Here is a 56977-nt window from a genome sequence, read left to right as displayed (position 1 = left end):
CTCCCCTTGCGCTCCTTCATCACCAGCGCGTGGGCGGCGAGCGTCACGTTCAGCGTGCCGCGCGTGGTTTCCGGGCGCGGCATCCGCATCTGGACGAGCGCCTTCTCCACCTCCTCCAGCGGGGCGCCGATCGCCTCCGCGATCTGGGCGGGCTCGTGCCCCATGCGGCGCAGGCGCCGCGCCTCGTCGCGCTGCCGCGGCGGCAGCGCGATGGAGGGGCGGAGCGCCACCGTCCGCCGCGACATCTCGCCCGAGCCGGTGCCGGGCGGCTTTCCCTTGAAGGCCATGGTCTTATTGAACGCCGGACCCGTTTCGCTTCAACCCTCCCGCAGAGCGGCCCCCGCCGCAAGCGGCGCGAGCGGCAACGCCCCCGCGAGGAAGGCGCCGAGCAGGAGGAGGAAGGGCCGCGCCTCGGCTCCCCCCGCGGCCGCCTCGATCGCGCCGGCGGCGAAGATCACCACGGGCACCGCGAGCGGCAGCACGAGCAGCGGCAGCAGCACCCCGCCCCGCCGCGCGCCGAGCGTCAGCGCCGCGCCGAGCGTGCCGAGGAGCGAGAGGATGAGGGAGGAGAGGCCGAGGGCGAGGATCGCCACCCCCCAGGCATCGGTCGGCAGGGCCAGCAGCGCGGCCGAGACCGGCGCGGCCAGCAGCAGCGGCAACCCCGTCACCGCCCAGTGCGCCGCCGCCTTGGCCGCCGCAAGCCCCGCCGGGGGGAGCCCCGCCGTCAGCAGCAGATCGAGCGAGCCGTCCTCCGCCTCGGCCGCGAAGAGGCGGTCCAGCGGCAGCAGCGCCGCCAGCAGCGCCGCCGTCACCAGAGCGCCGGGGGCGAGCCGCGCGAGCGCGTCGGGGGACGGGCCGACGCCGAAGGGGAAGAGCGCGCAGACGATGACGAAGAACAGCACCGCCGCCAGCGCCTCGGCGGGGTGGCGGAGCGCGAGGCGCAGCTCCCGGAGGAAGACGGCGATCACAGCGCTACCTCCCGCGCGTCCGGCAGGGGCAGCGGCAGGTGGGTGGCGGCCAGCACGATCCCGCCCCGCGCCCGGTGAGCCGCCAGAAGCGCGCCGAGCCGGGCCACGGAGGCGGTGTCGAGCCCCAGGGTGGGCTCGTCCAGCAGCCAGAGCGGGGCATCCCCCAGGGCGAGCCGCGCCAGCGCCAAGCGCCGCCTCTGCCCGGCCGAGAGGCTGCGGCAGGGCAGCCCCGCCAGCGCCGAGAGGCCGAGCGCGGCCAGCGCCGCCTCGGGCTCGCCACCGCGCAGCCGCGCCCAGAAGGCGAGGTCCTCGCGCGGGGTCAGGGCCGGCTTGATGGCGTCCTGGTGGCCGAGATAGCGGGTGCGGGTGCCGTGCGCGGCCGAGTCGTCTGCCACGTCCTCCCCTTCCCAGAGCACGCGCCCCGCGGCCGGGCGCAGCAGGCCCGCGAGGGCGCGGAGCAGGGTGGACTTGCCCGCCCCGTTCGGGCCGAGGAGGAGCAGCGCCTCTCCGGGCCGGGCGCGCAACGAAAGACCGGAGAAAACAACCCGCCCGCCGCGCCGGATCGCCAGGCCTTCCGTCGCCAGCACGGCTTCCAATATCCCCTGCGAGAAGAGCCCGGCCCCTGGACCGGGAAGCACCGCCATGCTTCAAGCTGGCCTGAAATTCAAGCACGCACGGGGAATTGCGACGCATGAGCAAGAACGGTCAGGACAGCCTCAAGACCAGGCGCACGCTCTCGGTCGACGGCAAGACCTACCACTACTTCTCCATCCCCGAGGCCGGCAAAGCCCTGGGCGCGGACTTCACCCGCCTGCCGAACAGCCTGAAGGTTCTGCTGGAGAACGTCCTCCGCTTCGAGAACGGCGGCACCTACACCGTCGATGACGCGAAGGCGATCGCGGGCTGGCTCGAGAAGGGCCAGTCCGACAAGGAGGTTCCCTTCCGCCCCGCGCGCATCCTCATGCAGGACTTCACCGGCGTCCCCGCCGTGGTGGACCTGGCCGCGATGCGCGACGGCATGCTCAAGCTCGGCGGCGACCCGCAGAAGGTGAACCCGCTCGTCCCCGTGGACCTCGTGATCGACCACTCCGTGATGGTCGACGTCTCCGGCACGCCGGACGCGCTGAAGAAGAACGTGGACCTGGAGTACGAGCGCAACAACGAGCGCTACGAGTTCCTCCGCTGGGGCCAGGGCGCCTTCAACAACTTCCGCGTCGTGCCGCCCGGCACCGGCATCTGCCACCAGGTGAACCTCGAGTACCTGGCCCAGGTGGTGTGGACCGACACGGATGCGGGCGAGACCTTCGCCTATCCCGACAGCTGCTACGGCACGGACAGCCACACCACCATGGTGAACGGCCTGGGCGTGCTCGGCTGGGGCGTCGGCGGCATCGAGGCCGAGGCCGCGATGCTCGGCCAGCCCATCGCCATGCTCATCCCCGACGTGATCGGCTTCAAGCTCACGGGCAGGCTGCGCGAGGGCGTGACGGCGACCGACCTCGTGCTCACCGTCACCCAGATGCTCCGCAAGAAGGGCGTGGTCGGCAGGTTCGTCGAGTTCTACGGCGCCGGCCTCTCCAACCTGCCGCTCGCCGACCGCGCGACCATCGGCAACATGGCCCCGGAATACGGCGCGACCTGCGGCTTCTTCCCCGTGGACGAGGTGACGCTCGGCTACCTCCGCCTCTCCGGGCGCGAGGAGCACCGCATCGCCCTCGTCCGCGAGTTCTGCAAGGCGCAGGGCATGTGGCGCGAGGACACGACGCCCGACCCCGTCTTCACCGACATGCTTGAGCTCGACCTCGCGACCGTCGTGCCCTCCATGGCCGGCCCGAAGCGCCCGCAGGACAAGGTGGTGCTGACCGAGATCGCCACCTCCTTCCAGAAGGAGCTGCCGAACCTCGCCGTCGAGGGCGCGCCCCCGCCCGGCTCGCGCGTGCCGGTGGCCGGCGCGAACTACGATCTCGGCCATGGCGACGTGACGATCGCCGCCATCACCTCCTGCACCAACACCTCCAACCCCTATGTGCTGGTGGCCGCCGGCCTCGTCGCCCGCAAGGCGCGGGCCAAGGGGCTGGCTCCGAAGCCCTGGGTGAAGACCTCCCTCGCCCCGGGGTCCCAGGTGGTGACGGACTACCTCAACGCCTCCGGCCTGCAGGCCGACCTGGACGCCATCGGCTTCCAGACCGTCGGCTACGGCTGCACCACCTGCATCGGCAATTCGGGCCCGCTGGCCGACCCGATCGTGGACGCGATCGAGGACCACAAGCTCGTCGTCGCCTCCGTGCTCTCGGGCAACCGCAACTTCGAGGGCCGCGTGCACCCGAACGTGCGCGCGAACTACCTGGCGTCCCCGCCGCTGGTGGTGGCCTACGCCCTCGCCGGCACCATCACGAAGGACATCACGACCGAGCCCCTGGGCAACGGGTCCGACGGCCAGCCCGTCTACCTGAAGGACGTGTGGCCGACGCAGGCGGAGATCAACGAGGTCGTGGAGCGGGTCCTGACCCGCGAGATGTTCCAGTCCCGCTACGCCGATGTCTTCAAGGGCGACGAGCACTGGCAGGGCATCCAGGTCGAGACGGGCACGGACACCTATCGCTGGAACTCCGGCTCCACCTATGTCCAGAACCCCCCCTACTTCGAGGGCATCTCGCCCGAGCCGGCGCCGGTCGGCTCCGTGCACGGCGCGCGGGTGCTGGCGGAACTCGCGGACAGCATCACCACCGACCACATCTCCCCCGCGGGCTCCATCAAGAAGGCCTCTCCCGCCGGCGAGTACCTGCTGGAGCACCAGGTCCGGCAGAACGACTTCAACTCCTACGGCGCGCGCCGCGGGAACCATGAGGTCATGATGCGCGGCACCTTCGCCAACATCCGCATCAAGAACGAGCTGGTGCCCGGCATCGAGGGCGGCATCACGAAGCACTTCCCCTCGGGCGAGGTGATGCCGATCTACGACGCCGCGATGCGCTACAAGGCCGAGGGCGTGCCGCTGGTGATCTTCGGCGGCAAGGAGTACGGCACCGGCTCCTCCCGCGACTGGGCGGCGAAGGGCACGATGCTGCTCGGCGTGAAGGCCGTGATCGCGGAGAGCTTCGAGCGCATCCACCGCTCGAACCTCGTCGGCATGGGCGTGCTCCCGCTGGTGTTCAAGCCGGGCGAGGACCGCAAGAGCCTGGGCATCACGGGCGACGAGACGATCGACATCCTGGGCCTCGAGAACCTGAAGCCCCGGATGCTGCTCGACATCGTCATCCGCCGCGCCGACGGCACGGAGACCCGCACCCAGGTGCAGTGCCGCGTCGATACGGCGGACGAGGTGCAGTACTACCGGCAGGGCGGCATCCTTCACTACGTCCTCCGCTCCATGGCGGGGGTGCAGGTCGCGGCCTGATCCGCGCGCCGCAGGGCAGTGATCGGAAGGGGGCGCGGGCCGAGGGGCCCGCGCCCCTTTTCCGTCCGGGCGGCAACCCCCCTGTGCGCCGCCGCGTTCGCCCGGCGCAATGACGGACCGGAACGCGGATGATCGGCAGGGCATGAGGCGGGCCGCACTGGTCCTGAACAACCGCGCCGGCACGCTGGCCGGGCGGCCCGAGCTGCCGGAGCTGATCGAGGAGGCGCTGCGCCGTGCGGGCTTCGACCTCACCGTCATCGGGGAGGACGCGGCCGCCGACATGGGCGGCCGGGTGGAGGCCGCGATCGCGACCGATGCCCCGATCGTCATCATCGGCGGCGGGGACGGCTCCATCCGCAGCATCGGCGCCCGGCTGGCGGGAACGGACCGCGTCCTCGGCATCCTGCCGCTGGGGACGCTGAACCTCCTCGCCCGCGACCTCGGCATCCCTCTCGACCCGCTGGAGGCCGCCGAGATCCTCGGCCGCTCCTCGCCGCGCGCCATCGATGTGGGCGAGGTGAATGGCGAGGTCTTCCTCTGCCAGTCGGTGATCGGCATCACCAACAATGTCGGCCGCGCGCGCCAGCGCTTCCGGCGCAGGGGGGGCTTCTACGCCACCGTCCGCGTCGTGCTCGCGGCCATCCGCGCCCTACTCCGGCAGCGCCCGCGCCGGCTGATGGTCAACGCGCCGGGCTGGAACAGGCCCTGGCGGGTGTGGACGCGCGCCATGTCGGTCGTGAACAACGGCTATGAGGAGGGAACGGGCGTGATGTTCCACCGCCCCCGCCTCGATGGCGGTGCGCTCTACCTCTACGTGACCCGCAGCTTCTCCCTCGGCTGGGCCGCGAAGATGCTGATCGCGATGGCGCTCGGGCGGTGGCGGCAATTGGGGGACATCGCCATCCTCTCCTCCCCCGCCTTCACCATCTACTCCCGCCGGCACAGCATGCTGACGATGAATGACGGCGAGGCGGCGGTGCTGCGGACGCCCCTGCGCTACAGCCTTCGCCCGCGCGCCCTCATGGTTCTCGCTCCCCCCGGGGAGGCGGCCATCGCCGAGGAGGAGGGGCGGCCCGAGACGGCCACCCCCTCCCCGGCCCTCGCCACGGCGGGAACACAGGCGGCCGGCGGCGCGTCGGTGGCGGGGCGGGGATGAGGCGGATCGACCACATCTCGGACCTGCATTTCTGCCGCGTGGACAAGCGCGCCACCGATGCGCTGCTCGCCCGGCTGAACGAGGATCCCGCCGATCTCGTCGTCGTCTCCGGCGACCTCACCATGCGCGCGCGGCGCCACGAGTACCGCGCCGCCCGCGACTTCCTCAACGGGCTGACCTCTCCCTGGCTCGCCGTGCCGGGCAACCACGACATCACCGCCTACTACCCCTGGGAGCGGTTCCTCGATCCCTTCGGCCGCTGGCGCGGGATGGTGGCCGACGAGACGGAGCCGATGTTCGAGGACGAGGAGATCCAGGTGATCGGCCTCAACACCGTGTCCCGCGGCGGGCTGCACCTGCAGTGGGAGAACGGGAAGATCCCCCGCGCCGGCCTGCTGCGCCTCCTGCGCCGCCTGCGCCGCCTGGAGGAGGGACGGTTCCGCATCGTGGTCGCGCACCATCCCTTCCTGGCGCCGCCCGAGGGACCGGGCACGCCCACGGTCAAGCGCGGGGAGCGGGCGCTGCGCGACCTCGCGCGCGGCGGCGTCCGCCTCGTGCTCTCGGGCCATCTCCATGTCGGCTACCACAACACGCATCTCATCCGCGCCGAGGAGGGCGAGGCGCTCACCGTCCTCCAGGCCGGCTCCGCCACCTCCACCCGGCTGAGGGGCGAGTCCAACGCCTACAACCGGATCGTGGTGGAGGAAGGGCGCGCGCGCTGGATGGCGCATCACTGGGACGGAGAGGCCTGGCTCTGACACCCGCCGTCGCGCCGGGTGGACTCGCGCTGGGCAGAACCGCCCGGCCACCCCGGCACGGTGAAATGCCGGGGAAGGCCGGGATCGGGAGGCGGCCACGGGACCGAGGATGCCTGGCCGTCCTTGATGCGCCCGATCGGCTCTCCAGGGCTGCGCGCCGCCCTTCGGCGGGTGGCGGTCAGGCCGCCCCTACCACCTCCACGGCCGGCCGCTTCGCCACGGCCACCAGCACCGCCGCCACGACCGTCCCCGCCGCGATGGCGGCGAGGTACATCGCCACGTTCCCGACCGCGCCCGGGATCAGCAGCACGAAGAGGCCCCCATGCGGCGCCCGCAGCGTGCAGCCGAAGAGCATGGAGAGCGCCCCCGTCACCGCGCCGCCGATCATCATCGTCGGGATCACCCGTAGCGGGTCCCGCGCCACATAGGGGATCGCCCCCTCGGAGATGAAGCAGAGGCCCAGCACGCCCGTCGCCTGCCGCGCCTCGATCTCTGAGGCCACGAACTTGCGCGGCGCGAGAAAGGTGGCGAGCGCCAGGGCGAGGGGCGGCACCATGCCGGCCGCCATGGTCGCGGCCATCGGCCCGAAGGAGGAGGAGGAGAGCAGGCCGACGGTGAAGGCATAGGCCGCCTTGTTCACCGGCCCGCCCATGTCGAAGCACATCATCGCCCCGAGCAGCGCGCCGAGCAGCACGGCATTGGTGGAGGACATGCCGCCGAGCCAGGCGGTGAGCCCCTCCAGGATTCCCTTCATCGGCGCGCCGACGACATAGACCATCAGCAGCCCCGTGATCGCCGTGGCGAGCAGCGGGATCACCAGCACGGGCATCAGCCCCTGGATCCCCTCGGGCAGCCTCACCTTGTCGGCGATCAGCCGCGCCGAGTAGCCCGCGATGAAGCCGGAGACGATGCCCCCGAGGAAGCCGGCGCCGAGCTGCTGCGCCAGCAGCCCGCCGATCAGCCCCGGCGCCAGCCCCGGGCGGTCCGCGATGGAATAGGCGATGAAGCCCGAGAGCACGGGCACCATCAGCAGGAAGGCCGCGCCGCCGCCGATCTGCATCAGCGCGGCCGGGAGGGTCCCCGGCTCTTTGAAGGCCTCGATGCCGAAAACGAAGGAGAGGGCGATCAGCAGCCCGCCCGCGACCACCACGGGCAGCATGTAGGAAACGCCGGTCAGCAGGTGCTTATAGGGGCCGGAGCCCCCCTTCCCGCCCGCCCGCGCGGCCGGCGGCGCGGCCCGGGCGGCGGCAGGCGCGGCCGCCGGGGCCTCGGTGGCGAGCGCCGCCTCGATCACCGCCGGAGCCTTCTTCAGGGCCGAGCCGGTATCGGTCTGGTACAGCGCCTTGCCGGAGAAGCGGGAGAGGTCCACCGCCGTGTCGGCCGCGATGATGACGGCATCGGCGCGGGCGATCTGCTCCTCGGTCAGCACGTTCTTCGCGCCCACCGAGCCCTGGGTTTCCACCGCGATCTCATGGCCCATGGCGGTGGCCTGCCGCTTCAGCGCCTCGGCGGCCATGAAGGTGTGGGCGATGCCCGTGGGGCAGGCGGTGATCGCCACGAGGCGCTTCGTGCCGCCCGGTGCCGCCGCTGGTCCCGTCGCGCTCCCCGGCGCCGAGACGGCGCCCGCATCCACCCGCGCCGCGCCCTCGCCCGGTGCGCCGGCCGGCGCCGGCACGACGGGGTCCAGGACGACACCCGCCGAAACCGGAGTTGGAGCCGCCGCGGGCGCGCCGCCCAGGGCCAGCGCCGCGTGGATCGCCCCGGCGGGGTCGCGGATCGCGGAGGCCGTGCTCGTCACATGCATCGGCCGCCCGCCCAGCGGCCCGGTGTCCAGGCGCGTGTCGGTGGCGAGCACCACGGCATCGGCCGCGAGGAGCGTCGCCGCGTCCGGCCAGGCGCCCGGGCCCGCGGAGGGGTCGACCACCCGCGCCTCAACCTCGTGCCCCAGCAGCGCGCCCTGCTTCTTCAGCGCCTCGGCCGCCATGACCGAGTGCGCGGTGCCGGACGGGCACGCCGTCAGGGCCAGGATCCTGCTCATCTCAAACGCCCCTTCCCATTCCTAAGCCGCATCCGGCAGGGCCTCGACCTCGACCGCCTCCGCCAACGCCGCGATCTCCGCCGCATCGGGCAGGCGCGGCCCGAGGGTGGAGAGGGCGCCGAGGGAGAAGGCCGTCGCCAGCCTCGCCCTGCCCGCCAGGTCCAGCCCCCGCAGCGTGCCCATCAGCCAGCCCGCCACCATCGCGTCCCCCGCCCCCACGGTGGAGACGAGGGCGCGCGGGCGCCCGACGGCGTGGACCCGCGCGTCGCCCTCGGCGAAGACCGCGCCCTCCGCGCCGAGGGACACGATCACCGTCCCCACCCCGCGCGCCTGCACCTGCCCCACGGCGGCGGCGGCATCGGCCACGCCCGCCACCCGCTCGCCCAGGAGCTCGCCGAGCTCCTCGCCATTCGGCTTGATCGCGTCCGGCCCCGCCCCGAGCGCGGCGGCGAAGGGCGGGCCGGAGGCGTCCAGCAGCACCTTCGCCCCGGCCGCGCGGGCCTCCCCCAGCAGCCGCGCGTGCAGCCCCGGCGAGGCCCCGCGCGGGAGGGAGCCGCAGAGGGCCACCCAGCCGCACTCCGCCGCCGTCGCCCGCACGGCCGCGGCCAGAGCGTCCTCGGCCGCCGCGTCCACCGCGAATCCGGGGAAGTTGAGGTCGGTCACGCGCTCGTCGTCCTCGACGATCTTCACATTCGTCCGCGTGCTGCCGGCGACCGGGAGGAAGCGGTCCGCGATGCCGCCCGCCGCCAGGAAGGCGCGGAAGGCGGCGGCGTTCGCCTCGCCCAGCCAGCCCGTCGCCAGCACCGGCACCCTCGCACCCTGCGAAGCGAGGAAGCCCGCCACGTTGATCCCCTTGCCGCCGGGATCCTCCTGCGCCTCGCGCACCCGGTTCACCGCGCCGGGTACCAGGGCACTGAGGCGGGTCGTCAGGTCCAGCGCCGGGTTCGGCGTGACGGTCGCGACGCCCCTCATGCGAGCGCCCTCACCTCGGCGGCCGTGCCGCAGGCGAGGGCGCGCTCCGCCAGCCGCCGAGCGTCGCTCATCCGCAACCCGCGCACGCGCGCCTTCAGCTCCGGCACGGAGGGCGGGCTGACGGAGAGCTCGTCCACCCCGAGGCCCACCAGGATGGCGCAGGCCTCGCGCTCCGCGGCGAGATTGCCGCAGACGCCGACCCACTTCCCCTCGGCATGGGCGGCCCGCACGACCTGCCCGATCAGCCGCAGCACGGCGGGGTGGAGCCCGTCCGCCTTCGTCGCCAGGGCGGGGTGCATGCGGTCCATCGCCAGCACGTACTGCGTCAGGTCGTTCGTCCCGATGGAGAAGAAATCCACCTCCCGCGCCAGCACGTCGGCCATGGTGGCGACGGAGGGCACCTCGACCATGATGCCCACCTCCATCGGCGGGGCGCCCAGCTCGGTGCGCACGGCCTCCAGCGCGGCGCGGCCCTCGCGGTACTCCTCCAGGCTCGCGACCATGGGGAACATCACCTTCACCGCCCCCGCCGGCGCCGCCCGGGCCGCGCGCGCGATGGCGCGGAGCTGGGGGCGGAACAGGTCCGGCCGGGCGAGGCAGAGGCGCAGGCCGCGGATGCCGAGGAAGGGATTGTCCTCCCGCGGCAGGCGCAGATAGGGCACCTCCTTGTCCCCGCCGATGTCGAGGGTGCGGACGATCAGCGGCAGGCCGCGCAGCGCCTCCGTCATCGCGTGCAGCGCCTGGAACTGCTCCTCCTCGTCGGGGGCGGCCTCGCGGTCGAGGAAGAGGAACTCGGTGCGGAGAAGCCCCACCCCCTCGGCGCCCGCGGCCACGGCGGCGGCGGCCTCGGCGGGGGTGCCGATATTGGCCACCGTCTCCAGCCGGCGCCCGTCCCGGGTGAAGGCGGGCCGGTAGGCGGCCTCCCGCGCCTCGGCATCGGCGGCCTGCCTCTCCGTGCGCGCGGCCTCGGCGAGGGCGCGGTCATGCGCGTCCGGCTCGGGCAGCAGCACGCCGCCATCGCCGTCCAGCACCGCCTCGGTGCCGTCGGGGATGGAGAGGATCCCCTCCCCCAGCCCGGCGACCGCCGGCAGGCCGAGGGCGCGGGCGAGGATGGCGGTGTGGGAGTTCGGCCCGCCCAGCGCGGTCGCCAGGCCGAGCACGCGCTTCACGTCCAGCCCCGCCGTATCGGAGGGCGCGAGGTCCTCGGCCAGGAGGATCACGGGATGGTCCGGCAGGGCGAGGCCGGGGGCCTCCGCCGCGCCGGAGAGGATGCGCACCACCCGCGTGCCGACATCGCGCACGTCCCGCCCGCGCTCGGCCAGCAGCTTGTCGGAGAGGGATTCCATCTCCTTCGCCCGCGCCTCCGTCACCGCCCGCCAGGCAGCGGGGGCCGAGAGGCCCGCCGCCACCCGCGCCCGGGCGGCGCCGACCAGCTCGGGATCGTCCACCAGTTCCTGATGCGCGAGGAAGATCGCGGCCTGCTTCGAGCCGGAGCGCGCCGAGACCTCTGCCTGCAGCGCCCGCAGCTCCTCATGCGCCCGCGCGAGTGCCGCCCCCAGCCGTTGCGCCTCCCCCGCCGGGTCGCCGGCCGGGGCTTCCTCCGCCGGGGCGGGGGGCGCGGCGTGGCGCAGGCGGTGGGTGCGGGCGATGGCGAGGCCGGGCGAGGCCGCGACGCCCCGCCGCGCCGCGCCCCGGTAGGGCACCGCCGCGACGGCCCGCGCGGCGGGGGCGGGCTCCTCCGGCTCGTCCGTGTCGCCCAGGCCGCCCGCCACGGCCTCGGCCAGGGCGCGCACGGCCGCCGCCCCATCCGCCCCGCGGGCCGCGATCTCCAGCACGGCCCCGCGCTCGGCGCCGAGGGTCAGCAGGGCGGCCATGGACTTGCCGTTGGCCAGCTTGCCCCCGTGCCCCACCAGGATCTCGGCCGCGAAGCCTTTGGCCAGGGTGGCGAAGGCGGTGGCCGGGCGGGCGTGAAGGCCGGCATGGCCGGTGATCCCGGCGCTCGCGCGGTGGTCGTAGTCATCGGGCAGGGCCGCGGGCCGGGCCGGTGCCGCGGGCGCCGCGCCGCCGAGGGCGCGCAGGATCTCCCCCTTGTCGCGGGTGCGTCCGAGCGCCTCCGCCAGGGCGGGTTCCTGCAGCACCCCGGTCAGGGCCGCCAGCACCTGCACGTGCTCGTCCGACTGGGCGGCGATGCCGATGGCGAGGTGGACGGTCTGGTCGTCCCCCCAGCTCACGCCGCCCGGGAACTGCGCGACGGCGACGGCGGTGCGGCGGACCATGCCCGCATCGCCGCGCAGCCCGTGGGGGATGGCGATGCCGCTGCCGAGATAGGTCGGCACCTGCCGCTCCCGCGCGAGCATGCTGTCGCCGTAGCCGGCATCCACGCTGCCCTCCCCCGCCAGGATCGCGGCGGTCTGGCGGATGGCGTCCTCCTTGTCCCGGGCCGTCAGCCCGAGACGGACGAGGGATTCCGTGATCGCCACCATGCGCGCCTGCCTCCTGCCCTCCCCCTGCTCCTGGGCGGGGAGGCCCCTGATCCGGGAAGAGGGGTGTCCTTCGGGGATTTCTCCCCGCTTGCCCAGGGAAGTGCGCACCCCTTCCGCTATCGCAAGGGAACGCGGGAGAGGCCTCCCCGGCGTCACCGGGCCGCCCGCGGGAGGGTTCGGGGGGCCGCGCCCGCCCCTCGGGCGGGGTCAGGCGGCCGCGGCGCGGGTGGCCGGCTCGACAGCGACGCCCGTTGTCGCGGACGCCGTGCGAGCCCGGGCAGCCGGCCCGCCCGGCCGCAACCGGCGCCCCTGCCGCGTGTTTGGGTCGGGCATCGGCGCCCGCCCCTCTCCGGGAGGCGCGAACCCGCCCAGGAGCGACGCATGCCCGACACGACCGTGATCAAGGTGGATGGCGCCTACTCGCCCAAGGGGCCGGAGGGGCAGAAATACCTCGCCAACGGGCGCTCGCTCTCGATGCGGCTGTGGGAGCGGGAGGCGCCGGGCGAGTCCAAGGCCCCGGTGCGGCGGGACTACGAGACGGTCGGCTACGTCATCTCCGGCCAGGCCGAGCTGCTGATCGAGGGCCAGGCCGTGCTGCTGCACCCCGGCACCTCCTGGGTCGTGCCCAAGGGGTCGGAGCACAGCTACCGCATCCTGGAGGAGTTCACCGCGGTCGAGGCGACCACCCCGCCCGCCGAGGTCCACAGCCGGGACGAGCCCGCCGGGGACTAGGACCCCTCAGCCGCCGGAGAGGAGGATCTCCCCTCCCGGCGCGACCCGCCCGCCGGCCGCCTCCGCCACCTCGGCCAGCAGCCATGCCTCCCCGCCGGGATAGCGCGGGGAGAAGTGGAAGGGCTCGACCCGCCTCGCCCCCGCCGCGCGCGCGATCTTGCCCGCAGCACGCGTGGTGAGGTGCCGGCGGTCGAGGGCGATGGCCGCGTCGGCGGCGGCGAAGGGCGCCTCGATGAGGAGGATGTCCGCGCCGCGCGCGAGGGCGATGGCCGCCTCCCGGTTCCCCGGCGTGTCGGCGAAGTCCGTGAGATAGGCGAGGCGCTGCCCGGGGGTGACGGAGACAAGGTCCCGCAGCTCGCCCAGCGGCATCACCGCCGCCTCCCGCGCGCCGGAGGGGCGGGCGAAGACGGCAACGGGGTGGTCGTCCGGCCGCCCCTCCGCCACCGCCGCCTTGAGCCCGGCGAGCCAGGGCCCGACGGGAAGGCCTTGCGCCTCCAGCCGCGTGCGCCAGACATTCAGGTGCAGCCCCTCCTCCAGCGCGAAGCCGAGGGAGGGCGTGCCGTGGTCGAGCACCGCCGCGCGCAGGCGCAGCGGGCCCGTCCGCAGGACCGTGCCATCAGCTTCCGCGGGGAGCGGCGCCAGCTCCTCCCGCGCGAAGCCGTTGTGGAGGCGCAGGCGGGTGCGCGGCATCTCCGCGCCGCCCGTCACCTCCGTCACCTCGAAGACGAGGTCGGCGGGGATGCGGTGGGCGAGGTTCCAGGTATAGGCCCCGAGACGGTGGAACAGGCGCTGCGCGAAGCCCGCCGGCCCGACGACGGCGAGGCGCTTCTCCCGCCCGATCAGCAGGCGCAGCAGCCGGTCGAAGCCGGCCCAATGGTCCATATGCGCGTGGGAAACCGCCAGCAGCTCCACCCGCAGCAGGTGCCGCGGCGAGAGCGCCGAGAGGTCCCCGCAATCGAGCAGGACGGCGCCGGGATGGTGCAGCGCCTCGACATAGACACCTGGGTCGCCACCCCGCCCGTTGAGCAGGCGGGGATGGAGGGTCGGCGTCAAGGCGCCCGCGCCCGGTCAGAGGCCGGAGGGATAGGTGTCCTCCCCGCCGCCTCTCTCCTGCGCAACGGGCAGGGGCGTGACGGCGCGCGTCTCGTCGAACCAGACGAGCGCGTCGAACTGCTCGGGCAGGACGCAGCCGACGTAGTGGCTCCACCGCTCCGTCTCCGGCCGGTAGATCACGCCGATGAAGCGCTCCAGCCGCTTCTCCGCCAGCGCCTCGCGCACGGGGTCGTGGACGCCGGCGCGGAGGTCCAGCAGGAAGCGCGGCACGCCGCTGTCATGCGCCAGCCGCTCGTAGCTGTCGGGGCGCGAGGGATTCACGCGCTTCACCTCCATCGGCTCGTCCCAGTCGGTCGCGCAGGCGACGGTGCCGGTATGGGTGCCGAAGCCGACCAGCGCCGCCTCCGCCCCGAAGCGCTCGCGGCAGAGCTGGCCTAGATTCAGCTCACCGCGATCCATGCCCATCTCCGTGCGGGAGGCATCGCCGATATGGGAGTTGTGCGCCCACACCACGGCCTTCGCGCCGGGTCCCTTCGCCTCCAGCAGGGAGAGGAGCGTCTCGAACATGTGGGTGTCGCGCAGGTTCCAGCTCTTCGCGCCGCCGTAGTACATGGCGCGGTAATAGGCCTCGGCGTCGCGCACCAGCCGCGCGCTCGCCTCGGCATCGAGGAAGCTCTCGCCGTCGCCGTAATCGGCGCGGTGCTCGACCAGCTCGCGCAGCATCTTCACCGCTCCCTCCTCGCAGGGAGCGAAGCCGCGGGTCAGCGCCATGCGGCCGTAATCCTGGGGTTCCTCCATCCAGGGCATGAGGCAGCCGTAGCGCTCCCGCGCGACGCGCGCCGCCTCCGGGTCGACCCCGTCGAGATAGCGCAGCACGGCCTCGACCGAGGCGGAGAGGTTGTAGAGGTCGAGCCCGTAGAACCCCGTCCGCTCCCCCTCCCCCCGCGCCGCGTTCCAGCCGCGCAGCCAGACGAGGAAGGCTGCCACATCCGTGTTGCGCCACATCCAGGTCGGGAAGCGGGCGAAGGGGCGCTCGGCGCCGGGCACGGCGGGGCGGCCGAGCAGCGCCCGGTTGACCGTGGCGGCATCGGGCCAGTCCGCCTCCACCGCCACGATGGTGAAGCCGTGCGCCTCGACCAGCCGGCGGGTGATGGCGGCGCGGGCGCGGTAGAACTCGGAGGTCCCGTGGCTCGCCTCGCCCAGCAGCACCACGCGCGCGGAAGCGAAGCGGTCGAAGAAGGCGCCGAAGGAGGGATCGTCGGGATCGGGCAGCGGCTCGGCCGCCGCGCCGATCATCGCGGGAAGGGAGGCGGTCGGGATCGTGTCGGGCATGCTGCGTCCTTCCCTGCGGGCCGCGTCCGGGCCAGGGGCCGCACCGCAGGAGCCGGGTCGTCGTCCGGCACACGCTCCTCCCCTGCACGGTCCGGCGATAAGGGGCTGAACGCACCATCTTTCAAAGAGTCGCAGCGCCTTTCCCGGGAACGCGGGGCCGGGCCGCACGTTCCCCCCATGCGGCATCAGGGCCGCTTGGCCGGCAAGGAAGGAGGGCGCTCGGATGCGGTTCGGAAATGCGGGCGGTCCCGTCACGCGGCGCCGCGGCGCCGCGCCGGTGTGGCGCGCGACGCTGCTCTCGCTTCTCCTCCTCTCCGTCGGGACAGCGGCGGCGCAGAGGAACGGGGGAGGCGCCCCGGACACCCCCGCGACGGGCGGCGCGGCGACGCAGGCGCCGCTGGGCGGCGGCACCGCGCGGGGCGTGGTCCCGCCGCCCCCGGGGCTCGATCCCGGCATCCGCGCGCCCGTGCCGGAGCCGGCACCGAGCACCACCCCCGTGATCCCGCCGCCCGGAACCCCCGGGGGCGATCCCCGCGTCCAGCCGCGCTGACGCGGCCGGGCCCGCCATGCATCCGGGGCGAGCATGACCTTCCTCAACCGCGCCGAGGCCGGCCGGGCGCTCGCCGGGCGCCTGGCCCATCTGGCGGGGGAGAGGCCGGTGGTGCTCGCCCTGCCCCGCGGCGGCGTTCCCGTGGGCTTCGAGATCGCCCTCCGGCTCGGCGCCCCGCTCGACCTCCTCCTCGTCCGCAAGCTCGGCGCGCCCGGCATGCCCGAGCTCGCCATCGGCGCGTTGGTGGAGGGCACGCCGCCGGAGATGGTGCTGAACGAGAGGATCCTGCGCGAGCTCCGCGTCAGCGACGCCTGGCTGGCGGAGGAGGCGGAGCGGCAGCGCGCCGAGATCACCCGACGGCGGGCGGCCTATCTCGGTGCCCGCCGCCCGCCCGTGCCGCTGGAGGGCCGCACCGCCGTGGTGGTGGATGACGGCGTGGCGACCGGCGCCACGATACGCGCGGCCCTGCGCGGGCTCGCCGCCCGGTCCCCGCGCCGCATCGTGCTGGCCGTGCCGGTCGCCCAGGCCGATCTGGCCGAGGCGCTGCGCGGGTTCTGCGACGAGGCGGTGATCCTGGAGGCCCCACACAGCCTGGGCGCCGTGGGCCTGCACTACGGCGACTTCACGCAGACCGGGGACGCGGAGGTGGTCGCGCTGCTGGGCCGGGCGGCAGACGGCTTCTGACGCCGCCGCGCCCGGCAGGAGAGGCCGCGGGCGGCCCTTCCCTATTTCGACTTCGGCCCGGGCGGGCCCGGAGGAATGACGGCTTCCATGAAGCGGAAGCTGGCGGTCAGCCCGGCATCCATCATGCGGAAGGGCAGCGCGGCCCATTCCAGCGGCATGGCCGCGAGGGAGGTGGCCATGGCCAGCGGCGCGCCCCCGCTCTCCGGGTTCTGGCGCCAGCCCCCCGTCACGCCGCGCCCGTCGGGATAGGTGTCGAACAGCGCGCCCGTCGTGTCCTCGCTCGGTCCGGAGGAGAGGAAGCCGGTATGCAGCATCCGCCCCGTCATCCAGGTGGTCAGGCCGGGGGTGAGGCGCTTCTGCGCCGCCGCGATCTTGCCGAAGCCGCCGACGATCACCTCCGCCTGCGGGCGGGAGAGAAGGCTCACCACCGTCTCCGCCACCTCTTCCGGCGTGTAGACCGGCGGGGCGGCGCGCACGTTGCGGCCGCTGAAGTTGGCCGCGTGCTGGAAGAAGGGCGTGTCGATCACCGAGGGCATGACGGTGCAGATCCGGATCGCCGGCTGGTCCAGCACCTCCTGCCGCAGCGCCTCGGAGAAGCCGCGGATGGCGAACTTGCTCGTGGCATAGGGCGTGCCGTCGGGCTTGGCCGTCTCGCCCACGATGGAGGCGTTCTGCACCAGCGTGCCGTGGCCCTGCTTGCGGAACTGCAGCATCGCCACCCGCGCGCCGTGGACATAGCCGAAGAGGTTCGTCTCGATGACGCGCTTCCAGGCATCCATCGGGATGGATTCCAGCCGGCCGAAGCAGCCGACGCCGGCATTGTTGAACCAGAGGTCGATGCGTCCGAAGCGCTCGATCGCCCGCTGGCCGAGCGCCTGGACCTGATCCTCATGCGTCACATCGGTCGTCACGGCGATGGCGGTGCCGCCGAGGGCCTCGCATTCGCGCACGGCATCCTCGAGCATGGAGGTCCGCCGCGCCGCCAGCACGAGGGAGGCGCCGCGCTTCGCGAAGGCCTGTGCCGTTGCGCGGCCGATGCCGCTGGACGCCCCGGTGATGACCACCACGGGCCCGTCCCCGGCCGTTCCGCGGGCCGGGGAGCCGGACGATCCCGCCACCGGCGCCGGCAACCGGGAGAGCCCGCTCGCCTCCCCGCCCATACCGGCCTTCATGCCCTGCTCGGACGGCAGATTGTCAGCCATGCCAGATCACCATTCCCTGAATTAGCGCGCCTGGAACTCGCGTGCGCGCCTGGAATTCGCGTGGAGGAGCGCCCCGCGCGTGGCGGGCCGCACGGATGGCGCGGCTGCCGCGGCCCCGCCCTAACCTATGCGAGTGCTCCCTCCCCCGATCCCGTCACCTCTCCGCGACCGGCTGCGCGGAAGCGGGCAGGTTCGCGGGGCGTCCGGCCTCAGCCGCCCGCTTTCAGGCGCCGCGCCGCACGGCGGAGCAACCAGCCCATGGGGCCCGGCGCCTCGGTGATGGCCCGCTGCAGCGTCCGAAGCTCGGCCTCGGCCCTCGACCGCGCGAGGCTCGCCTCCACCGCCTGGCCGCGCGCGACCTGCTGCCCCTCCTCCAGCGCGGCGAGGCGCCGGGCGGTCACGGCCGCGATCCCGTCGCGCTCGACCGCCCTCAGCTTCGCCCGCGTCTCCTCCAGTTCCCGGCTGAGCCGGGCGACCTCGGTCACGAGGTCCGAGGCGCGCGGGCCCGCCCCCTTCCCCGCTGGCCGGTTGCGCTGACGCCGGCTCACGCCCGTCCCCCCATGCTGTCCGCTGCCATGATGCCCATGCCCCTTCCCCCTCGCTCGCCCCCTGTGCGCCCGAACGGGACACCGGGCAACGCCCCGGGGCGGAGGAGCACAGGGAAGCCCTTCAGCCCGACGAGCACGGCCCGCGACGACCCCGCCCTAGCCGCCGCCCTGCCCCTTGCGGCGGCCGACCAGCCGCGAAACCACCATCAGCAGGATGCCGAGCGCGATGATGCCCGAGGTGGCCGGCGAGGAGCGGATCGCGTCGATGATCGCGGCGGGCACCCAGACGAAGGAGTCGATCACCACCCTGGGAATCCAGAGCAGCCGGTCCCAGCCCACGACATGGGCGGCCACGCCGACCGCCACGAGCAGGACGCCCAGGGACCACAACCTCGCCGACATCAAGCCTCCCCTCCCCCCTGGCCGGCACCCCGCAGGACGGGACCGGAGCACCGCCGGGAGGAACGCGGCGGGGCGCGGCGGGCTTCCTCCCGCCCCGCCGGCTGGATGGGCGGCCGGGTGGCCTCAGCCCTCATCCAGCCCCAGCTCCTGCCCCACGAGGCTCGCCCAATAGGCCGAGCCGAGCGCCAGCGCCTCGTCGTTGAAGTCGTAATGCGGCGTGTGGACGTTGTGGAAGCTGCCATCCGGGTTGCTGCCATTGCCGATCCGCATGAACACGCCCGGCTTCTCCTGCAGCATGAAGGCGAAGTCCTCGCCCCCCGTGCTCGGCGGCACCTCGGCCACATTGGCCGCGCCGACCAGCGCGGCGGCGGCGGCGCTCGCGACAGGCACCTTCTCCGCCGTGTTCACCGTGGGCGGGCAGAGCGGCTCGTAGTCGAACTGCGCGGTGCAGCCATGGGCGGCGGCGAGGCTCTCGGCCAGTTCGCCGAGGCGCCGGCGGATCACGGCCTGCGCCTCCGGGTTGAAGTAGCGGGCAGTGCCGCGCACCACCACCTCCGCCGGCATGACATTGGGCGAGTTGAAGGAACCACCGGCGACATGGCCCACGCTGAGCGCCGCGCTCTCGATCGGCTTGAGGTTGCGCGGCAGCACCGTCTGCACGGCGAGGAGGAAATGGCCGAGCACCACGGTCGCGTCGGTGGCCAGGTGCGGCGCCGCGCCGCCATGCCCGCCCGTGCCGCGGAAGGTCACGCCCCAGAAGTCCGAGCCCGCGAGGATCGGCCCGGCCCGCGTGGCGAACTGCCCCACCGGGATGCCGGGAGAGTTGTGCAGGCCGTAGACGGCATCGACCGGGAAGCGCTCGAACAGCCCGTCCCGGATCATCGCGGGCGCGCCGGTCGCGGCCTCCTCGGCCGGCTGGAAGATGAACTGCACGGTGCCGGCGAAGTCGCGGTGCCGGGAGAGGTACTTCGCCGCGCCCAGCAGCATCGCCGTGTGGCCGTCATGCCCGCAGGCATGCATCTTCCCCGGCACGGTGGAGCGGTGGGCGAAGCTGTTCGCCTCCTCGATGAACAGCGCGTCCATGTCGGCGCGCAGCCCGATGGCGCGCTGGCCCGGGCGGCTGCCCTGCAGCGTGCCGACCACGCCGGTGACGCCGACGCGCTCCGTCACCTCCAGCCCCCATTCGCGCAGCTTCCCCGCCACCAGCGCCGCCGTCCTCACCTCCTCGAAGCGCGTCTCGGGATGCATGTGGATGTCGCGGCGGATGGCGATCAGCTCGTCGGCATAGGTCCGGATCTCGTCCAGGATGGCGTGGCGCGACATGGATCCCCTCTCTCGGTCTGGCCCGGGAGACTGGCAGAGCCGCTGCACCGGTTCCACCCCAGGCGCCCGCCCCGTGCGCCCGCATTGACCTTTCCGGCGGGCTATGCGGCAATCCCGGCGGATACCGCCGCGCAGACGGGGGCTCCGGGAGAAGAGCGCCGTCGCCGCCCCGTGACGGAGAAGACCATGGCCCGCATCAACGCCCGGCTGTCACGCCGCGCCGTCCTCGCCCTGCCCGCCGCCGCCGCGCTAATCGCCGGGGGAACCGCCCGGGCGCAGGGCACGATGCTGAACCTCGCCGTCGCGGCGCCGCCGACCTCTCTCGACCCGCACTACCACACGCTCTCGCCCAACAACATGATGGCGGAGCACTTCTTCGACCAGCTCGTGGGCCGGGACGCGAAGGCGCAGCTGCGGCCGGGCCTGGCGGAGTCCTGGCGGCTGGTGGACGACACGACCTGGGAGTTCAGGCTGCGCCGCGGCGTGAAGTTCAGCAACGGCGAGCCCTTCACCGCCGAGGACGTGGTGTTCACCCTCCGGCGGGTGCCGAACGTGGTGAACAGCCCGGGCTCCTTCGGCATCTACACCAGGGCGATCATCGCGTCGGAGATCATCGACCCGCACACGATCCGCTTCAAAACGGCCGGCATCTATCCCCTGCTCCCGCAGGACCTCAGCCAGGTCAACATCATCTCGAAATCCGTCGGCGACGGCGTCACCACGGGCGACTTCAACAACGGCCGCGCGGTGATCGGCACCGGCCCCTTCCGCCTCGTCTCCTTCACCCCCGACGACCGGGTGGTGATGGCACGGAACGAGGACTACTGGGGCGAGAAGCCGGAATGGACGGGGGTGACCTACCGCTTCATCCCGAATGACGGCGTGCGCGTGGCGGCGCTGCTCTCGGGCGACGTGCAGATGATCGACGTCGTGCCGCCTTCCGACATGCCGCGGCTGCGGAGCACCCCGGGCATCGCCTTCGCCGAGATCCCGAGCCTGCGCTCCATCTACATCAAGCTCGACACGGCGCACGACGTCTCCCCCTACATCACCGGCCCGAACGGGGAGAAGCTGGACAGGAACCCGCTGCGGGACCTGCGCGTGCGGCAGGCGCTCTCCATCGGCATCAACCGGCAGGCGATCGTGGACCGGGTGATGCAGGGCGCCGCGACCGCGAGCGGGCAGATGATGCCGCCCGGCGCCAACGGCCACATCCCCGACCTGGCGCCGCCCGCCCTCGACGTGGAGCGCGCGAAGGCCCTGCTCGCCGAGGCCGGCTATCCCAACGGCTTCTCGATCGGCCTCATCGGCCCCAACAACCGCTACGTGAACGACGCGCAGATCATCCAGGCCGTGGGCCAGATGTGGCAGCGCATCGGCGTGCGGACGCGGGTGGAGGCGATGCCCTTCTCCGTGCTGGCGCAGCGCCAGGCGCGCAACGACATGTCCGCGATGCTGATCGGCTGGGCGACGAGCGGCGAGCCCTCCAGCGCGCTGCGCGGGAACCTCACCACCCGCATCCCCGAGAAGGGCTTCGGCACGGTGAACTTCAGCGGCTACTCCAACGCCAGGGTCGACGCCCTCGTCGAGGAGGGTCTGCGCACGGCGGATGACGAGAAGCGCGAGGAGGTGTTCAAGCAGGCCATGCGCGCGGGGATGGAGGACGTGGCCCTCATCACGCTGCACATGCAGAAGAACATCTGGGCCCTTCGCGGCGGCCTGGCCTACGAGGCGCGGGCGGACGAGTACACCGTGGCCACGGGCGTGAGGCGCGGCCGGTAGAGGGGCCTCCGCCCGCGCCGGCCTCTCCGGTGCGGGGCCGCTCCGCGGCCGCTGCCCTTCCCAGGCGGGGCCGGGGCCGATACCAGGGGGCTCCACACCGGACGGAGCATTCGGCATGAGGCCTCGGGTCGCCTTCATCGGAACGGGAGGCACCATCGCCTCCCAGGGCGCGGGGCCGCTGGACACGACGAATTACGGCTCCTCCGGCAAACCGATGCTGGACGCGGCCGGGCTCCTCGCCCGCTTCCCGGAGGTGGCAGGGGTCGCCGATGTCCTGCCCGTCGCCTTCAGCGCCGTGCCGAGCCCCGACATCCACTTCCCCAGCTGGAAGGCGCTGGCCGTGCTCTGCGACCAGCTGGTGGCGGAGGATCCCGGCCTCGCCGGCATCGTCATCGGCCACGGCACGGCGACGCTGGAGGAGACAGCCTATGCGCTGCACCTCACGCTGAAGGTGGCCGTGCCGGTCGTGCTGGTCGGCGCGCAACGGCCCTCCTCCGCCCTCTCCACCGATGCCGGCCTGAACCTGGTGAACGCCGTGCGCGTGGCGGCGCACCCGGCCTCGCGCGGGATGGGCGTGCTCGTCGTGCTCAACGACGAGATCCAGGCGGCGCGGGAGGTGACGAAGACCTCGACGGGCCGGATGCAGACCTTCCGCTCCCCCGATTTCGGCGTGCTGGGCCAGGCGGACGGCGACAGCGTGAACTTCTACCGCCGCCCGCTTCGCCCGGGCGCGCCGGACACGCCCTTCGACATCCGCGGGCTGGAGGCGCTGCCGCGGGTGGACATCGCCTACGCCTATGCGGGGGCGGACGGCACGGCGGTGCGGGCCTTCCTGGCCGCTGGCGCGCAGGGGATCGTCTCCGCCGGCTTCGCCCCCGGCTTCTGCTCGCCGGGCGAGGTGGAGCCGCTGCGCGAGGCGGCGGCGCGGGGGGTGATCGTCGTCCAGTCCACGCGGTCGGGCTCGGGGCGCGTTTTCCCTACCGGCAAGCTTCGTGACCTCGGCTTCCTCACCGCCGACAACCTCTCGCCGCAGAAGGCGCGCATCCTCCTCGCCCTCGCGCTCACCGTCACGCGCGACCCGGCCGGGATCGCGCGGATCTTCGCCACCTACTGACCGCGAGCCGGCCGCCCGCCGGAGCGGCGGGTGGGTGGGATGCCATGACCGATCGAGCAATCCCCCGCCTCCTGCCTCTCTCCGGCATCCGCGTGCTCGACCTCACGAACGTGCTGGCCGGGCGGCGCTGAACGAGGCGGTGGGGGCGGCACTCGCCACCCGGGGCGCGGCGGAGTGGGAGGGGCCCGGTGGCCCGCAGCGCATCACTCATGCCCGCTTCCGCTTCGGCGACCTCAATCCCGCGCCCCGTAAACCCGCCCCACTCTCTCGGCCGATACGGACCGGTGGCTGGCGGAACCGGGCTACGACGCGGAGGACATTGTACGCCTGCGCGGCGCCACGAACGGGCTCCTGACCGGCGCAGAAAAGAATGAACAATCAGTGAAGAAGCGTCAGGATCCTCACCCTACCCGTGAGTTTTTGTCGATTGTCAAAGCCTGACAAATTCCCTATGTGACACCCACATCACCAATTCGTGAGGACTCGGTGGCGGCCCGCAACGTCAACCTCACGGACAGGCTCGCCGCCTTCGTGGACGAGCAGGTCCGGAACGGACGGCACCAGAACGCGAGCGAGGTGGTGCGGGAAGCGCTTCGCCGCTACGAGGCCGCCCTCGCGGCCGAGCGCGACGCGATGGGCATGGTCCGGGCCGCGCTGCGGAAGGCGATCCACCGCTCCGAAACGGGCGCCGATATCCGGCCCGAACTGCTCGAGACGGCCCTTGCCGAGATGGCCGAGGCATCCCCGGCCGGGCCCGGCGCATGAGCGACCGCGCCTCCCTCACCCGCTCCCCCGACGCGCGCCCGTTGCCCGGCGCCCCAGGCGGAGCCCCCGGCCCGCGCGGCTCCTCCCCGGCCCCGCGCGGCGGGCGGCACGTCCCGCGGCTGACTCTCTCCGGCCTTCTCCTGCTTCTCGTCCTCGCCGTGCTCCTGCCGGCCCTCGTCTTCGGGGCGGTCGCGAGCTGGAGGGCGGTGCAGGGCCAGCAGGCCGCGGCCGAGGCGCGCCTGCGCGACACCGCCCGCGCCCTCGCCCTGGCCGTGGACCGGGAGCTCGGCCGGCAGGCGGCCGCCCTCGCCGCCTTCGCCGCGCATCCCGCCTTCGGCCCCGACCCCTCCTCCCCCGACCTGGCCGCGCTGGACCGCCACGCCCGCAGCATGGCCCAGCGCCTCGGCCAGCCCATGTTCGTGGCCCGGGAGGACGGGCAGCTCATCCTCTCGACCCGCCTTCCCCTGGGCGCGCGCCTGCCCCGCACCACCGCGCAGGACCTCATCGACCGCGTCTTCACCACGGGCCAGCCGGCCGTGAGCAACCTCATGGTCGGCGCCATCTCCGGCGCGAAGCTCCTGACGGTCGGCGTTCCAGTTCCGGATCCTCGCGGCGGCGTCGCCCTCACCGCCGGCGCCGCGGTGCAGACGGAGCAGCTCCGCGACCTCCTCGCCGCGCAGGGCCTGCCGGAGGGGAGCTTTGCCTCCGTCGCCGACAGCGGGCAGGTGATCGTCGCGCGCTCCGACGCGACCCATGAGAAGGTCGTCGGGCGCCATATCCCGGCCGAGGCGGTGCCCAAGTATCTCGGACGCGAGGAAGGGATCTACCGCGCCACCCCGCTGGAGGGCACGGAGAGCGTCATCGCCTTCCGCGCGGTTCCCAATGCGCCGGGCTGGACCGTCTTCGTCGCCGAGCCCGCCGCCCGCTTCGACGCGGCCTGGCGCGGGCCGCTCCTGGCGCTGCTGGCCGGCGGCTCACTGGCGATCCTCATCGGCGCGGGCCTCGCGGCCCTCGCGGCGCGCGCGATCCTCGTGCCCCTGCGCCGGCTCGAAGCCCATGCGCAGGCGCTGGCGGAGGACGGGAACCTCGCGCGGGCAAGCTCCGCCGCGGCGATCCCTACCGCCCGCATCGCGGAGCTGGAGATGCTGCGGCGCGGCTTCGCCGAGGCCGAGGCCGCGCTCGCCGCGCGCGAGACGGAGCTGCAGGCCCTGTTCCGCGCCAGCCCGGTGGGCATCGTCCGCTCCGATACGGGCGGGCGGGTCCACGGGGCGAACGACGCCTTCCTCGCCATCATCGGCATGGACCGCGAGACCCTCGCGGCCGGCGAGGTGCGCTGGGACGAGCTGACGCCGCCAGAGGGGCTGGTCGCCGACGAGAGGGCGATCGCCGAGGCGGTGACCGCGCCCGACGGCCGCTGCCGCCCCTACGAGAAGGAGTATGTCCGCCGCGACGGCACCCGCGTGCCCGTGCTGCTCTCCTTCGCGATGCTCGACCGCGCGACGGGCATGGTGGCCTGCTTCGTGGTCGACCTCACGGAGCTCCGGCGCGGCGAGGAGGCGCAGCGGCGCGCGGCCGAGCGGCGCGCGCTGCTGCTGGAGGTCACGCGCCTCGCCCTGGAAGGGCGGCTCGACGAGGCGGCCCTGGCAACGAGCGTCTTCCGCAAGGTCGCGCCGCAGCTCGATGCCGGCCTCGCCTTCAACTACGCCGTCGACGCCGCCAAGGGCACCATGCGGTTCGTCGCCGGGCTCGGCGTGCCCGAAGAGCGCCTGGAGGGGGTGCGAAGCCTGGAGATGGGGCAGGCCTTCTGCGGCCACGTCGCCTCGACCGGCCTGCCGCTCCTGGCCGATTCGGCGCGGATCGAGCGGGAGGAAGGCGCCGCCTTCCTGCGCTCGGTCGGTGCGCGGGCCTATACCTGCCACCCCATCCTCGGGCGGGACGGGGAGATGCTCGGCACCTTCTCGCTCGCGAGCACGCGGAGGGACCATTTCGAGGAGGAGGACGTCGTCTTCCTCCAGGCCGTCTGCGACGTCATCGCGCTCGCCTGGCAGCGCCGGCAGGCGGAGGCGACGCTGCGGGAGAGCGAGACGCGGTTCCGCGCGCTCGTCGAGGCCTCGGCCGAGGCCGTCTGGACCTGCGACGCCGAGGGCGCGACGCACGAGCCCTCGCCGAGCTGGTGCGCCTTCACCGGGCAGAGCCAGGCGGAATGGCTGGGCTGGGGCTGGCTGGACGCCGTCCATCCCGAGGACCGGGAGGCGATGACCGCCCACTGGCGCCGCTGCCTGGCGGACCGGCGCCCCTATGTCACGGAGTACCGCCTGCGCCACCGCAGCGGCGGCTATCGCTGGACCCAGGCGCGCGCCACCCCCTTGCTGGCCGAGGACGGGTCGGTGACCGGCTGGATCGGCATGAATGCCGACATCACCGGGCGGCGCGAGGCCCAGGCCGTGCTGGAGCGTTCCCACGAGGAGCTGGAGCGGCTCGTCGAGGCGCGCACGCGCGACCTGGAGGACACGCAGGGGCGCCTGGCGCATGCGGAACGGATGCAGGCCCTGGGCCAGCTCGCCGGCGGCATCGCGCACGACTTCAACAACGTGCTCCAGGCCGTGCAGGGCGGCGCCTCGCTCATCCAGCGGCGCGCGGAGGAGCCGGAAGGCGTGCGCCGGCATGCCCGCCTCATCCTGGATGCCGCGGCGCGGGGTGCCGCCATCACGCGGCGCCTCCTGAGCTTCTCCCGCCGCGGTGACCTCCGGACCGAGCCGGTGAACCCCATCGACCTGCTCGCCGGCATGCGGGAGGTGCTGACCCACACGCTCGGCACCGGCATCGGCATCCGGGTCGAGGCGCCGCCCGGCCTGCCCCTGCTGACGGCCGACAAGGCCCAGCTCGAGACGGTGCTGGTCAACCTCGCGACGAATGCGCGGGACGCGATGGAGGGGAGTGGGACGCTCACCCTCTCCGCCGCGCTGGACATCCGGGGGGAGGACGGGCCCGTCCCGCTGAACCCGGGCCCCTATATCCGCCTCGCGGTCACGGATGACGGTGCCGGCATGCCGCCCGAGGTGCTGGCGCGGGTGACCGAGCCCTTCTTCACCACCAAGGGAACGGGCAAGGGCACCGGCCTCGGCCTCGCCATGGCGCGCGGCTTCGCCGAGCAGAGCGGCGGCGGGCTGCACATCGAGAGCACCCCCGGGCGGGGCACGTGCGTGACGCTCTGGCTCCCCCTCGCCCCCGGCCCGGCCTCCCACACGGCGCAGGACGAGGAGGAGCTGCCCGGCATGCCGGCCCGCAAGGTCCGGGTCCTGCTGGTCGACGACGACCCCATCGTGCGGGAGGTCACGGCCGAGGAGCTGAGGGCGGAGGGCTTCACGGTGATCTCCCTGGCCGAGGGCGAGGCCGCGATCCGCCTGCTCGACGACGGGGAACGCGTGGGGATCATCGTCTCCGACCTCTCCATGCCGGGGATGGACGGGCTCTCGGTGATCCGCGAGGCGCAGCGGCGCCGGCCGGAACTGCCCGCAATCCTCCTCACGGGCTACGTGACGAAGGCCGCGGAGCTCGCCATGGAGGGCGCGGGGGGCGGCAGCTTCACCCTCCTGCGGAAGCCGACCTCCGGACCGCAGATCGCGGCCTGCATCGGGGCGCTGCTGGATAAGGCGGTCGCCGCCGGGGACTGACCGGGGCCCCGGGGCGGGGCAGCGCGCTTCCACCATTGGCTTCCTGAATCGATCCGGGAACCCATTGGACGTTCCGGCCCGCCCCGGCCAGAGTGGCGGACGGATGACCGCCGCCTCCCCCTCCCCGGGGACGGCGGCGAGGAAAGCGCCGGACGAGCGCTGCTGGAGGAACGATGACGCACCAGGCCGCCCCCCCGATGCCGCCCCGCCCCCGGGCCGGGCGCGCCCGTGACGAGCGGGCGCCGGGGCAGTCGTGAGCGGGGCGGAAAGGCCGCTGGAAGGCCTGCTGGTCGTCGCGCTCGAACAGGCGGTGGCCGCCCCCCTCTGCAGCGCGCGGCTGGCCGATGCCGGGGCGCGGGTGATCAAGATCGAGCGGCCCGAGGGCGACTTCGCGCGCGGCTACGACGCCGCCGTCCACGGGCTCTCCAGCTATTTCGTCTGGCTCAACCGGGGCAAGCAGAGCCTCGTCGCCGACATCAAGGACCCCGGCGACGCCGCCCTGCTGCACCGGATCCTGGAGCGGGCGGACGTGTTCATCCAGAACCTCGCCCCCGGCGCCGCCGCCCGGGCGGGCTTCGGCTCGGAGGAACTGCGTCGCCGCCATCCCCGGCTCATCACCCTCGACATCACGGGCTACGGCACGGGCCACGACTATGCCGGGATGAAGGCCTATGACCTGCTCGTGCAGGCCGAGAGCGGGCTCGCCTCCATCACCGGCCACCCCGCCGGCCCCGGGCGCGTGGGCGTCTCGGTCTGCGACATCGCCTGCGGCATGGCCTCCCACGCGGCGGTGCTGGAGGCGCTGATCGGGCGCTCCGTCACCGGCCGCGGGCGGGGGCTGGAAGTGAGCCTCTTCGCCGGCATGGCGGACTGGATGAACGTCCCCCTCCTCTACTTCGAGGGCACGGGGCGCGCGCCGGAGCGCGTGGGCCTCGCCCATCCCTCCATCTGCCCCTACGGCGCCTTCGCGACGGCGGACGGGGCGCTGGTGCTGCTCTCGATCCAGAACGAGCGGGAATGGGCGCGCTTCTGCGACGCCGTGCTCGGCCAGCCCGATCTCCCCGGGTGGGAGGGCTTCGGGAGCAACACCGCCCGCGTCGCCAACCGTCCGACGGTGGACGGGCTCGTCGCCGGGGTGCTCGGCGCGCTGACGCGGGAGGAGGCGGCGGCGCGGCTCGATGCGGCCGGCACGGCCTACGGCTTCGTCAACGGCGTGGCGGAGCTGGCGGGGCATCCCGCCCTGCGCCGCGTGGAGGTGGCCACGCCGGGGGGCATCGCCTCCATCGTCGCCCCGCCCGCCCTGCATGACGGGCGGGTGCCGGAACTCGGCCCCGTTCCCGCGATCGGCGAGCACGACGCGCTGATCCGCACCGAATTCGCCGTCTCCCAGCCGGCCTGAGAGGATGCCATGACCGTCACTTCAGCCCTTTCCGCCTTCACCGCCGGGCTGCGGACCGAGGCGCTGCCGCCCGAGGTGGTGGCGCGCGCCCGGCTGCTCGTGCTCGATCTTCTCGGCAATGCCGTGCGCGCGCGGCGGGACGCCGAGAGCACGCCGCCGCTGCTCGCCGCCGTGCGCGCCCTCGGCCTGGACCGCGGCGAGGCGCGCGTGGTCGGGGACAGCGCCACCTTCTCCCCCGCCGGGGCGGCGCTGGTGAACGCCACCCTCGGCCACTCGCTCGACTTCGACGACACCCATGCGGAGGCGGTGCTGCATCCCGGCGCCCCCGTCATCCCCGCCGCCCTGGCCGCGGCGGAGATGACCGGCGCCTCGGGGGCGGAGGCCATGGCGGGCATCGTCGCGGGCTACGAGGTGGCGCTGCGCCTGGCGCTCGCCCTGCCGGCGGGCGCCCATTACGACCGGGGCTTCCATCCCTCCGCCACCTGCGGCGCCTTCGGGGCGGCCGCCGCGGCGGCGCGGGTCTTCGGGCTGGACGCGGCGGGGGTCGCCTCCGCCCTCGGCATCGCCCTCAGCCAGAGCGCGGGCAGCCTGCAGTTCCTGGCGAACGGCGCCTGGACCAAGCGCTTCCAGGTGGGCTGGGCCGGGATGGCCGGGCTCGCCGCCGCCGCCCTCGCGCGGGAGGGGTTCAAGGGCGCCGCCGACCCGATCGAGGGGAAGCACGGCTTCCTCAACGCCTATGCTCCTTCCCCCAACCCGTCGCGCGCCCTGCGGGACCTCGGGGACGTCTTCGAGCTGATGGCGACGGGGGTGAAGCCCTATCCCTCCTGCCGCTGGGGCCATGCCGGGATCGACGCGGCCCTCGCGCTGCGGGCCGAGCTGGGCCTGAAGCCCGAGGAGGTGGAGGGCGCGACGCTCGGCCTCTCCCGCGCCGCGCTGCTGCTCGTAGGCGAGCCCGCCGCGCGGAAGGCGGACCCGCAGAACGTGGTGGACGGCCAGTTCAGCGGCCCCTTCGTCATCGCCTGCGCCCTGGCGACGGGGCGCATGGACTGGGACAGCTACGGGCTGCTGCACGACCCCACGATCCGCGCCCTGCTGCCGCGCATCGCCTGCGCGCATGACGAGGAGATCGAGGCGGAGTTCCCCGCGAACATGTCGGGCAAGCTCACCCTGCGCGCGCGGGGCCAGGTCTTCACGCGCAAGGTGGTGGTGCCCAAGGGCGAGCCCGCCAACTTCCCGACCGACGGCGAGCTGCGCGCGAAGTTCGCCGGGCTAGCCGATGCCGTGCTCGGCGCCGGGCCCGCCGCCCGCCTCGCCGAGGGCGCGCTCCGGCTGGACCGGCTGAACGAGGCCGCCACCCTGCTGCACCTCGCCGCCCCGCAAGCCGACGGCCGCGCAGCCGCCTGAGAGAGACCGGTACGATGGACCAGATGATGACAGGCGCGGAGCCGCATGCCGACCTGCGCGCGGAAGTGGCCAAGCTCTGCGCCCGCTTCCCCGGCGAGTACTGGCGCAAGCTGGACGAGGTGCGGGGCTACCCGACGGAGTTCGTGCAGGCGCTGACGGAAGCGGGCTACCTCGCCGCGCTGATCCCGGAGGAGTATGGCGGCGCGGGGCTCGGCCTCTCCGCCGCGGCCGCGATCCTGGAGGAGGTGCAGCGCCAGGGCTGCAACGGCGCCGCCTGCCACGCGCAGATGTACATCATGGGCACCATCCTGCGGCACGGCAGCGATGCCCAGAAGGCGGAGTACCTGCCCCGGATCGCGAGCGGCGAGCTGCGGCTCCAGGCCTTCGGCGTCACGGAGCCGACGAGCGGCACCGACACCACCGCGCTCCGCACGACGGCGCGGCGCGAGGGGGACCGCTACATCGTCAACGGCCAGAAGATATGGACGAGCCGGGCCGAGCATTCCGACCTGATGCTGCTGCTGGCCCGCACCACGCCGCGCGACGGGGTGGCGAAGAAGACCGAGGGGCTCTCCACCTTCATCGTGGACATGCGCCGCGCGCTGGACAACGGCCTGACCATCCGCCCGATCCGCACGATGATGAACCACAACTCCTGCGAGGTCTTCTTCGACAACATGGAGGTGCCGGCGGAGAACCTCGTCGGCGAGGAGGGGCGCGGCTTCCGCTACGTGCTGGACGGCATGAACGCCGAGCGCCTCCTGATCGCCTCCGAATGCATCGGCGACGCCAAGTGGTTCATCGATAAGGCGGTGGCCTACGCGAAGGAGCGCGTGCTCTTCGGCCGTCCCATCGGGGCCAACCAGGGCGTGCAGTTCCCCATCGCCCAGGCCTATGCCCGCATGCGCGCCGCCGAGGCCATCGTCCAGAAGGGGCTGGAGCGCTTCGAGCGCGGCGAGCGCCCGGGCGAGGAGGCCAACATGGGCAAGATGCTCGCGGCCGAGGCGAGCTGGGCCGCCGGCGAGGCCTGCATCCAGACCCATGGCGGCTTCGGCTTCGCCGAGGAGTACGACATCGAGCGCAAGTTCCGCGAGACGCGCCTGTACCAAGTGGCGCCGATCAGCACGAACCTCGTCCTCTCCTATCTCGGCGAGCACGTGCTGGGCATGCCGCGGAGCTACTGATCCGGCACTCCTTCGTCCCGGCCGGCCGTGAGATCCGCATCCTCACGGCCAGCGGCGGTCAGGCAGGCCGGAGTTCGGCGACGCTTCGCCCGGCCTCGGCGAAGGTGCCCGCACCCTCCCCCGCGGCGGTGACGCTGCCGATGAGGGTCATGACCGGCCCGCCGGTGTGCCACTCGCCCGCGCGGTCGGCGACGCGGCCGAGGGTGTCGCGCAGGACCCGCTGGGCGCCGGTGGCGCCGCTCTCGATGAGGGCGGCGGGCGTGTCCGGGTCGAGCCCGGCCGCGACAAGCCCGTCCCGGAGCGCGGGCAGGGTCGAGACCCCCATGTAGATGGCCAACGTCTGCCCGGGCCGGGCAAGGGCGGCGAAGTCGAGGTCGAGCCGGCCGTCGCGGGTGTGGCCGGTGGCCAGGGTCAGGGAGCGGGCGTGGTCGCGATGGGTGAGCGGGATGCCGCTCGCCGCCCCGCAGGCAAGCGCGGCGGTGACGCCCGGGACGACCTCGCAGGGCACGCCCGCGGCCCGGCAGGCCTCCAGCTCCTCGCCCCCGCGCCCGAAGACGAAGGGGTCGCCCCCCTTGAGGCGCACGACCCGCTTGCCCTTCCGTGCCAGGCGGACGAGGAGGTCGTTGATCGCCTCCTGCGGCAGGCAGTGCATCGCCCGCTGCTTGCCGACATAGATCCGCTCGGCATCGCGGCGCGCGAGGTCGAGCACGCCCTCTCCCACCAGCCGGTCATGGACGATCACGTCGGCCTCGCCGAGCAGGCGGAGGGCGCGCAAGGTCAGCAGGTCGGGCGCCCCCGGCCCCGCGCCGACGAGGTGGACGATGCCCCCCGGCCGCGCCTCGGCCGCCCCCAGCGCCGTGGCGAAGGCTGCCTCGGCCTCCTCCTCCCGGCCCGCGAGGGCGAGGTCGGCCACTGGGCCCGCAAGCGCCGCGTCGAGGAAGCGCCGGCGCGCGGCGGTGTCGGGCAGCGCCCGGCGGATGGCGTCCTTGAAGCGCCCGGCAAGGGCGGCGAGCCGGCCGAGGGAGGGGGGCAGCACCGTCTCGATGCGCTGGCGGACGAGGCGGGCCAGCACGGGGGCGGCGCCCCCGGTGGAGATGCCGATGGTGATCGGGGCGCGGTCGACGATGGCCGGCATGACGAAGGAGCAGAGTTCGGTCCGGTCCACGATGTTCACGGGCACGCCGCGGGCGAGGCAGTGGGCCGAGAGGGCCCGCAGGTCCTCCTCGGGCGCGCCCGCGCCGATGGCGATCGCGCAGCCCTCGGGCAGCACCTCCCCGTGCTCGCCGCCGAAGCGCCCGGCCCGGTGCAGCACGGCGCCCGCCCGCGCCAGCAGCCCCGCCTTCATCTCCACCGCCTCGCCCTCGCCGAGCACGAAGGCCACGCGGCCGGAGAGATCCAGGAAAGCGGGGAAATGACGCATCGGAGACCTTTAGCGGCCCCTGGCAACCGGCGTGAATAGGAGAGTTACACCAAATGCCATCGGTAATAGGGAAAACCATTCCCTTGCTGGCCGCGTGATTTCGGATTTTTCTCGGGCGGAGGATTAGGAAGCGGCATGACGGGTAAGCTGAGCGGCGCCGAGGGGATCAAGTCCGGCAGCCAGGGCCTGCGGGGTACGATCGCGGAGGAACTGGCGGCGGCCGACGCTCCCGGCGGGTTGAGCGAGGCCGCCTTCACGCTGCTGAAGTTCCACGGCACCTACGAGCAGTTCGACCGCGACACCGCGACAGCCCGCAAGCAGTCCGGTCAGGACAAGGACTGGCAGTTCATGGTGCGCGTGCGCGCCCCGGCCGGCCGCCTGACCGCGGCTCAGTGGCTCGACCTGGACGCGCTCGCCGACCGGGACGCCGACGGGACCATGCGCCTGACCACGCGCCAGGGAGTGCAGTTCCACACCGTCCGGCGCGGCGACCTGAAGCGCTGCATCGCCTCCATCGAGGAGGCGCTCCTGACCACCATGGCCGCCTGCGGTGACGTGGCGCGCAACATCACCACCTCGCCCGCGCCGCGGCGCGACGCGCTGCACGCCCGGCTGGAGCGGGAGGCCTTCGCCCTCTCCTCCGCCCTGCTGCCGCGCACCCGCGCCCATCACGAGATCTTCCTGGGCGACGCGCCGGTCGGCGAGCAGGGGGACCCGCTCTACGGCGAGAGCTACCTGCCCCGGAAGTTCAAGACCTCCCTCGCCCACCCCGCCGACAACACGCCGGACATTCTCTCCAACGATCTCGGCTTCATCGCCCGGACCGACGAGGCCGGCGAGGTCACGGGCTGGATCGTCACCGTGGGCGGCGGCATGGGCATGACCCACAACAAGCCCGCCACCTATCCTCGCCTCGCCGATCCCGTCACCGTCATCGGGCCGGACGAGGTGGAGAGGATGGCGCGCGCCGTGGTGCGCCTCTTCCGCGACCACGGCGACCGCTCGGACCGCCGCCACGCGAGGCTGAAATACGTCGTCGCCGAGCGCGGGGTCGACTGGGTGCGCGAGCGCCTGTCGGAGGATCTCGGCCGCACGCTTCCCCCGGCGCCGCCGCTGCCCCGGCTCGACGTGCCGGAACTGCTCGGCTGGCACGAGCAGGGCGACGGGCTGATCTGGCTCGGCCTGCCCATCCCCTCCGGCCGCATTGCCGACAAGCCGGGGCTGCGGCTGCGCACGGCCTTGCGCGAGGTGATCGGCCGCTTCGGCCTCGATCCCATCGCCACGCCGCAACAGGACCTCATCCTCTCCAACATCAGGCCGCAGGACCGCGAGGCGCTGGTCGGGATCCTGCGCGGCCACGGCGTGCTCTTCGCGGAGGAGCTGTCGCCGGTGGCGCGCTGGTCGCTCTCCTGCACCGCCCTGCCCACCTGCGGCCAGGCCCTGACGGAGGGCGAGCGCGTGCACGCCCCGATCGTCGCGCAGGTGCAGGACGTGCTGGCGCGGCACGGTCTCCTGCAGGAGCGGATCTCCGTTCGCCTGACCGGCTGCCCCAATGGCTGCGCGCGCCCCTATTCCGGCGATATCGGCGTGGTGGGGCGCTCGCCCGGCATCTACGCCCTCTTCGTCGGCGGGGACTTCGAGGGCACGCGCCTCTCCTTCCCGCTCGTGGACAAGGTCCGGACGGAGGATGTGGGCGAGGCGCTCGATCCGTTGCTCGCCGCCTTCGCGGTGCAGCGCCGGACGGGCGAGAGCTTCGGCGACTTCTGCCATCGCCACGGCCCCGAGGCGATGCGCGCCCTGCGCGAGGCGCCCGTCCCCGCATGACGGCCGCCGTCGGTGGCTGGGCAGCGGGAAGGCAGGTGTTCCCCGGCGTGTCACGAACCGAGGCGGAGGTCGTTCCCTTGTCCGATCCCATCCACTCGCCGGACCTGCCGCATCGCTCTGCATCCGCCTGCCCGGCGGCAGGCCGCCCTTCGCGCGGCCTCGCGGCGGGCTGGCGCTCACCACGCGCGCGCCAGTTGCTCGCCGCCATCGATGGCGTGAGTCGGCTGGCCGTGCTGTTCGCCATCATCCTCGGCTTCATCAGGATCTTCGCGAACTGAGCGAGGAAGGATCTGCGGCGCCGGACATGCCCGGCGCCCATCACTCCCCGACTATCATCCTCGACGCGCCCTGATCCTGCCTCAAGCTATCGACGGCAGGACCGCGCAACCCTGAAGCGAGGGTCGCGCCAGGCCTGCCTCGCCGTGGCGAAGCAGGCCTGGCACTCCCGAAGCAGCGCCAATCCGGGGTGAGGCCGGCCTGAGCCGCCTCTCCCACGGCATCACACCGGCTGCGGCAACTTATCGATCAGCTTGTCCAGCGTGATCGGGTAGTTCCGGACGCGGATGCCGGTCGCGTTGTGGATGGCGTTGGCGATCGCGCCGCCCACGCCGCAGAGCCCGAGTTCGCCCACGCCCTTCGCCTTCATGGGCGAGGACATCGGGTCCACCTCGTCGAGGAAGATCACCTCCTGGTGCGGGATGTCGGCATGCACCGGCACCTCGTATCCCGCGAGGTCGTGGTTGACGAAGAAGCCCAGGCGCTTGTCGACGGCCAGCTCCTCGATCAGCGCGGCGCCCACGCCCATGGTCATCGCGCCGATCACCTGGCTGCGCGCCGACTTCGGGTTGAGGATGCGTCCCGCCGCGCAGACCGCCAGCATGCGCCGGACCCGCGTCTCGCCGGTCAGTGCATCCACCCCGACCTCGACGAAGTGGCCGGCGAAGGTGGATTGCTGGTAGCGCTTGGCCAGGTCGCCGTACTCGATCACGTCCTCGGCCACGAGGCCGTCCCCGCCCGCCGCCTGGCCCAGCGGCACGGTGCGGTTGCCGGCGCGGACCTGCCCGTCGGCGAACTCCGCCTCGGCCGAGTTGAAGCCGAGCCTCTGCGCCACGGCCTCGCGCAGTTTCATGCAGGCGGCGTAGACGCCGGCGGTGGAGTTGTTCGCGCCCCACTGCCCGCCCGAGCCCGCGGAGGCCGGGAAGCTTGAATCCCCTAGGCGCACGCTCACCTTGTCGAGCCCGACGCCCATCATCTCCGCCGCGGTCTGGGCGATGATGGTGTAGCTGCCCGTGCCGATATCGGTCATGTCGGTCTCGACGGTGACCACGCCCTGTCCGTCGAGCCGCACGCGGGCGGCGGACTTGGTCAGCAGGTTGTTGCGGAAGCCCGCGGCCACCCCCATGCCGATGAGCCAGCGTCCCTCGCGCCGCTGCCCGGGCGTGGGGTTGCGGTTGGCCCAGCCGAAGCGCTCGGCGCCCTGGCGCAGGCACTGCACGAGCTGGCGCTGCGAGAACCGGCGCTCCGGATGCTCGGGATCGACCTGGGTGTCGTTGATGATGCGGAACTCGACGGGGTCGATGCCCAGCCGCTCCGCCATCTCGTCCATGGCGATCTCGAGCGCCATCATGCCCGGCGCCTCGCCCGGTGCGCGCATCGCGTTGCCCTCGGGAAGGTCGAGCACGGCGAGGCGCATCGCGGTCAGCCGGTTGGCGCCGGCATAGAGCAGCTTCGTCTGAGAAACCGCCGTCTCCGGCCCGCCTCCCTCCAGGTCACCGGAGGTGCTCTCATGCGCGATGGCCGTGATCTTCCCGTCGCGATCCGCCCCGATGCGGATGCGCTGGATCGTCGCCGGCCGGTGCGTGGTGTTGTTCGCCACCAGCGGGCGGGTCAGCGCCAGCTTCACCGGCCGCCGCGCGGCCTTCGCGCCCAGCGCCGCGAGCACGGCATCGGCGCGCAGGAAGAGCTTCCCGCCAAAGCCGCCGCCGACATAGGGGCTGTCCAGCCGCACGTTCTCCGCCGGGATGCCGAGCGTCGTCGCGACGTCGCGCTTGCCCCAGGCGATCATCTGGTTCGAAGTCCAGAGCGTGAGCTTATCGCCCTCCCAGGCGGCGACGGTCGCGTGCGGCTCCATGGCCGCATGGCTCTCGTCGGGCGTGGTGTAGGTCTCGTCCAGCTTCACCGGCGCCGCGGCGAAGGCGCCCTCGAAATCGCCGAAGCGGTCCTCGGGCGGCGCACCGCTGCCCTCGCCGCTGTCGCCGGGAACGAGCTCGGCCTTCGGGGCCTCGGCGGCGAGGTCGTAGCGGCCGGGCTGGCGGGCGTAGTCCACCCGGATCAGCGCCGCGGCGTCGCGCGCCTGCTCGAAGGTCTCGGCCACCACCACGGCGACCGCCTGGTGGTAGTGCTGGATATCGGGGCCGCCGAACAGGGTGGCGGTGTTCATCTTCCCCTTCTCCAGCGGCGGCATGTCGAGCGTTGTCACAACCGCCAGCACGCCGGGCGCGCGGCGTGCTGGCGCGGTGTCGATCGCGTTGATGCGCCCCTTGGCGATGGCGGCGCCGAGGACGAAGCCGTAGGCCTGGTCCGCCGCGACGTCGTGCCGCTCATAGGCGTAGGGCGCGGTGCCCGTGGTCTTCAGCGGCCCGTCGATGCGGTCCAGCGGCTTGCCCACGACCTTGAGCTGGTCGATCGGGTTCCCGGTGGCGGGTGTGTCGAACTTCATGGCTCAGCCCCTCGCCTCGGACAGCACGGATGCGAGTGCGCGCTCGGCCAAGGTGACCTTGAACGCGTTCTCATGGGTCGGCCGCGCACCGTTCAGGATCGCGGCCATGGCGGGCTTGGCACCGCGCGGCAGCTCGGCCTCGGCCGCTTCCACCCGCCAGGGCTTGTGCGCCACGCCGCCCAGCGCCACGCGCCCCGTGCCGTCCGGCTGCACCACGGCCGCCACCGAGACGAGGGCGAAGGCGTAGGAGGCCCGGTCGCGCACCTTGCGGTAGAACTGCCGACCGCCGAGCGGCGGCGGCAAGGTCACCGCGGTGATGAACTCGCCCCTACCCAGCGCCGTCTCGATATGCGGCGTGTCGCCGGGAAGGCGGTGGAACTCGGCCATCGGGATGCTGCGGGTCGTGCCGTCCGGCCTCACCGTCTCCACCACCGCGTCCAGCGCGCGCATGGCAACCGCCATGTCGCTGGGATGGGTCGCGATGCAGGCCTCGCTCATGCCGATCACCGCGAGGTGGCGCGTGACGCCGCCGATGGCCGAGCAGCCGCTGCCGGGCTGGCGTTTGTTGCAGGCCATGTTGGTGTCGTAGAAGTAGGGGCAGCGCGTGCGCTGGAGCAGGTTGCCCGCCGTCGTCGCCTTGTTGCGAAGCTGCCCCGTGGCGCCGGCCAGCAGCGCGCGGGTGAGCACGCCGTAGTCGCGCCGCACGCGCTCATCGGCGGCCAGATCCGTGTTGCGCACCAGCGCCCCGATGCGCAGCCCGCCCTCGGGCGTGGCCTCGATCCGGTCCAGGCCGAGGCCGTTGACGTCGATCAGGTGGCTCGGCACCTCGATCTGGAGCTTCATGAGGTCGAGCAGGTTGGTCCCGCCCGCGATGAACTTGGCGGCGGGGTTGCGGTTGGCCGCCGCGGCCGCCTCGGCGGGCGTGCGGGCGCGCTCGTAGGTGAAGGGCCTCATGCCTGCCTCCCCGCGACTTCGGTGATCGCGTCGACGATGTTGGAATAGGCGCCGCAGCGGCAGATGTTGCCGCTCATGCGCTCGCGGATCTCGTCCGCCGTGAGCTGGGGTGCCGCGGTCAGGTCGGCCGTCACATGGCTCGGCACGCCCGCCTTGATCTCCTCCAGCATCGCGACGGAGGAGCAGATCTGGCCCGGGGTGCAGTAACCGCACTGGTAGCCGTCATGCTTCACGAAGGCGGCCTGCATGGGGTGCAGGCTGTCGGGCTGCCCCAGCCCCTCGATGGTCTTCACCTCGTCGCCCTCGTGCATGACGGCGAGCGTCAGGCAGGAGAGAACCCTCTGGCCGTCCACCATCACCGTGCAGGCGCCGCACTGGCCGTGGTCGCAGCCCTTCTTGCTGCCCGTCAGCTGCAGGTGCTCGCGCAGGGCGTCCAGCAGCGTCGTCCGCGTGTCCAGCTCCAGCTCGCGCCGCTGCCCGTTCACCATCAGCGAGACCTTGGACAGCACGGGCACTCCGGCGGCCGGGGCGGCCGCAGCGCTGCCGCCCGCCCCCTGCGCACCGGCAGGGCCGGCGGCGGCGAAGCTCGTCGCCGTGGCGGCCCCGGCCAGCAGGCCGCGCCGGGTTGGCTCGAAGTCAGGGCTCCCCATCTCGTTCTCCATCACCATTCCTCGTCTTTCCGCCTGAGTTGCCGGCCGACACGCGGCTTGCGGCTCTCTGTGAATCCGGCCTGCGGCTGCGCCTGACCGGGCAGGAGGGCATGCCGCCCCCTCGCCTTCCTCCGCGCCGAGCACACAGAACGGCGCACCCGCCCAAAAGTCGCGCGGGATTGTCCTACTCGCCCCGCCCCGGCCCGCCGCGCCAGCTCAGGAGCGCGAGCAGGGCGGAGGCGCACAGCAGCGCCGCGCTGATGCCGAAAGTGCTGCGGTAGCCGCTGAGGTCGAACAGGAAGCCGCCCACCGAGGCTCCCAGGGTGATGGCAAGCTGGATGGTCGCGACCATCAGCCCCCCGCCCGCCTCGGCATCCTCCGGCAACGTCCGGCTCAGCCAGGTTCCCCAGCCGACGGGCGCGGGCGTGCCGATGAGCCCCCACCCCGCCAGCAGGGCCGCCGTCGCCGCCGGCCAGTGCCCCAACCCCATCAGCGCGATCGCGATTGCCGCCATCCCGAGCGGGATGCCCACCAGCACGGCGGGCAGGCTCGCCCGCAGGAACCAGCCGATGAGATAGGTGCCGACGAAGCCCGCGACCCCCACGGCGAGAAGGATGAGCGACAGGGTCGGGACATCCACGCGCGTGACCGTCTCAAGGAAGGGGCGGAGATAGGTGAACAGCGCGAACTGTCCCATGAACAGGAACAGGATCGCGAGCATGCCCGTGGCGACCCGGGGGCGGCGGAGCAGACCGAAGGCGGCCCCGGCGCCCGACCGGCGTTCGGCGGGTAGCGGCGGGATGGTCGCCAGCTGCCAGGCGAAGGCCAGCGCGGCCAGGGGGACGACGCAGAAGAAGGCGCCTCGCCACCCGATATAGGCGCCGAGAAAGCTCCCGAGGGGCGCCGCCACCGTCGCGGCCAGGGCATTGCCGCCGTTCAGGATCGCGAGCGCCTTCGGCACCTCCTCGCGGGGGACGAGGCGCATCACGGTGGCGGTCGACATCGACCAGAAGCCGCCGATCGCCACGCCGAGCAGCGCCCTCCCGGCCATCAGGACGGGGTAGCTCGGCGCGAAGGCGACGATGCTGCCGGAGACGGCCATGAGCAGCGTGAAGGCGAGCAGCACGGTGCGGCGGTCGAGCCGCCCCGAGGCCGCGGAGGCGAAGAGGCTGGTCAGGACGGCGAAGATGCCGGACACCGAGATCGCCTGCCCGGCCTGCCCCTCCGTCATCCCGAGATCGGAGGCGACCGGCGTCAGCAGGCTGACCGGCATGAACTCCGACGCGATGAGCGCGGCCGCGCACAGCGTCATCGCGAGAACCGCGCCCGAGCGCGAGGAATGCGAAGGGAGCGCCCCGGCGCCCGAGATGGTTCGTCCGCTCATCGGTGACCTTTCCCCTTCAGCTTGTCGGAAATGGCTCTCAGGTCGTGGCCAGGGAGGCCGCGGGCTCGCCGCCGGGGCCGGGATGACGCCCGCCCGAGCCCCACGCCCTCCCCTGCCGTGACCTCGGCAGCCGGCGTGACCGACAAGAGCATGGAGCCGTGAGATAGCGGGTGCCGCCCCCGGCGATTAGACGCTAAGTCCCGCACGAGGCTATAAGCAGGACTTCTCAATGGCGCGGTCGGACCTGAACGACCTGGAGGCGTTCCTCGCCGTGGCGCGCGCGGGAAGCTTCACCCGGGCCGCGGCGAAGCTCGGCGTCTCCCAATCGGCCCTCAGCCAGACCCTGCGCGGGCTGGAGGAACGGCTCGGCATCCGCCTCCTGGCCCGAACCACGCGCAGCGTGGCGCCGACGGATGCGGGCGAGCGCCTGCTCCGTACCCTCGGCCCGGCTCTCGACGGGATCGACCAGACCCTGGCGCAACTCAGCGAGTTCCGCGACCGGCCCTCCGGCACCATCCGCATCACGGCGGGCGAGCACCCCGTCGACGCCATCCTCTGGCCGGCCCTGGAGCGGCTCCTGCCCGACTATCCCGACATCAAGGTCGAGATCGATGTCGACAACACCCTCACCGATCTCGTGGCCGGGCGGTACGATGCGGGCATCCGCTTCGGCGACCAGGTGGCGAAGGACATGGTCGCCCTGCGCATCGGGCCGGACATGCGGATGGCGGTCGTCGGCGCCCCCGCATATTTCGCACGCCACCCGCGGCCGAACACGCCGCAGGACCTGACCGACCATGCCTGCATCAACCTGCGCCTGCCGACGCACGGCTCCCTCTATGCCTGGGAGCTGGAGAAGGGGGAGCGCGAGTTGAGGGTGCATGTGGACGGACCGCTGGTGGTCAACACCCCGGCCCTGCTCCTCCGGGCGACCCTCGCCGGCCTCGGCCTGGCCTGCGTCTTCGAGGACCAGGTTCGGGATCACCTCGCCTCGGGGCGGCTGGAGCGCGTGCTCGCCGACTGGTGCCCGCCCTTTTCGGGATACCATCTCTACTATCCCAGCCGGCGCCAGCCGACCCCGGCCCTCGCCTTGCTGGTAGAGGCCCTGCGCTACCGGGGCTGAAGCGGCGGCCCCTCGCGCGCCGCATGTTGTTAGCTGCCCCCGGACCGGCCCTCCTGTACCAGGGGGCATGTTCCAGCCTTGCCCATGCCGCCTGACCAGTCCCTAGATCGCAGACGCTTTCTCGCCCTGCTTGGCCTGGCCGCGGCCGCTCCTCGCCCCACCGAGGCGCTCGAGCTCGCTGATGCCAACCGGCTGATCACCGAGAACCGGGAGGACGGCATACGGGTCCTCAGCGCCCAGGGCGAGTTCGTCGGGGCACGCGGGGCCTATTACGGCCCGCCGGTGCCCTTCGCCCAGCTGCCTAGGCATCTGATCGACGCGCTGGTCGCGAGCGAGGACCGCCGCTTCTACGAGCACTGGGGCCTGGACCCCAGGGCGATGGCGCGCGCGGTCTGGTCGACGCTCACGGGGCGCACCCAGGGCGGCAGCACGCTCACCCAGCAGACGATCAAGGAGATCTACCTCAAGGAGCACAGCCCGATCGTCCGGAAGCTGCTGGAGGAGCCGGTGCTCGCGCCGATCCTCGAGCTCAACCTGAGCAAGGAGGACATCCTGTTCGTCTACCTCAACAGGGTGTTCTTCGGCGGCAGCGCCCATGGCATCGAGGCGGCGGCGCGCGTGTACTTCAACAAGTACGCCCGCAGCCTCAGCGTGCTGGAATCCGCCATGATGGTCGGGCTGCTGCCCGCACCCAACCGCTTCAACCCCCATCGCAACTTCGAGCTGTCGCGGGACCGGGGCTTCCGCGTCATCGAGCAGATGGTGGATGCCGACCTCCTCACCCGCGCGGCGGCGGACCGGGCGAAGGCGCAGCCGGTGACCGTGGCGCCCTCGAGATCGGCCTGGGGAGGCTTCTATCCCCGAGGCACTCAGATCGGCTGGTTCGCCCGCTGGGCCGAGAACGAGGCGAACGCCAACGCCGCCCCCAGCGCCCGCAAGGGCACGAGGACCATCACCACCACGCTCGACCCGAGGATCCAGGCGGCGGCGGAGCGGCATCTCGAGCAGGCCTTGCGGGCGAATGCGCGGACGAGGGCGATCGAGGAGGGCGCGGTCGTCGTCATGCGCCTCGACGGCGCGGTGGTCGCGCTGGTGGGCGGGCGCGACTACAAGCGCAAGGAGTGGGACCACGCGACGCAGGCGAAGCGCCAGCCGGGCTCGGTGGCGAAGCTGTTCGTCTATCTCGCCGCCCTGCAGGAAGGCAGCACGCCTGAGAGCAGGATCAGCGACGCGCCCCTCACCCTGGGCGGTCGCCCCGTGAGGAACTTCGACGACACGTATCTCGGCGACATCCCGCTCTCCGCCGCCCTGGAAAAGTCCTCCAACACCGCCGCGGTGCGGCTCGCTATCAGGAACACCGGCGAGGTCAGGACGCTGATCGAGAGGTTGAACATCGCCGACGATCCCGGGGGAGAGGCCGGCGACCTGGCGCTCGGCACCTATGAGGCGAGGCTGGTCGATCTCACCGCCGCCTTCGCCAGCGTCGCCAATCGCGGCCGCATGGTCGTGCCCTACTCGGTGCAGCGCGTTCAGGACCCAGCCGGGGGCGAGCTGCTGACGCGCGTGCTGCCGGCGAGATCGGAGATCAGGCAGGTGCTGGCACCGCAGCAGGCCGATGCCATGCGACAGATGCTCGCCGGCGTCGTGCAGCGGGGAACCGGGAAGGCCGCCGATCCGGGCTTCTGGGCGGCGGGCAAGACGGGGACGACCACCGCCAACCGCGACGCCTGGTTCATCGGCTTCACCGAGAGCTACGTCGCCGGCGTGTGGCTCGGGAACAGCGACAGCAAGCCGATGACCGGCGTGTCGGGAGGCGGGCTGCCCGCCCAGATCTGGCGCGCGGTCATGACGGACGCGGTCAGGAACGCCTGAGCCTCCCCCGCGCCCCTTGCCCGGCCGAGCCCGTGAGCCGCTTCGGGCTCGCCGAAGCCGTCTCGCCGGGCAAGCGGCCAGTCACACCGTCCTGGCCCGGCGTGTCGCCCGCGCACGCTCAAGGGACGCCGCCTTGCGACGTTCCTCCCGCAGCACCTCGATCGTCGGCTGCCACCAGCCGCGCGCCAGCTCGGCCGGGCCTGGTGCCGCCTTCGCGGGCCAGGCCTGGACGAGCTCGGCATGGCCGGGCCGGCGCAGCGTCGCCCAGATCAGCGCGGCGGGCCCGGCGGCGAGGCCGGGGTAGAAGCGGGCGACGGTCGCCGGCTCGGGAAGCTCGCCCGTGATCGCCTCGAACACCGCGCAGCCCGCATGGGTCATCAGCACGCGGTCGAGCGGCGGCAAGGCGTCCTCCGGCACGGGATATCGGTTCCGGCGACGCTCGGCGGCCTCGGCCCGCCGCTCCCCGTGCTCGGGGGAGGCCTTGCGGCTCTCCTCGCGCGTCCGGCGCTCCTCGGGCTCGGCATGGCGGGCGGCCTCCTCGATGGCGGGCCAGCGCTTGCGCAACTCCTCGAAGGAGCGGAACGGCACGCGCCACGCCTTCGATGAGGGGTCCCACGACGCCCAGGGCACCTCCCGCAACTCCGCGATGACGGTGCGGGAGTACGGCGTTCGCACCACGAAGCCCTCCGCGACCTCCAGATAGGGGCTCGAGATCGGCTCGAAGTCGAAGGCGTCGCGCCCGCGTTGGTCGGCATAGGCCAGCACGCCCTGCCACTCACGCCCCATCCAGGCGTTCAGCCGCCGCTCTGCCCGTGCCCCCGGGACGAACCAGGCCCGGAGGTCGTCGCGCCACCTCGCGCGCGGGAATGCCTCGCGGAAGCGCTCGACCGTCATTCGGTCATAGGGGAAGGCGGCCGTCGCGCCGGGCGCGCCATCGCCCGAATCCCGCTGCGCCGCGCTGAACTCAACTGTCTCGTCGCCCACCACTCGCTCCCGTCGCCCCGCTGCCGTGGAAGCGCCTATCTCCCGGAGGAGCGGCCCAGTTTGCGCAGGATCGTCACGGCGCTGATAACGACGATGGCGTCCTCGACCAGTCCCGTCGGCGTCTGCCCGTAGCGCGGCATGGCGGCGATCCTCGCGCGCCAGCCTGGATAGGAAGCGACCACCGCGGTCGTGCCGCCCAGCGCGGCGGCGAGCCAGCGCTGCCGGCGCGGGGCGAGCGAGGCCCCGGCGATGGCGGCGGTGACGAAGCGCGTCGCCAGCCCGATGGGCACGATCCGGTCGGGTGCGGACTTCATCTTGTCGCCGCCCAGCTCGGCAACCGCGAGGGCGACCGTGGCGAGCGCGACCAGCGGATGGGCGAGCAGGCGGGGAGCCCCGTTGTCCTCCGGCAGGTCGCCGCGCGCGGCCGCGACGGAGACCGTGGCCAGCGGCGTCATCCCTCGCTGTCCGCCGACCAGGCCCATGAGGAAGGAGGCGAGCATGTCATCATCCCGGCGCAGACTGGCGGGACAACTCATCCCCGGGGCACGTGGTTTCGCGGGATGCCGCCGGGTGGGCCGGGGCGGTGCCTCTCGTCCTCGCTGTCCGGTGCTCCGCTGGGAGCGAGCGGCACCTGCCCGCCCGGGGTCGCCGCGCCGGCCTAGCCCGTCCGGGCGGGACGCCGGCGCCGCTGGCGGAGGCCCGGGCCGCGGATCCCGGCGAGGATGTCGCCGACGAGCGCCTCGGCCGCGGGCGAGAGGGTGCGGCCGGCACGCCGGACGAGGCTGATGGAGCGCCGGACCTCGGGCCCGACGATCGGCCGGGTCTGCAGGATCGGCGTCACACGCAGATCAACGGCCGAGGAGGGAAGGACGCCGATGCCGAGCCCTGCGCGCACGAGCGCGACGGCCGTGCTCATATAGGTCGCCTCGCAGGCGGGCAGCGGGCTCACCCCCGCCTCCCGGCAGGCGCGGTCGAAGAGGGCGCGCACGCTGCTCTCGGGGTCCATCAGGACGAGCGCCTCTCCCGCGAGCTCGGCGACGGCCACCGCCGGAAGGGCTTCGAAGCGATGGCCGGAGGGGAGGACGGCGACCATCCGGTCCTCCAGGATCGGCACCACCTCGATCTCCGGGTCGCGCTCGATCTCCGTGCCGATGCCGATCTCGACGGCCCCGGTCCTGACGAGCTGCACGACATTCCTCGCCACGGCGTCGCGCACCACGATGCGGATGCCCGGATTGGCCGCGCGCAGCCGGGCGAGGACGGGCGGGAGCAAGGTCGCCCCCACCGAGGGGAGGACCGCCACGCGCACGAGGCCGCTCCGGCCCGCCGCGGCCTCCCGGGCCCCGGCCACCACGGCGTCCAGGTCCTCCAGCACCCGCGCGAAGGCGTCGGCGAGGCCGCGCCCGGCCACGGTCGCCACCGCCCCGCGCGCGCCGCGGTCGAAGAGCCGCAGGCCCAGCGCGGCCTCGGCCTCGCGAAGCTGCACGGTCAGCGCCGGCTGGGACAGGTGAAGCAGCTTGGCCGCGCGGCCAAGGCTGCCGGTGCGGGCGACGGCGACGATGGCGCGCATCTGGCGCAGGGTGACGCTCATAAACCCCGCTTATGAGAGCGCTCAGAAACTTTCAATTGTATGATCGCCCCCTGTCCGGCCCACTCGGCCGGGCTTCGGGAGGAACAACGAACATGACCACCACGGCCGCGTTGCCGCGTCGGCGCTTCCTGCTCTCGGCGGCAGCGCTCACCCTCCCCGCCCTGCCCCGCCCCGCCCTCGCCCAGACACCCTGGCCGGACCGCCCGATCCGGGTGATCGTCCCCTTCGGCGCGGGCACGAGCACGGACATCATGACCCGCCTCGTGACGCCGCGCATGTCGCAGGAGCTGGGCCAGCCGATCGTCATCGAGAACCGCACCGGGGCGGGCGGCGTGGTCGGGTCCGAGCTGGTCGCGAAGTCGCCGCCGGACGGCTACAACCTCTGCATGGGGAGCATCGCCTCCCATTCGGTGAACGCCTCGCTCATGCCGCGCCTGCCCTACGACGTGCTGCGCGACTTCACGCCGGTCTCCCTCGTCACCAACGCGCCGAACCTGCTGGTCGTCGGCCCCCAGGTGCCCGCGAACAACCTCCAGGAGTTCCTGGCCTGGGCGCGCACCCAGCGGGGCGGGGCGTCCTACGCCTCGGCGGGGAACGGCACCTCCAGCCATCTCGCGGGCGAGCTGCTGAAGCAGAGGACCGGCGTGCCGCTGGAGCACGTGCCCTACCGCAGCGGGGCGCAGGCCCTGACCGACATCATCGCGGGACAGGTGGCGATGACGGTCTACCAGGTCACGGCCGTCCTCCCCTTCGTGCGGGACGGCAAGATGCGCGCCCTCGCGACCACCTCGGCGCGGCGCCTCGAATGGACGCCCGAGGTGCCGACCGTGGAGGAGCAGGGCGTCAGGCCCTTCGATGTCGCCGCCTGGCACGGGCTCTTCGCGCCGGCGAACCTGCCCGAGCCGGTCCTCGGCCGGATCTACCGCGCGCTGACGGTCGCGCTGAACGACCCGGAGCTGCGCCCCAGGCTGAACGAGCAGGGGCTGGAGCCGGTGGGGCTCTCCCCCGCCGAGTTCCGCCCGTGGCTGGAGGCCGACATCGCGAAGTGGCGCGAGGTCGTGCGCGCCGGAAACATCCGGCCGGATTGAGCGCATGAGGACGGTACGCATCGGCGCGGGGTCCGGCTTCTCGGGAGACCGGATCGAGCCCGCGGTGGAGCTCGCCGAGCATGGCGGCCTCCGCTACCTCGTCTTCGAGTGCCTGGCAGAGCGGACGATCGCCCTGGCGCAGCTCGCGCGGCGGCGCGATCCGGAGGCCGGCTTCGACCCCCTGCTCGCCGCGCGGATGCGGGCGGTGCTGCCCGCCTGCCGCCGCCAGGGCATCCGGATCGTCACCAACATGGGCGCCGCCAACCCACTCGCCGCGGCGCGGCGCGTGGCGGAGGTGGCGCGGGGGCTCGGGCTGCACGGCCTCAGGATCGCGGCGATCACCGGCGACGACGTGACGGACCGCCTTCGCGGCACGGAGACCGCCCTGGACGAGGGCGGCACCGTGGCGGCACTCGGCAACCGGCTCGTCTCCGCGAACGCCTATATCGGCGCGGGTTCCATCGCCGAGGCGCTCGAGGCCGGGGCGGAGGTGGTGGTGACGGGCCGGGTCGCCGATCCCGCCCTCTTCCTCGGCCCGCTGATCCGGGAGTTCGGCTGGGCGGTGGACGACTGGACCCGGCTCGGGCGCGGGACGGTGGTGGGGCACCTCCTGGAATGCGCGGGCCAGGTGACCGGGGGTTATTTCGCGGACCCCGGCGTGAAGGACGTGCCGGATCTCGCGCGGCTCGGCTTCCCGCTCGCCGAGGTCGGGGAGGACGGGAACGCTCTCGTCACGAAGGTGGCCGGCTCCGGCGGCCGGGTGACGCCCGCGACCTGCAAGGAGCAGCTTCTCTACGAGGTGCACGATCCCGCGCGCTATCTCCAGCCCGATGTCGTGGCCGACTTCTCCGGCGTGAAGGTCGAGGCCGCGGGCGAGGATGCGGTGCGCGTGACCGGCGGGGACGGCACGCCGCGGACGGGAAGCCTGAAGGTCTCGGTCGGCTGCCACGAGGGCTGGTTCGGCGAGGGGCAGATCTCCTATGCGGGTCCCGGCGCCGTCGCGCGCGGGCGGCTCGCGCTCGATCTCGTGCGGGAACGCCTCGGCCTGATCGGGCACGAGGCGGAGGAGATGCGCTTCGACCTCATCGGGATGGATTCGATCCTCGGCCCCGGCGAGGGCGCGCCGGAGCCGCGGGAGGTGCGCGTGCGGGTCGTCGGCCGCTGCACCTCGCCGGAAGAGGCGGAGCGGATCGGGCACGAGGTGGACAGCCTCTACCTCAACGGCCCCGCGAGCGGCGGCGGGGTGACCAAGGCGGTGCGCGAGGTGATCGGCATCCGCTCCTGCCTCATCCCCGAGGATGATGTCCGGCCCAGCCTCGCCTGGGTGGAGGCCTGAGATGCTGCTGCGCGACCTCGCCCACAGCCGTGCCGGCGACAAGGGCGACATTTCCTGCATTTCCGTCATCGCCCGCGACGCCGCGGACTACCCGCTCCTCCTGCGCGAGGTGACGGCTGAGCGGGTGCGGGCGCATTTCGCCGGCATCGTCCGGGGCGAGGTGCGCCGCTACGAGCTGCCCGGCATCGGCGCGCTGAACTTCGTGCTGGAAGGGGCTCTCGGCGGCGGTGTCACCCGCTCCCTCGCCCTCGACGCCCACGGGAAGTGCCTCGCCTCGAAGATGCTGGAGTTCGATCTCGGCGGCTGAACGGAGGGGCGGAACAAACCCGCTCACGGCAGGTGAGACTGCCGCCCTGCCCGGCATCCCCGCAGCCCGGCACAGAGCCGCGCGATGTCCCACCCCGGACGCGGCCAGGAACCACGGGCGCCGAGGCTGGCCGAGACAGGGGGGCAGGCCCGGCGAGCTTGGCCGCATTGCAGCAGCCGGGCCACGCGCCCAGTGGACCCGATCGGCAAACTCACGGCTTCGTGAGTATTCTGTTGAGGTCGGCAGGCCGGGACAGCTATTTCTTTCAGCGCAACGCACCCGGGGGTTCCTGCCGTGACCACCATCGCCTGGGACGGCCGCGTCATGGCCGCCGACCGCCGCATTTCCATGGGCACGACGACCTACTCGTCGACCAAGATCCGCCGCACGGCGGACGGGCGCCTCATCGGGGCGACCGGGGAGTGGCCGGTCGCCTCCGTCGTCCTCGACTGGCTGGAGCATGGCGGCCCCCGCCCGGACTGCCAGTCGAGCGACCGCTGGTGCACCGCGCTGGAGGTGACGCCGGATGGCCGGTGCTGGCTGCACCAGCGCGACGGCAAGTGGCCCGTCGAGGACGCCTTCACCTCGATCGGCTCGGGCCGGGAATACGCCCTGGCGGTGATGGCGGTGGGCATGGGCGCCGAGAAGGGTGTCGAGGTGGCGGCCCGCTTCGACCCCGGCACCGGTAACGGCATCGACGCGCTTGAGATCGCCCCCGCCGCGGCCGCCCCCGTGCTGGTCGAGATCACCAACGGGGCGGCGCTGGCCGCCTGAACCGGTCGCCCCCCCCGTGGCCGCGCGGTGGTGCACGGCGGCATCGTGCGGGGCGCCTATCCCGGCCGCCGGCTACCCGGCAGCGAAGATCCACGAGGGCCAGCCTGCACTTCCTGCGGCCTCACCGTGCTTCTCCCCAGCGGCAGGCCGGCGCCGCCTCGACCGGGGCCGCTGCCCCAGCCTGTCCAGCGCATCGGGCCTCGCACCCGGCTGGAGCACCCCGTGCCCCCGGCCGGCCGGGGCTGGTCGGCCTCACGCCCGGCGGTCAGCCCGCCGCCTCGCCGGGATTCGCACGGAGCATGAAGACGGGCGAGTAGGTGGCGGGGCCGTCCTCCTCCGCGCCGAGAGCGGCGATGGCCCTCTCGTACCGCGCCAGCGCGCCGTGCAGGGCCGCCTCGTCCGTCGCCTCGATCAGCAGCAGGCCGGCGAAGCTTCCGTCCCCGCCGCGCAGCGCCTTCTCGTTCGTCGGTACGCCGGAGCCCTCCGATCCACCGCGAGGAGCCGCACGGCGCAGATCCGGTCCGCCCCCGCGACCGCCTCGAGCGCGGCCTCGTCGGACGCCGTGCGGGGCAGGCGCAGGGCCAGCAGATGCCCCCTGCCCCGTGCCCCGTGCCGAACTCGTGGATGATCCGTCCACAGCCGCGCGCGAAGTTTCGCAGCACCGGCATGGTCCGGCGGGACCGGGCGTCGGGTCGTTCAGCCGAGCCAAGTAGGCCGCGCTCGTCAGCACGGCCGCGGACGAGAGATCATAAATGACGAGGTAGCGGCAGCCCCGGCCGATGTGGCAGCACCGGGCGGCGTGCCCTGGACCATGATCGTCCAGGCCGCCGCCCTCACCTCTCCCAGTACCCTCCTCAGGCCGCGGCCGTTGCGGCGCTGCGCAGGCGCTTGACGAACTCGCCGACGGGCCGCTGCTCCCACCGGTCCAGCACCGCCACCGTCGCAGCGCGGAACAGCGGCAGATTGGCCTCGTTCACCGTCATCGCGGGGTTGGCGCGGTACTCCGCGAGCAGCCGGGCGTCGGCCTCCTGCATCAGCCGGCGATTCGCAGCGGTCGCCTCGGCCGCCGCTTCCTGGATCACCCGCCGGTCTGCCTCGGAGAGGCGGCCCCAGGCGATGCGGGAAACCAGGAAGGGCGAGCATTCCCACTTGTGGCTGGTCAGCGAGATGAAGCGGTTCACCTCGTGCAGCTTGCCGGAATGAATGTTGGCGAGCGGGTTCTCCTGCCCGTCCACGACACCCTGCTGCAGCGCCACGTAGAGTTCGTTGAAGTTGATCTGCTGCGTCGCCGCACCGAGCGCCTGAAACGTATCGATCGTCGCCGGGTCGGCCGGCGTGCGGATCTTCATCCCGCGCAGGTCCTCCGGCGTCTCGATCGGCTTGCGGCGGTTCGTGACATGGCGGATGCCGTTGTCCCACCAGCCGAGCGAGATCAGCCCGACCGACTCGAGCTTGCGGACGATCTCCTGTGTCACCTGGCCGTCGATGGTGCGGAAGGCAGCGCTGCTGGTGGCGAAGAGGAAGGGCAGGCCGAAGGTTGCCAGCTCCGGAACGACGGAGGACACCGGCCCCTGGCTGTTCACCGACATGTCGAGCGTGCCGGTGCGCAAGCCCGTGAGCATGGCAAGGTCGTCGCCGAGCTGCGCCGCACCGGCGACGCGAACCTCAATGCGGCCGTTGCTGCGCCCACGCACAACACTGGCGAAGTGGTCGGCCGCGACCGTGCGCGGGTTGCCGGGTGCGGTGCCGTGGCCGAGGGTGAGGCGCACCTGCCCCTGCGCCCTCAGCACGCCGGGCTTCGCGAGCAAGCCGCCGGCGGCAAGCCCGAGGAGGGCGCCCCGGCGAGTGATGGTGAAACCGTTCTTCATCGTTTCCTCCTGTTCTTCCTTCGTCCCTGCCGCAGCCGGGAGCTGCGTCAGCCAGTCTCCAACCCGTTTCGTCGCCTGACTTCCCGAATGATGCCGCTATGGTCCAGCTCACCGTCCCCATGCGCGACCATGTCGGCGAAGAGCCGGTCCACCAGCTGAAGGACCGGCAGATCAAGCCCGAGAGCGCCGCAGAATGCGAGCGCGGTACCGGTATCCTTCACCTGGTACTTCGCCGGCCCGCCGGGCACGAAGTCTCGCGCGATCATGCGCAGCCCGTGCTGGCGCAGCACCGTGGATTCAGCGAAGCCGCCGAGCAGCGCCTCCCTGACCCTGGCCGGGTCCGCCCCGCCGCGCTCGGCGAGCAGCAAGGCCTCCGCGACGGTGGCGATGCTGCCGGCGACGATGATCTGGTTCGCCAGCTTGGCCAGCTGCCCGGCACCGGACGGGCCGACATGGGTGGCGCAGCCGAGAGCGGCGAAGACCGGCAAGGCCCGGGCGAAGTCCGCTTCCTTGCCGCCGGCCATGATGGAGAGCGCCCCCTCGCGGGCGCCGCGCTCGCCGCCGGAGACCGGCGCATCCAGCACGGCGATGCCGTGCGCGGCGGCGAGCTCGGCATGCCGGCGCGCGGTCTCGACGGGGATGGAGCTCATCACCACCAGCAGGCTGCCCGGACGCATGGCGGCCAGCACCCCGCCCTCCACCAGCACCTCGTCGCAGACGGGGCCGGAGCTGAGCATGGCCACGGCAATATCGGCATCGGCCACGGCGGCGACGGAATCTTCCGACAGCGCCACTCCATGCCCGGTCAGCGCCGCGGCCTTGGCCGGCGTGCGGTTCCATGCCCGCACCCTGTGCCCGGCCTTGGCGAGGCGACAGGCCATGTGCCCGCCCATGATGCCGGTGCCCAGAAAGCCGATGCGCGCAGGATCAGCCATGAGGCGGGGCGCCAAGGCGCGCTGGCCGTTCCCTCAGCCTCAGCGGCGGCAAACCGGCGATGGACCGAGGCTGGCCCAGCCTGGCCGTCGGGCTCTCCCCGTCGAACCGCCGGTTGCCGGGGCGAGCCCCGGAGCCCGCGATGGCGAGGAGGCCGTTCATCCGCCCTGCTCCATCTGCTGCCGCAGCGCGACCACGTCGAGATCGTTCACCAGCTCGACATCGTCGAAGCTCACCGCCACGTCCTTCGCCACCGCCCGCTTCAGCCGCACGTTGTGGGCGAGGCCGATGGGCAGCGCACGCGCGGCAAGGCTCCTCGTCGCGGGGATGGCGTTGGCCCACACGGTGAAGCCCCCCTCTCCGTCCAGCATCTCGCCGGGCCGGAGGTCCCGCTTCGCCGTCGCCACCGCGTCACCGCGGAACTCCTTCGGCGTGCCGGTCGGCTCGTTGCGCAGCACGGCCGAGAGCACGCTGATGCTCGTCTCCAGGCCGATCATGTGGAAGGGCCGCCACATCGAGCCGTACCAGCCCGACTTGTCCACCTGCAGCCCGTACTGCTGGAAGCAGGCGCGGGTGTACTCGTTGTTGGCGCGGAAGGTGACGAAGACGCCGTACTGGATGTGGTTGAACACCACGCGGCCATCGGGCTCGTGGCTCGCGGCGATGTCCACCAGCCCCGCACGCGGCAGGCGGCCGCCCTCGGAGGCCGGCTTGAACACCTGGGCCAGGTCGTGCAGGCCCGTGGGGGGGAAGGCCAGGCCGTCATCGGGGCAGTCCAGCCCGGTGCCGTTGGCCACGGCCGCCATCTCGATGGCCGCCTTCGTGCCGTCGGTGAAGGAGTTGTACATCTTCGGGTTGAAGTCGCCCTTCGCCACCTCTTCCTCGGTCCAGCCGAAGAAGCCCCACACCGTATCCGGCGTGGAATAACGGTAGCGCGGCTCGAAGTTCATGCCCTTGCCGGCCGAGACCAGCTCGAAGCCGCAGGAGCGCACCCAGTCCACCAGTTCGCAGATCATGGCCGGTTGGTCGCCATAGGCCATGGAGTAGACCAGGCCCTTGGCCCGCGCCTTGGCCGCCAGCACCGGGCCGCACAGCACGTCGGCTTCCACATTGACCATGATGACGTGCTTGCCGCCCTCGATGGCGGCCAGCGCGTGGCGGATACCGGCGATCGGATGGCCGGTGGCCTCGATGATGCACTCGATGCCGTCGAACGCCGCCAGCGCGCGAGCGTCATCCAGCACGCAGGTGCCACCGCCCTTGAAGGCTTCGGCCAGGCTCGGCGCGGCATAGCGCTCCTCCGGCCAGCCGACACGGGCGAGCGAGGCGCGCGCCTTGGCAAGGTCGAGATCGGCCACGCCCACCACATGGAGGCCCGGAATGCGCTGCGCCTGGGCAAGCACCATGGAGCCGAACTTGCCGGCGCCGATCAGGCCGACGCGGACCGGACGTCCGTCGGCGGCGCGCGCCTGCAGCATGGTCGAGAGATTCACCCGGTCCTCCCCTTGGTCTGGGCTGGCCTATTTCACCGGCCCACTTGGTTAGGCAGACGGTAGGGGAGCGGCTCGCGTTAGCTCAAACGAGTTTTTCAGGCAGTGCCGTTAAGTGGATCTAATCACTCCCCTGCCATGCGGAGAGTCCGTCCACACCACAGGTCGCGCTCAGCGCGGAGCCAGGCGAGGAAGGCGGCCACTTGGCTGCGGCGCAGCCTGTCATGCGGGCAGACCAGCCACTGCGTCGTCCGCCTTGCCTGCGGCGGCTCGCTCACCGGGCAGGCCAGCAGGCCCTCGCGCAACTCGCGCTCCATCATCAGGTCGCTCTCCAGCGCGATACCGATCCCATTGGCCGCGGCATCTATGGCCATGTGGCTGCGGTCGAACAGCACGCGCCGCCACCTGGCAGGGGCGCTGACGCCGGCCAGGCCGAACCAGTGGCCCCACTGCACCTGCGACTTCACCGAATGGATCAGGCGAAAGCGCGGCAGCTCCTCCGCCCTCAGGCTGCCGGGCGGGCAGAGCCCGGGATGACAGACCGGCAGGAAGCGCTCCTCCGTGATGCCCTCGACGAACAGCCCGGGCCAGTTGCCCTCACCATGGCGAATGTCGATGTCGACGGCCCCGCGCGCGAAATCGGTCGGCTCGTTGGTCGCATCGAGGCGCAGGTCGATATCCGGGTAGGCGTCGAGAAAGCCGCCGAGGTGAGGCAGCAGCCACTTGGTCGCGAATGTCGGCGTGACGCGCACGGTGAGCGACCGGGACGACAGATAGCCGCGGATCCCGCGCGTCGCCTCGGCCACGCGCTCCAGGTTCTCCGAGATCATCTCGAAGTAGCGCTCTCCGGCCTCCGTCAACGCCATTCGCCGCCCCGACTTCACCATCAGTGACGTGCCGAGGTGCAGCTCCAACGCTGCGATCTGCTGGCTGACCGCCGAGGGTGTCACGCCGAGATCCTGCGCGGCGCGCGTCAGGCTGCCCGCCCGAGCGGCAGCGTGGAACACGGCGATGGCGCGGAGCGGCATGTGCATGAGCCGGAGCGTAGTGCCAGGACGTTACCATGTCCGAGATTTTCGATGACAAGCAGGTCTGTCATTCCTTGCACAGAAACTGCCGACGATTTCCCGTGAACGGTGAACCGGGAGGGCAGTAGCGGCGACGGTCCGCGGCCGTCTGCATGCGTCAGCGCTGCCCCGCCTGGAGCGGCGCAGAGGGACATCCCAGCATCGGCGCTGGCCGCGCTGACCTATGTTCCGAAAGGAACGGTACCCGGCCGCTTCCCCGGGAGCGGGCTGTTCTCCGACCCTCGCCCGCCCCTCCCATTCGTCAGCGCGTCGCGACGAAGAACAACCGGGGAAACGGCAACAGCACAGTTCCATCCTCCTGGGCAGGATAGGCCTCTTGGATCCCAGCCTCGTAGCGCTCCAGGAACTCCGCCCGCTCACCCTCATCCAATGGGTCGAGGAAGGGCCGCAGCCCGCTGCCCTTGAACCACTCCACGACAGCACTTGCGCCACCAGGCAGTGGATGATGGTAGATGGTGATCCACACATCCACGCGCGCACCAAGTTCCCGCAGCGCGCCGTAGTACCAAGCTGCCCCGCGACGCGGTGCCCGCGCCTCCCCGGCCGCCCTCAGCTTCGCCGCCCACGGCCCCGTGGAGGCCACCTTCCGCATCAGCTGATGCGCGGGCTCGTCGAGGTTGTCCGGCATCTGCACCGCCAGTTGCCCTCCCGGAGCGAGGCGTTCCAGCAGCGCAGGGAGCAGAGTCCTGTGGTCCGGCACCCATTGGAGAGATGCGTTGGCGAGCACGACATCGTAGCGTTGCGATCCCTGCCAGGCCGCGATGTCGCCGAGCACGAACTCAACCCCCGGCAGCCGTTGGCGCGCGGCCGCCAGCATGTCCGCCGAGCTATCGAGGCCGAGTACCGCCGCGCCGGGAAAGCGCGCCCGCAGCAACTCGGTGGAGTTGCCAGGGCCGCATCCGAGATCCGCCACCGCCGTTACGTCCCGCTCAAGGACGCGCGCCAGCAGGTCGCGTACCGGGCGTGTGCGTTCGTCCTCGAACTGCGTGTACTGCCTTGCCGACCAACTCATGCCACGACCCATCCCAGGCTCGATGCCGTTCTCATCAGGTTAGCCTCCAGGGAGGGGCATGCGAAGTTCAACCCCGCCGGACCTCCCGGGGAGGTCGCGGTCGGAGCCCTGCTGTCCGACACCGACCGGGTGCTGCGGCGGCACTTCGCGTGGGAGGCGGAACGCTTCGGCCAAGGGCTCCAGCACCGCCCGCCGCTCATCCGCCAGTGCCATCGCACCCTTTGGACAGCCGGAGAGCACCGGGCTCAGCCCCTTGGTTCAGGCTCCAACAGGACCGATGTCACTTGCCTGCTTGCCCGGGATGCCTGACATGCTGGACGGCAACGCTCAGCCGGGAGAAGCAGAGGACCTGCCTCATGGTGTTCCTACCGCCCGAGATCCCGGACATCCCGTGACTGACGACAGATCCCGATCCACTCACAGCGTGCCCCGGCGCCGCTTTGCGGCCCTGCTCGGTGCTGCTCCGGTGCTGGGAATGCTGCCCTGGATGGGCGGCTGTTCCGCTAGCGGCATGGCGAGCTACGAGGGGCCGGTGAGCGACCACTTCGATGGTGCGCGGTTCTTCAATCCGGGCGGCACGGGTCCGCGCGGCCTCATGGACCTGGCGCGATGGAAGCTCAACGGGAATGACGAGGACTGGCCCGACGCCTATCCCAGCCCGTTCCCGCCTGACCGGCCTCCGCGGCGCGTGGAGGGGAGGGCGCTCCGCGTCAGCTTTGTCGGCCATGCGAGCTTCCTCATCCAGGGCGCGGGGCTGAACATCCTGACGGACCCGGTCTGGTCCGAGCGTGCCAGCCCTTTCTCCTTCGTCGGCCCCAAGCGCGCCAACCCACCGGGCATCGCCTTCGACGATCTGCCGCCCATCGACATCATTCTGGTGTCTCACGGGCATTACGACCACTTGGACGTCGAGACCCTCGCGCGCCTCTGGCGCCGCGACCGGCCGCGGATCGTCGCGCCGCTCGGCAACGACACTACCATCCGGGAGCACGACCCGGCCATTGAGGTCTCGACCGCTGACTGGGGTGGTGCGGTGCCACTCGGGAACGGTGCTGAAGCCGTGCTGGAGCAGGTCCACCACTGGACGGCGCGCGGCCTCTGGGACCGCAACCGTGCGCTGTGGTGCGGATTTGTGCTGCGTGGCCTGGGAGACGGCGTCTTCTTCGCGGGGGACACGGGCTTCGACGATGGCCGGCCGTTCCGGCGCGTTGCGGAGCGGCACGGGCCACTCGGCCTCGCGCTGCTGCCGATCGGCGCTTATGAGCCCAGGTGGTTCATGGCGGGCCAGCACATGAATCCGGCGGATGCGGTACAAGGCTTCAAGCTGCTCGGCGCGCGTCAGGCGCTCGGCTATCACTGGGGTACCTTCAAGCTCACGGACGAGGGGATTGGCCGCCCGCTGGCGGACCTCGCGGTGGCGCTCGCCGCGGAAGGGCTAGCGCCCGGACGCTTTATTGGTGCGCAGCCCGGGCTGGTCTGGTCAGGAACAGTGGGACCCTGACCTGTACAGGTTGAGGCCACAACCGGAGCATGCGCTGACAGCTCTAACCGCTGCATCGTTCGCTTCCACCGGCGTGATTAGAAGCAGCGAATCCCCGCCTAAATCTCTCGATAGTCGGCACCGCTGATCAGCAGTACGG

At 72.8% G+C, this 56977-nt stretch carries 48 protein-coding genes (1 of these 48 cut by a window edge); 22 read left to right on the top strand and 26 right to left on the bottom strand.

Annotated elements, in window-relative coordinates:
* The 3 genes in view from FHS87_RS09540 to ccmA are tightly spaced (at most 30 nt apart) and all read right to left on the bottom strand, a layout consistent with a single transcriptional unit that may run on beyond the window.
* Window positions 1–287 carry the 5' portion of a hypothetical protein gene (locus tag FHS87_RS09540; RefSeq protein ID WP_184516880.1) on the bottom strand. 145 nt of this gene lie to the left of the window's left edge, so the window shows 287 of its 432 coding nt (coding positions 1–287); the start codon lies at window positions 285–287; its stop codon lies off the left edge, out of view.
* 30 nt (window positions 288–317) lie between these two features.
* Window positions 318–968 carry a heme exporter protein CcmB gene (gene ccmB, locus FHS87_RS09535; protein WP_184516877.1) on the bottom strand — a complete coding sequence of 217 codons (651 nt, stop codon included), beginning with the start codon at window positions 966–968 and terminating at the stop codon, window positions 318–320.
* Window positions 965–1555 (bottom strand): heme ABC exporter ATP-binding protein CcmA, encoded by a 591-nt coding sequence (ccmA, locus tag FHS87_RS09530; protein WP_312861944.1) that lies wholly within the window; start codon window positions 1553–1555, stop codon window positions 965–967. Before ccmA ends, ccmB begins: the two co-directional genes overlap by 4 nt.
* Before the next feature lie 104 nt (window positions 1556–1659).
* On the opposite strand from ccmA, the gene acnA reads away from it, so the two are divergent.
* The 3 genes from acnA (at window position 1660) to FHS87_RS09515 (ending at window position 6279) form a co-directional block, all read left to right on the top strand.
* The gene (acnA, locus tag FHS87_RS09525) at window positions 1660–4365 is read left to right on the top strand and encodes an aconitate hydratase AcnA (RefSeq protein ID WP_184516872.1); all 2706 of its coding nucleotides are present in this window, start codon (window positions 1660–1662) and stop codon (window positions 4363–4365) included.
* 142 nt (window positions 4366–4507) lie between these two features.
* On the top strand, window positions 4508–5521 hold the full coding sequence (locus FHS87_RS09520) for a diacylglycerol/lipid kinase family protein (protein WP_184516869.1): 1014 nt from the start codon (window positions 4508–4510) through the stop codon (window positions 5519–5521).
* Entirely contained in the window at window positions 5518–6279 is a 762-nt protein-coding gene (locus tag FHS87_RS09515) for a metallophosphoesterase family protein (protein ID WP_184516866.1), read from the top strand. The genes FHS87_RS09520 and FHS87_RS09515 overlap by 4 nt, the downstream gene beginning before the upstream one ends.
* A 178-nt stretch (window positions 6280–6457) precedes the next feature.
* Here the strand turns inward: FHS87_RS09515 and FHS87_RS09510 are convergent, their stop codons facing one another.
* From FHS87_RS09510 to ptsP, 3 genes are read right to left on the bottom strand one after another with little or no spacing between them, the layout of a single operon-like run.
* On the bottom strand, window positions 6458–8317 hold the full coding sequence (locus FHS87_RS09510) for a fructose-specific PTS transporter subunit EIIC (RefSeq protein ID WP_184516863.1): 1860 nt from the start codon (window positions 8315–8317) through the stop codon (window positions 6458–6460).
* A gap of 21 nt (window positions 8318–8338) precedes the next feature.
* Window positions 8339–9289, bottom strand: a complete 951-nt coding sequence (locus FHS87_RS09505) for a 1-phosphofructokinase family hexose kinase (protein WP_184516860.1) — start codon at window positions 9287–9289, stop codon at window positions 8339–8341.
* Window positions 9286–11772, bottom strand: a complete 2487-nt coding sequence (ptsP, locus tag FHS87_RS09500) for a phosphoenolpyruvate--protein phosphotransferase (protein ID WP_184516858.1) — start codon at window positions 11770–11772, stop codon at window positions 9286–9288. Before ptsP ends, FHS87_RS09505 begins: the two co-directional genes overlap by 4 nt.
* Before the next feature lie 381 nt (window positions 11773–12153).
* On the opposite strand from ptsP, the gene FHS87_RS09495 reads away from it, so the two are divergent.
* A complete protein-coding gene (locus FHS87_RS09495; RefSeq protein ID WP_184516855.1) occupies window positions 12154–12504 on the top strand; it encodes a cupin domain-containing protein in 351 nt (116 codons plus the stop codon).
* 6 nt (window positions 12505–12510) lie between these two features.
* On the opposite strand, the gene FHS87_RS09490 is transcribed toward FHS87_RS09495, so the two are convergent.
* The gene (locus FHS87_RS09490; protein WP_184516853.1) at window positions 12511–13557 is read right to left on the bottom strand and encodes an MBL fold metallo-hydrolase; all 1047 of its coding nucleotides are present in this window, start codon (window positions 13555–13557) and stop codon (window positions 12511–12513) included.
* 15 nt (window positions 13558–13572) lie between these two features.
* Window positions 13573–14889, bottom strand: coding sequence for an erythromycin esterase family protein (locus tag FHS87_RS09485; protein ID WP_246418278.1), 1317 nt, complete (start codon window positions 14887–14889; stop codon window positions 13573–13575).
* Window positions 14890–15112: 223 nt separating this feature from the next.
* Here FHS87_RS09485 and FHS87_RS23720 point away from each other — a divergent pair, with 223 nt between their 5' ends.
* The gene (locus FHS87_RS23720) at window positions 15113–15439 is read left to right on the top strand and encodes a hypothetical protein (RefSeq protein WP_246418277.1); all 327 of its coding nucleotides are present in this window, start codon (window positions 15113–15115) and stop codon (window positions 15437–15439) included.
* Between the two features lie 33 nt (window positions 15440–15472).
* Complete coding sequence (locus FHS87_RS09475; protein ID WP_184516849.1) at window positions 15473–16123, top strand: phosphoribosyltransferase; 651 nt, start codon at window positions 15473–15475, stop codon at window positions 16121–16123.
* 41 nt (window positions 16124–16164) lie between these two features.
* Here FHS87_RS09475 and FHS87_RS09470 read toward each other — a convergent pair whose 3' ends face one another.
* The 4 genes from FHS87_RS09470 to FHS87_RS09455 all read right to left on the bottom strand — a co-directional run bounded on the left by FHS87_RS09470 (window position 16165) and on the right by FHS87_RS09455 (window position 19598).
* Window positions 16165–17325, bottom strand: a complete 1161-nt coding sequence (locus FHS87_RS09470) for an SDR family oxidoreductase (RefSeq protein WP_184516846.1) — start codon at window positions 17323–17325, stop codon at window positions 16165–16167.
* 209 nt (window positions 17326–17534) lie between these two features.
* Window positions 17535–17873: a hypothetical protein gene (locus FHS87_RS09465; RefSeq protein WP_184516844.1), complete on the bottom strand. Its 339-nt coding sequence runs from the start codon at window positions 17871–17873 to the stop codon at window positions 17535–17537.
* 156 nt (window positions 17874–18029) lie between these two features.
* Window positions 18030–18275, bottom strand: coding sequence for a hypothetical protein (locus tag FHS87_RS09460; RefSeq protein ID WP_184516842.1), 246 nt, complete (start codon window positions 18273–18275; stop codon window positions 18030–18032).
* A gap of 123 nt (window positions 18276–18398) precedes the next feature.
* Window positions 18399–19598 (bottom strand): M20 aminoacylase family protein, encoded by a 1200-nt coding sequence (locus tag FHS87_RS09455; protein ID WP_184516839.1) that lies wholly within the window; start codon window positions 19596–19598, stop codon window positions 18399–18401.
* A 186-nt stretch (window positions 19599–19784) separates the two neighbouring features.
* On the opposite strand from FHS87_RS09455, the gene FHS87_RS09450 reads away from it, so the two are divergent.
* The 7 genes from FHS87_RS09450 (at window position 19785) to FHS87_RS09420 (ending at window position 30920) form a co-directional block, all read left to right on the top strand.
* Window positions 19785–21380, top strand: coding sequence for an ABC transporter substrate-binding protein (locus tag FHS87_RS09450; RefSeq protein ID WP_184516836.1), 1596 nt, complete (start codon window positions 19785–19787; stop codon window positions 21378–21380).
* 115 nt (window positions 21381–21495) lie between these two features.
* Window positions 21496–22494 (top strand): asparaginase, encoded by a 999-nt coding sequence (locus FHS87_RS09445; protein WP_184516833.1) that lies wholly within the window; start codon window positions 21496–21498, stop codon window positions 22492–22494.
* Between the two features lie 486 nt (window positions 22495–22980).
* Window positions 22981–23259, top strand: a complete 279-nt coding sequence (locus tag FHS87_RS09440; protein ID WP_184516830.1) for a type II toxin-antitoxin system ParD family antitoxin — start codon at window positions 22981–22983, stop codon at window positions 23257–23259.
* On the top strand, window positions 23256–26933 hold the full coding sequence (locus tag FHS87_RS09435) for a PAS domain S-box protein (RefSeq protein WP_184516828.1): 3678 nt from the start codon (window positions 23256–23258) through the stop codon (window positions 26931–26933). The genes FHS87_RS09440 and FHS87_RS09435 overlap by 4 nt, the downstream gene beginning before the upstream one ends.
* A gap of 253 nt (window positions 26934–27186) precedes the next feature.
* A complete protein-coding gene (locus tag FHS87_RS09430; RefSeq protein ID WP_184516826.1) occupies window positions 27187–28332 on the top strand; it encodes a CaiB/BaiF CoA transferase family protein in 1146 nt (381 codons plus the stop codon).
* A 9-nt stretch (window positions 28333–28341) separates the two neighbouring features.
* Window positions 28342–29736 carry an MmgE/PrpD family protein gene (locus FHS87_RS09425; protein ID WP_184516824.1) on the top strand — a complete coding sequence of 465 codons (1395 nt, stop codon included), beginning with the start codon at window positions 28342–28344 and terminating at the stop codon, window positions 29734–29736.
* A gap of 14 nt (window positions 29737–29750) precedes the next feature.
* Window positions 29751–30920 (top strand): acyl-CoA dehydrogenase family protein, encoded by a 1170-nt coding sequence (locus FHS87_RS09420; RefSeq protein ID WP_221299735.1) that lies wholly within the window; start codon window positions 29751–29753, stop codon window positions 30918–30920.
* Between the two features lie 58 nt (window positions 30921–30978).
* On the opposite strand, the gene cysG is transcribed toward FHS87_RS09420, so the two are convergent.
* A complete protein-coding gene (gene cysG / locus FHS87_RS09415) occupies window positions 30979–32340 on the bottom strand; it encodes a siroheme synthase CysG (RefSeq protein ID WP_184516822.1) in 1362 nt (453 codons plus the stop codon).
* Window positions 32341–32475: 135 nt separating this feature from the next.
* Between cysG and FHS87_RS09410 the strand changes: the two genes are divergently transcribed.
* Together FHS87_RS09410 and FHS87_RS09405 are read left to right on the top strand one after the other, a co-directional pair.
* A complete protein-coding gene (locus FHS87_RS09410; protein ID WP_184516820.1) occupies window positions 32476–34164 on the top strand; it encodes an NADPH-dependent assimilatory sulfite reductase hemoprotein subunit in 1689 nt (562 codons plus the stop codon).
* Window positions 34161–34442: a hypothetical protein gene (locus tag FHS87_RS09405; RefSeq protein ID WP_184516818.1), complete on the top strand. Its 282-nt coding sequence runs from the start codon at window positions 34161–34163 to the stop codon at window positions 34440–34442. The genes FHS87_RS09410 and FHS87_RS09405 overlap by 4 nt, the downstream gene beginning before the upstream one ends.
* Window positions 34443–34663: 221 nt before the next feature.
* On the opposite strand, the gene paoC is transcribed toward FHS87_RS09405, so the two are convergent.
* The 4 genes from paoC to FHS87_RS09385 form a co-directional block, all read right to left on the bottom strand.
* Complete coding sequence (gene paoC, locus FHS87_RS09400; RefSeq protein ID WP_184516816.1) at window positions 34664–36883, bottom strand: aldehyde oxidoreductase molybdenum-binding subunit PaoC; 2220 nt, start codon at window positions 36881–36883, stop codon at window positions 34664–34666.
* 3 nt (window positions 36884–36886) lie between these two features.
* Window positions 36887–37837, bottom strand: a complete 951-nt coding sequence (locus FHS87_RS09395; RefSeq protein WP_184516813.1) for an FAD binding domain-containing protein — start codon at window positions 37835–37837, stop codon at window positions 36887–36889.
* A complete protein-coding gene (paoA, locus tag FHS87_RS09390; protein WP_246418276.1) occupies window positions 37834–38499 on the bottom strand; it encodes an aldehyde dehydrogenase iron-sulfur subunit PaoA in 666 nt (221 codons plus the stop codon). The genes FHS87_RS09395 and paoA overlap by 4 nt, the downstream gene beginning before the upstream one ends.
* Window positions 38500–38671: 172 nt before the next feature.
* Window positions 38672–39871: an MFS transporter gene (locus FHS87_RS09385; protein WP_184516810.1), complete on the bottom strand. Its 1200-nt coding sequence runs from the start codon at window positions 39869–39871 to the stop codon at window positions 38672–38674.
* Window positions 39872–40100: 229 nt separating this feature from the next.
* Between FHS87_RS09385 and FHS87_RS09380 the strand changes: the two genes are divergently transcribed.
* Window positions 40101–40994: a LysR family transcriptional regulator gene (locus tag FHS87_RS09380; RefSeq protein WP_184516807.1), complete on the top strand. Its 894-nt coding sequence runs from the start codon at window positions 40101–40103 to the stop codon at window positions 40992–40994.
* An 84-nt stretch (window positions 40995–41078) separates the two neighbouring features.
* Complete coding sequence (locus FHS87_RS09375) at window positions 41079–42866, top strand: transglycosylase domain-containing protein (RefSeq protein WP_184516804.1); 1788 nt, start codon at window positions 41079–41081, stop codon at window positions 42864–42866.
* An 81-nt stretch (window positions 42867–42947) separates the two neighbouring features.
* On the opposite strand, the gene FHS87_RS09370 is transcribed toward FHS87_RS09375, so the two are convergent.
* From FHS87_RS09370 to FHS87_RS09360, 3 genes are all read right to left on the bottom strand, one after another.
* Complete coding sequence (locus FHS87_RS09370) at window positions 42948–43850, bottom strand: hypothetical protein (protein WP_184516801.1); 903 nt, start codon at window positions 43848–43850, stop codon at window positions 42948–42950.
* Window positions 43851–43885: 35 nt separating this feature from the next.
* On the bottom strand, window positions 43886–44350 hold the full coding sequence (locus FHS87_RS09365) for a DUF4126 family protein (RefSeq protein ID WP_184516799.1): 465 nt from the start codon (window positions 44348–44350) through the stop codon (window positions 43886–43888).
* A 158-nt stretch (window positions 44351–44508) separates the two neighbouring features.
* Window positions 44509–45441 (bottom strand): LysR family transcriptional regulator, encoded by a 933-nt coding sequence (locus FHS87_RS09360; RefSeq protein ID WP_184516796.1) that lies wholly within the window; start codon window positions 45439–45441, stop codon window positions 44509–44511.
* 92 nt (window positions 45442–45533) lie between these two features.
* Here FHS87_RS09360 and FHS87_RS09355 point away from each other — a divergent pair, with 92 nt between their 5' ends.
* The 4 genes from FHS87_RS09355 (at window position 45534) to FHS87_RS09340 (ending at window position 48946) form a co-directional block, all read left to right on the top strand.
* Window positions 45534–46529, top strand: a complete 996-nt coding sequence (locus tag FHS87_RS09355) for a Bug family tripartite tricarboxylate transporter substrate binding protein (protein WP_184516793.1) — start codon at window positions 45534–45536, stop codon at window positions 46527–46529.
* Window positions 46530–46533: 4 nt separating this feature from the next.
* Entirely contained in the window at window positions 46534–47865 is a 1332-nt protein-coding gene (locus tag FHS87_RS09350; RefSeq protein WP_184516790.1) for an acyclic terpene utilization AtuA family protein, read from the top strand.
* Window position 47866: 1 nt separating this feature from the next.
* Complete coding sequence (locus FHS87_RS09345; RefSeq protein WP_184516787.1) at window positions 47867–48172, top strand: AtuA-related protein; 306 nt, start codon at window positions 47867–47869, stop codon at window positions 48170–48172.
* Between the two features lie 294 nt (window positions 48173–48466).
* Window positions 48467–48946: an Ntn hydrolase family protein gene (locus FHS87_RS09340; protein ID WP_184516784.1), complete on the top strand. Its 480-nt coding sequence runs from the start codon at window positions 48467–48469 to the stop codon at window positions 48944–48946.
* A 265-nt stretch (window positions 48947–49211) separates the two neighbouring features.
* Here the strand turns inward: FHS87_RS09340 and FHS87_RS09335 are convergent, their stop codons facing one another.
* The 6 genes from FHS87_RS09335 to tam form a co-directional block, all read right to left on the bottom strand.
* Window positions 49212–49583: a hypothetical protein gene (locus FHS87_RS09335; protein WP_184516780.1), complete on the bottom strand. Its 372-nt coding sequence runs from the start codon at window positions 49581–49583 to the stop codon at window positions 49212–49214.
* A gap of 217 nt (window positions 49584–49800) precedes the next feature.
* A complete protein-coding gene (locus FHS87_RS09330) occupies window positions 49801–50814 on the bottom strand; it encodes a TRAP transporter substrate-binding protein (protein WP_184516778.1) in 1014 nt (337 codons plus the stop codon).
* Window positions 50815–50861: 47 nt separating this feature from the next.
* Window positions 50862–51749, bottom strand: a complete 888-nt coding sequence (locus FHS87_RS09325) for an NAD(P)-dependent oxidoreductase (RefSeq protein WP_184516775.1) — start codon at window positions 51747–51749, stop codon at window positions 50862–50864.
* Window positions 51750–51905: 156 nt separating this feature from the next.
* Entirely contained in the window at window positions 51906–53240 is a 1335-nt protein-coding gene (locus FHS87_RS09320; protein ID WP_184516772.1) for an NAD(P)H-dependent oxidoreductase, read from the bottom strand.
* Window positions 53241–53362: 122 nt separating this feature from the next.
* Window positions 53363–54265: a LysR substrate-binding domain-containing protein gene (locus tag FHS87_RS09315; protein ID WP_221299733.1), complete on the bottom strand. Its 903-nt coding sequence runs from the start codon at window positions 54263–54265 to the stop codon at window positions 53363–53365.
* Between the two features lie 301 nt (window positions 54266–54566).
* The gene (gene tam, locus FHS87_RS09310; protein ID WP_184516766.1) at window positions 54567–55337 is read right to left on the bottom strand and encodes a trans-aconitate 2-methyltransferase; all 771 of its coding nucleotides are present in this window, start codon (window positions 55335–55337) and stop codon (window positions 54567–54569) included.
* Window positions 55338–55728: 391 nt separating this feature from the next.
* Here tam and FHS87_RS09305 point away from each other — a divergent pair, with 391 nt between their 5' ends.
* On the top strand, window positions 55729–56838 hold the full coding sequence (locus tag FHS87_RS09305; protein ID WP_184516763.1) for an MBL fold metallo-hydrolase: 1110 nt from the start codon (window positions 55729–55731) through the stop codon (window positions 56836–56838).
* Window positions 56839–56977: the final 139 nt, after the last annotated feature.

The organism is Muricoccus pecuniae, from assembly GCF_014199205.1.
GTDB classification, from domain to species: Bacteria; Pseudomonadota; Alphaproteobacteria; order Acetobacterales; family Acetobacteraceae; genus Roseomonas; species Roseomonas pecuniae.
The sequence above is the reverse complement of the archived record's forward strand: the minus strand, read 5'-3'. Positions and strand labels throughout refer to the sequence as shown.

Coding starts and splice junctions, on each gene's coding strand:
- FHS87_RS09455 (WP_184516839.1), bottom strand. CDS start 19,598: ATGTCGCGCCACGCCATCCTGGACGAGATCCGGACCTATGCCGACGAG.
- FHS87_RS09330 (WP_184516778.1), bottom strand. CDS start 50,814: ATGAAGAACGGTTTCACCATCACTCGCCGGGGCGCCCTCCTCGGGCTT.
- FHS87_RS09505 (WP_184516860.1), bottom strand. CDS start 9,289: ATGAGGGGCGTCGCGACCGTCACGCCGAACCCGGCGCTGGACCTGACG.
- FHS87_RS09420 (WP_221299735.1), top strand. CDS start 29,751: ATGGACCAGATGATGACAGGCGCGGAGCCGCATGCCGACCTGCGCGCG.
- FHS87_RS23720 (WP_246418277.1), top strand. CDS start 15,113: ATGCGGTTCGGAAATGCGGGCGGTCCCGTCACGCGGCGCCGCGGCGCC.
- FHS87_RS09355 (WP_184516793.1), top strand. CDS start 45,534: ATGACCACCACGGCCGCGTTGCCGCGTCGGCGCTTCCTGCTCTCGGCG.
- FHS87_RS09470 (WP_184516846.1), bottom strand. CDS start 17,325: ATGGCTGACAATCTGCCGTCCGAGCAGGGCATGAAGGCCGGTATGGGC.
- tam (WP_184516766.1), bottom strand. CDS start 55,337: ATGAGTTGGTCGGCAAGGCAGTACACGCAGTTCGAGGACGAACGCACA.
- paoA (WP_246418276.1), bottom strand. CDS start 38,499: ATGGAGAACGAGATGGGGAGCCCTGACTTCGAGCCAACCCGGCGCGGC.
- FHS87_RS09385 (WP_184516810.1), bottom strand. CDS start 39,871: ATGAGCGGACGAACCATCTCGGGCGCCGGGGCGCTCCCTTCGCATTCC.
- FHS87_RS09350 (WP_184516790.1), top strand. CDS start 46,534: ATGAGGACGGTACGCATCGGCGCGGGGTCCGGCTTCTCGGGAGACCGG.
- paoC (WP_184516816.1), bottom strand. CDS start 36,883: ATGAAGTTCGACACACCCGCCACCGGGAACCCGATCGACCAGCTCAAG.
- FHS87_RS09515 (WP_184516866.1), top strand. CDS start 5,518: ATGAGGCGGATCGACCACATCTCGGACCTGCATTTCTGCCGCGTGGAC.
- FHS87_RS09425 (WP_184516824.1), top strand. CDS start 28,342: ATGACCGTCACTTCAGCCCTTTCCGCCTTCACCGCCGGGCTGCGGACC.
- FHS87_RS09375 (WP_184516804.1), top strand. CDS start 41,079: ATGCCGCCTGACCAGTCCCTAGATCGCAGACGCTTTCTCGCCCTGCTT.
- FHS87_RS09410 (WP_184516820.1), top strand. CDS start 32,476: ATGACGGGTAAGCTGAGCGGCGCCGAGGGGATCAAGTCCGGCAGCCAG.
- FHS87_RS09510 (WP_184516863.1), bottom strand. CDS start 8,317: ATGAGCAGGATCCTGGCCCTGACGGCGTGCCCGTCCGGCACCGCGCAC.
- FHS87_RS09435 (WP_184516828.1), top strand. CDS start 23,256: ATGAGCGACCGCGCCTCCCTCACCCGCTCCCCCGACGCGCGCCCGTTG.
- FHS87_RS09460 (WP_184516842.1), bottom strand. CDS start 18,275: ATGTCGGCGAGGTTGTGGTCCCTGGGCGTCCTGCTCGTGGCGGTCGGC.
- cysG (WP_184516822.1), bottom strand. CDS start 32,340: ATGCGTCATTTCCCCGCTTTCCTGGATCTCTCCGGCCGCGTGGCCTTC.
- FHS87_RS09495 (WP_184516855.1), top strand. CDS start 12,154: ATGCCCGACACGACCGTGATCAAGGTGGATGGCGCCTACTCGCCCAAG.
- FHS87_RS09520 (WP_184516869.1), top strand. CDS start 4,508: ATGAGGCGGGCCGCACTGGTCCTGAACAACCGCGCCGGCACGCTGGCC.
- FHS87_RS09475 (WP_184516849.1), top strand. CDS start 15,473: ATGACCTTCCTCAACCGCGCCGAGGCCGGCCGGGCGCTCGCCGGGCGC.
- ptsP (WP_184516858.1), bottom strand. CDS start 11,772: ATGGTGGCGATCACGGAATCCCTCGTCCGTCTCGGGCTGACGGCCCGG.
- FHS87_RS09360 (WP_184516796.1), bottom strand. CDS start 45,441: ATGAGCGTCACCCTGCGCCAGATGCGCGCCATCGTCGCCGTCGCCCGC.
- acnA (WP_184516872.1), top strand. CDS start 1,660: ATGAGCAAGAACGGTCAGGACAGCCTCAAGACCAGGCGCACGCTCTCG.
- FHS87_RS09345 (WP_184516787.1), top strand. CDS start 47,867: ATGCTGCTGCGCGACCTCGCCCACAGCCGTGCCGGCGACAAGGGCGAC.
- FHS87_RS09485 (WP_246418278.1), bottom strand. CDS start 14,889: ATGCCCGACACGATCCCGACCGCCTCCCTTCCCGCGATGATCGGCGCG.
- FHS87_RS09380 (WP_184516807.1), top strand. CDS start 40,101: ATGGCGCGGTCGGACCTGAACGACCTGGAGGCGTTCCTCGCCGTGGCG.
- FHS87_RS09395 (WP_184516813.1), bottom strand. CDS start 37,837: ATGAGGCCCTTCACCTACGAGCGCGCCCGCACGCCCGCCGAGGCGGCC.
- FHS87_RS09405 (WP_184516818.1), top strand. CDS start 34,161: ATGACGGCCGCCGTCGGTGGCTGGGCAGCGGGAAGGCAGGTGTTCCCC.
- FHS87_RS09445 (WP_184516833.1), top strand. CDS start 21,496: ATGAGGCCTCGGGTCGCCTTCATCGGAACGGGAGGCACCATCGCCTCC.
- FHS87_RS09325 (WP_184516775.1), bottom strand. CDS start 51,749: ATGGCTGATCCTGCGCGCATCGGCTTTCTGGGCACCGGCATCATGGGC.
- FHS87_RS09365 (WP_184516799.1), bottom strand. CDS start 44,350: ATGCTCGCCTCCTTCCTCATGGGCCTGGTCGGCGGACAGCGAGGGATG.
- FHS87_RS09315 (WP_221299733.1), bottom strand. CDS start 54,265: ATGCCGCTCCGCGCCATCGCCGTGTTCCACGCTGCCGCTCGGGCGGGC.
- FHS87_RS09450 (WP_184516836.1), top strand. CDS start 19,785: ATGGCCCGCATCAACGCCCGGCTGTCACGCCGCGCCGTCCTCGCCCTG.